Origin of the sequence: Psychrobacter sp. Sarcosine-3u-12, assembly GCF_002836005.1 — a bacterium.
GTDB classification, from domain to species: Bacteria; Pseudomonadota; Gammaproteobacteria; order Pseudomonadales; family Moraxellaceae; genus Psychrobacter; species Psychrobacter okhotskensis.
Window position 1 is genome coordinate 1 of record NZ_PJBY01000107.1, and the last position, 57,671, is coordinate 57,671.

A 57,671-nucleotide genomic window follows, 5' to 3' on the forward strand; every position below is an offset into this window, starting at 1 on the left:
ACCATAAAAGATACGCCTTAATATCCCATAATGATAAAAATCAATGAGAGCTTGTTATGAGTGACATCAATTCGCAAACTTTTGCAGCGCTACCCGTCTCTAAAAAAACAAAGAAGCCCGTGATACATTTTGCCCATGCCAATGGTATGCCAAGCGCGGTTTATGAAGCGTTTTTTGCAGGTCTTAGTGAGTTTTTTACGATTGAATATATTGCGATGTTAGGTACTAATCCCGACTATCCAGTCGATGATCACTGGCGCCGTCTGACTCAGCAAATTATCGATAGTGTGAAAAGTACTTGTGAGAAGCATGGTGTCGCGCAAGTCGTGGCCGTTGGACATTCGCTGGGCGCTATGTGTACCATGCAGGCATTGTACCGTGAGCCCCAGCACTTTGCTCAAGCAGTATTAATGGATCCCCCTTGGATTTATGGTAAAGTCAGCTTTTTTTGGCATTTGGCAAAGACGGCTGATAGGCTGCCATTGATGAACAACCGCTTGATGGATAAGCTATCTCCAGCTGGGGTATCTAAGCACCGCCGCGATGTTTGGGATAGCCGCGAAGATGCCTACGATAAAATGCGTCACAAAGGTTTTTTTAAGAACTTTGATGAGCGTAGCTTTCAGGGTTACATTGAGCACGGTTTACATGAGCGTGCGGATGGCAAAGTGACCTTAGCGATTCCAAAGTCCGTTGAGGTAGATGTCTTTCGAACCAATCCCTCATGGTATTGGCTAACGCCAAACCGCGCCCCAAAGCCGCCAGTTACCCTCATTATTGGGGAAGAAAGCTTGTTTTTAAAACGCCGTTTCCCGCAGCAAATAAAATCACGACTTGGTATTCCTTATACGACCCATACGGGTGGTCATATGTTCCCGCTTGAGTATCCAGAGTCTGTGTCACGGCAAGTATTGGACTTAATCAAGCAACAACTACCAAAATAAATCATGCGCGCTACTTATTTGACTGCTCAGATTAGGGCGTGTCCTAGTCCTAATATAAAGTTGTCGTCAGCATTGATACTCTATATCACTGAGTCACCATTTTATGCCAAATCATTTTAGTGCTGCCAAGCAACGGCTGATAAACTCGCCTAAGCGTTTGCCGTTATTTTCACGCTTGGAAGTGTTTTTACTGACCATAGGTATAGTCGTCGCATTCTTTATCAGTCAACTGCTAGGAGTCTATATCGCAGGCAAGCTGCTGCTGCCGGCTATTAAAAGCGCAAACGTGGCTGATGTGTTTTTCTATGGCAGCAGTAATGGCACGGTCGTGAGTGTGTCCATTATGATTGGCGGTGTATTGCTGGTCGCCCTCATCGTTATGTTGATTCGGTTAAAAGGCGGTAATTGGCAGCGCTATCTTGCGCTTAATCCATTTTCAGTCGCGGTTGGCGTTGGGATGCTAGGTATATTATTGATATTTATGATTGGCAGTCAGGCGCTGACTTACTGGCTTGATAAATCGCCACTGGTGTTTGTCGATCCGTTATATCAGTCCGTCAGCTCAGTGTGGCTGCTAGTATTTGCGATGGTGATAGTCGCGCCATTATACGAAGAGCTGGTCTTTCGCGGCATCCTATGGTCGGCCATTACTGAGCAATTCGTCGCCTCACCAAGTCAAGAGCTGCGCGGGGCGATCATTGCTAGTATCGTCACCAGTGTAATATTTGCGGTGATTCACTTGCAGTATGGCGTTTATGAAATCAGCACTATCGTGGTGCTGGCATTGATATTTTGCTATGCCCGTATCAAATCTGGCTCGCTGCTACTGCCCATGCTGCTTCACATTGTCAATAATGGCGCAGCGATGGGGCAGTATTTAGCGCAAACCGCTTAATCAAAATTTTCTTAAGAGAATTTGCTTAATCAAAAAGAGCTATGCATCAGGGTTTAATGCCAAGACTTCAGCGGCTGCTTGTTTAACGTCATCTATCGTCAGTTTAGGTTTGCCACTCAATGCCTGTCGCCATTTGCGAGCTCCCGTCAGCCCTTGAAATAATCCTAAATAATGCCGAGTCATCGTTGGCAGCGCTTCACCTTTGGCCAGTTGCTCTTCTAGATAAGGATAAAGCTGCGCCAATATATCTGAGCGCTTAGGTGCAGGCTCACCCCATAAGCTATTGGCTTCTGCTAGCAGATAAGGGTTATGATAAAAGGCGCGGCCAATCATCACACCGTCTATATGCTGCAAGTGCGCTTGAATATCTGCGACGGTCTCGATACCACCGTTTATCTCGACATCAAGGTCTGGAAAGTCTTGTTTGAGGCGGTAGACATCATCGTAACGTAGTGGTGGAATTTCGCGATTTTGCTTGGGGCTAAGACCTTGTAGCCATGCGGTGCGAGCGTGGACGATAAAGCGCGTACAACCAGCAGCAGCGACCGTCTGCACAAAATCTGCCATAAACTCATAGCTATCAAAATCATCTATACCAATACGATGCTTGACGGTTACTGGGATATCGACCGCCGTTTGCATGTGTTTGACCAAGTCAGCGACAATATTTGGCTCGGCCATGAGACAAGCGCCAATTTTATTATGTTGGACGCGATCCGACGGGCAACCAACATTGATATTAACCTCATCATAACCATGCTGTTGCGCGAACTCGGCACACTGGGTCATCTCATCAATATCTGCACCGCCAAGTTGCAGCACGATAGGCTGCTCGATCGCGTCAAAGCGTAAATGCCGTGCTCGATTACCATGTATCAGCGCCCCTGTACTGATCATTTCAGTATATAAGTAGACGTGCGGATTAAAAAGTCGCGCAAAATAACGATAATCCGTCGTCGTCCAATCGATCATGGGGGCAACTGAGAGTCGTTTATTGGTCATATCAACCATGGATAATAAGCCTTAATATTTTATTCTTTGAGTGTGAGTGTTTTGCATAGAGACAACAGGTGTCGTAAGCACAATGGGCGAATATTCAATACGCCCTTGCTAGACCACCTGATCAATTCTTTTGAACTGGGGTAAGTTGTAAAAATACAGTCCCATGATAATGCCAATAAAGCCGATAAAGGCGATATAGAGAGCGGGTGAAAAACTGATAAATAACGTGGCATAGCCCAGCCCAAAAGGTATAAGTACGCCCACGATGCCATAGGTGATATTATAACAAAAAGCCATTCCGGTAAGGCGCACATTGGTTGGAAACAGTTGCACAAGAATAGCCGGTACCATACCGACAATGCCAGCACAGAAGCCCAGTAGCGCATACATAATCAAGATATAGTCGCCGCCTGCTTGCAAGTGATAAAAGAAAGCAAGCATTTGAGCGATTAACAAGGCAGAACCAACAACCAAAATTTTGCCAAAATTCTCATGATTAGACACTAAGCCATAAAATATGCAGCCAAAAATCATAAAAACAATACCCAAACTGTGCGAAAATCCAAACAAATCAGTATCTAAAGTAAAGCGTAATTCTATTAACTCTGGTAATAAAAGAATGACGACAGTCGTAATGCTAGAAATAATCAACGTCAGCATCATGCCGACAAATACTGAATGTTTGTGATTTTTAAAGAGCAGGGTAAGCGGCTTGGCAAAATAGCTCTTGGGTTTCGATTTTTCCATCGCGATAAAAAACGGTGATTCACCAATCAATCGCCACGCAAGTAACGGCAAAAAGCTCAGTATTGAGGCGATAAAAAATGGCAGCCGCCAGCCATAATCCGTCAACTGCTCAGGGGTCATTGCTCCGGTAAGCCAACTAAAAAAGGCATTAGAAAATAATACACCGACGAAGAAACTGGCAGTTACATAGCTACAACCTACAGAAAGATACTGCCGCGGCACATGTTCCGCCACAAAAACCCATGCTAAAGGTACATATAGGCCATAAGCCATCCCCTGTACCAGCCTGAGTAAAATAAATAAAGCGGGCGCAACCAAGCCCCACTGCGCATACGTCGGCAGACATGCCATCGCTAATAAACTGGCAGCAGTGACGAGCAAGCTTATAAGTAATATGGGCTTTCGACCTTTGATATCCCCATAACGACCAAAAATAATGCCGCCAAGTGGCCGTGCCAAATAACCGACCGTAAAGAGGCCAAGCCCTTGTAGCTTGGCGACGGTAGGACTGGTACTAGCCGGAAAAAAAGCAAGCGAGACGATATCTGCGATGTACAGATAAATCAAAAAGTCAAAAAATGTCACCGCGCTGCTAAAGCTGATAAGCATCACGATATTTTTGTCTTTAGCAGACATCAAAGCATATTGAGAACGAGACGGCATAATAGATCACGCATCCACACAGTAAACTGATTGTTAAGACGGTCATCATCTAGATAACCGACCATAATAAAAACCGGCAAATCAATATAGATAGATAATGATTTGCCGGCATAATAAAAATAAGGCTTTTTGAATACGAAGGCTAATGAGCCACTGACTCTTAAAATAAGTGACAGACATTCAGTACGCTATAAATTTGGTTAAAAGGAACCTATAATCTATAGCAGCCAATCGATTGGCAGCCATGACATGATGGTCAGCCAAACGTGGTCACCCATATCAACGCGCGGCTCTGTATCGTAAATCACTTTTTTACCATTTTCCATGGTATGCCACTGTAAAGCACCGCTCTCCAGCAACTTGACTTCATACGCCTGATTTAACAAATCATCGCTGAGTGCACCGTGTAGCTGGCTTGCCAGTTCTTCATCATTAATAATGACGCCCATTTCGGTATTGATATTGGCAGAGCGCGGATCGACATTGTATGAGCCAATAAACACCTGATAATCATCCACAGCAAAGGTTTTGGCATGTAAGCTGGTTGAGGATTGGCTGCGAGCTTTCCACAGTTTGTTTTCGCGTTTTTCTTCCGCAGCGGTGGACTTAAGCTCGTAGATTTTCACCCCTGAGCGCAGCAAATTGGGACGCCATTGACTGTAGCCAGAATGCACCGCCGTCACATCGGTTGCATCAAATGAATTGGTCAAAATTTTGATTTCAATACCTGCTTCGGCCAATTGTACCAGCGTCTTAACGCCATCTTTGGTTGGTACGAAGTAGGATGAAATAATAGTCAAGCGCTTGGTGGGCGTGCCCAGCAAGGTACGCAGCTGATGTACCAAATTGGTATTGGCAGGAACGGTTTTGGTCAGTTTGCCGACATCATCACTCAAAAACTGCATATCCGTCCAGCGAAAGGGCACCTGCTTATTGATTAAATCAGTATCGATAGAGGAGTCTTCGATGGCGGTCTTATAAACAGCCAAACTACTGCGAGTATTATTTTTTTCATCTTGATCGAGCTTGTCTAACGACGCTAAGAAGTCTTTACTTGTCCCTTTATCAGCGGTTACCAGCGTTTCGATGTCAAATGAGATGGGCGAGGACCAGTAGCTAGCAAAGCTATTATCGATATCGGCCACTACTTTGCCGATCAGTAATACATCTAAATCCGCAAATTGGCTGTTTTGATTGTTACTTAAGTATTCATCACCGATATTTCGACCGCCAATAATGGTAATTTGCTTATCAAAGGTCATGCTCTTATTGTGCATACGCCGATTGATACGCGGTAAGCCCGTGACAAAATTTAAGGTCTGAAATTTACGATGCATTAACGGATTGATAATGCGCACCGCGATGTTTGGGTGGCTGGCAAAACGTAATAAACGCTGATCAAACTTGGCGTTATTATTAAAATCATCGAGCAATAAGCGCACGATAACGCCGCGCTCAGCTGCTTCCCATAAGTCTTTTAAAAGTAGCTGACCGGCCTGATCATCGTGCCAAATATAATATTGCACATCGATATTGCGCGTGGCCATACCGGTCAGGATACTGCGCGAAGCAAAAGCATTGGCGCCAGTCACAATCGGATGATAGCCGGACAAATCAGGGTGAACGTTGTTCTGTTCACTAATGGCCGCGACCAGATCCGTATTTTCACCGCCATTATTCTTATTGTTAGTACTGTCATTATTTTTAGGTTTGCTGTCTTGCTGATATAAAGCATTAACACGCGCTGATAACGCTTGGCTCTCAGGCAAATGTGGCTTCTCAGGCAAACTCTGGCAGCCAGTAAGACCTAAGGTTAATCCGAGTGTTAGACTGAGCGATAAATTGCTTGGTTCTATACTTAGCATCGACATAACTGATTAACCCTAATGAGCCTTGATTTATTGGAATGCTGCTAAAATTTTAATGAATATGTTCATCTTTATAAAATAATAGCACTGATGATGACGCTTATAAAAATAACGTCCTAGGCCAAGCTTAAATAGTCGCTAAGCTTAGCAGTTGTTGTCTTATCTGCCTATTATAAATACGTTATTTTTTGGCTTAAGCGCTTGACTAAGCTCGCATTTAACTCTAATTTCGGGTTTTAGTATTCTGCGAAAGCGTATTCAAAAATAATATTTAGTAGTGCTCTGAAACCAGATGTTTGGAATAAGTTGACATGATATGATAACGCTGATGAATGGTGTCGATAATTAGAGAATAAGCCGTCATTTTATGCTCAACCATTTTACTAAGAATTATTTTACTACCAACAAGAGTAACGGAAGATTTATGAGTCAGTCGCAAGCGCATGATGATAACCATTTAAATAAATTAGATCCTAACTGGCGCAGTGACGCGCTCAATTTAGACCTTGATTATGGCATGCAGACCATCGCTGTGCGTGCAGGGCAACATCGCACCGATGAAGGCGAGCATTCAGAGGCTATCTTTACCACCAGCTCCTATGTTTATGAGTCGGCGGCGGACGCGGCAGCGCATTTTAATGGTGACAAGACGGGCAACGTTTACTCACGCCACACCAATCCAAGCGTGCGTACCTTTGAACGTCGTTTGGCAGCGCTTGAAAATGGTGAGCGTGCGGTGGCGACAGCCTCAGGCATGGGGGCGATTTTGACCATGTGCTTGGCGTATTTAACAGCAGGCGATCATCTGCTTGCTGCCAATCAATTGTTTGGCTCATCCATTGGTCTATTTAATAATTATATGGCAAAGTTCGGTGTGGAAGTCAGCTATGTCGATTGCTTCGATAATGACGCGTGGGCTAAGGCTGTACAGCCAAATACCAAGGTTATTTATTGTGAGAGTCCTAGTAATCCATTGGCGCAGATTTGTGATATCGACTATTTAAGCAAGCTATGCAAGGCCAACGATATCTTATTGGTGGTGGATAATTGCTTTGCCACGCCAGCGCTGCAGCGTCCACTCGACTTGGGTGCCGATGTGGTGATACATTCTGCGACCAAGTATTTAGACGGGCAAGGTCGTGTATTGGGCGGTGCCTTGGTCGGTAGCGATGCGCTGATGCAAGAGGCCTTTACCGTGGTGCGCTCAGGCGGTATCAGCATGAGCCCGTTCAACGCGTGGGTCTTTACTAAGGGGCTTGAGACGCTGAAATTGCGTATGCAAGCGCACTGCAACAATGCCAATCAAGTGGCGGATTTTTTGGTCAATCATCCCAATGTCAGCACGGTGCACTTTTCAGGTTTGAGCGATCATCCTGCGCATGAACTGGCGACGCGTCAACATCATATGAAAGGCGGCTATGGTGCTATTATGGGTTTTGAAGTCAAACCATCTGCTAGCACTGATTCAAATAGTCAGGATTCAAAAGCCGCTGCATGGCATGTGATAGATTCCACGCAAATGGTCTCTATCACCAATAATTTGGGCGACGCCAAAACCACGATTACCCATCCGGCGACCACTACCCATTTTCGCCTGACGCCTGAAGCACGAGCAGAAGCAGGCGTCAAAGACGGCCTTATTCGTCTGTCGGTCGGCTTGGAAGATGTAGAAGACATCATTAAAGATTTGGCGCGTGGTTTAGACAGTTTGTAAAGATAACGGTATAATCACCGTTAACGCATAAAATTTACGTTATGATCTACGTTAATAAAAATTACTCATTACTATATTACTCATTACTATAAAGACAAAGAGGCAACTATGAATATCCAAGCATTGATGCAACAAGCACAAACGATGCAAAAGAAAGTCGAAGCAAACGTTGAAAATGCTAAAAAAGAGCTGGCCAATAAAGAAGTGCAAGCTGAAGCGGGCAGTGGTTTGGTAAAAGTCACTATGACGGGTCGACATGTGGTTAAGCGTTTGACCATCGATCCAAGCTTGCTTGAAGATGAGCCGGATATGATCGAAGACTTAATCGCTGCGGCTATCAATGACGCGGTGCGTCAAGCGGATGAGCTGTACGAAGAAACGATGGCAGGCGCGACCTCAGGTATGGGTCTGCCACCAGGTATGCAAGGTATGTTCTAAGCAACTGCCTTTTAACTACTAAGTTTGTAAAGGTTAAGTTTTTAGGTGCCAAATACTGCATATTGAAGACAAAAATGGGGTTGTTATCGACACGATACGACCCCATTTTTATAGCTACGGTTTATAAATTAAGTTAAATAAAGGAAGTTACTTTGCTGACAGCCAAATTTGATCAACTGGTCAAACAACTGCGCATTTTGCCGGGTGTGGGTCAAAAAAGTGCCCAACGTATGGCGCTGCATCTGCTCACCAAAAAACGTCCACAAGGCATGGCACTGGCGCAAGCGCTTGATGAGGCGATGCGTGATATCGTTGAGTGCGAGCGCTGTCACAGTTTTAGTGACGAGGCCGTTTGTCCACTATGCCAAGACCCAAGGCGTGATGATGGCCTATTATGCGTGGTCGAAACCGCAGCAGATGTGATGGCTATCGAGCAAACGGCAGGTTATCGTGGTCGCTACTTTGTTTTAGGCGGTCATTTATCACCGATTGATGGTATTAGCGCTGATGATTTAAATATCGATCAACTGGTCTGGCGGGTTAAGCAAGAGCCTGTTGAGGAATTGATCTTGGCAACGGGTACGACTGTCGAAGGGCAGACCACCGCCCACTTTATCAGCGAAGCCGTCGGCCGTCATGTCAATAAAGTGACGCGTTTGGCACAAGGTGTCCCGATGGGTGGCGAGCTGGAGTACCTTGATAGTATGACCCTTGGACAAGCGATGCAAAATCGTTCCTTCTTATAGTATTTTCTATAGCAATTTCATAAGTTCTCTATAAAACCCAAATCTTGCCCATTTTATTTTATGAACTTGTTATAATTGCTTAATTGCTACTATTGTTATCTTTCATTAAGACGCAGTTTGGCGTTTTATTTTCTCCTATTTATGCAGGTATCTGCCCGTGTCCAACAATGCTTCATTAGCTTCAACAGCTTCTACCCAATCAAACCGTGCAGACAACACTGCTGCTACTGACGATGCATCAAAGCAATCAATTAATACTGATATAGCGTCAACAGCTGTGCCGCCTGAACCAAATATCGATGCATTATTGGATATTGCGGATGAAGTTGCCATCACGTGGGTGCGTGAGCAAGATGGTTTGGCTGAAGTCATCGATGCATTGGCGACTTGCGGGCGAGTGGCGTTAGATACCGAGTTTATCAAGCGCGATACTTATTATCCACGCTTGGCATTGGTACAGCTAAATACCGGCAATCATGTATATTTATTGGATGCGCCGCAATTGCAGTTGGCTGATTTTTGGCAAGCGCTTAGCGAAGTTGACGTAGCGATTTGGCATGCTTGTGGTGAAGATTTGGGGATTTTTTATCTGTTGTCTGGTTGCCCGCCATTGACCAATATCTTTGATACGCAAATTGCGTTGTCTTATTTGACGGGACAGTTGCAAATGGGCTATCAGCAAGCGCTCGATGATCAGTTAGATATGCACATCGATAAAGAACAAAGTCAGTCGGACTGGCTACAGCGTCCGCTCTCAGATGAGCAAGAGCAATATGCGATTGATGACGTACGCTTCTTGCCAGCGCTTTATTTGAGCCTCGAATACGAGCTAAAAAAGCAAGGACTGTTTGAATATGTCTGGGCGGATTGTCAGCTTTATGCCAGCGATTTGTACGACGCTCAGCATGTTGAGGACGAAGCGATGTACTTAACGATGGCTGATTATCGCTATAACTCGCAGCAAATGGCGATATTAAAAGCGGTGGCGACTTGGCGAGAAGAGCTGGCGCGTTCGACCAATCAGCCGCGCACTTTTGTGATTAAGAAACAAGCTGTACGCGAGATTATCACTGAAAAGCCAACCAGCATGCGCGAGTTGGCGCATAAAACTACGATGCACCGTAGCATGTTGCGACTGTATGGCGAAGAGTTGCTTAAAGTAATAAAAGAGGCAAAAAATCTGCATCCTGCTGAATATCCAGACTGTCTATTGCCGCCTTATCGCTCAAAAAACAAAGTGCTGTCAAAGGCTGTGCAACAAGCGATCGATGAGCAAGCAGAAGCTATTGGCGTGCCTGCTAATGTATTAATGCGTAAAAAATGGCTGGGGCAGCTGTATGAAGTGATTGCATTTGATAAAGATTTAAGCAAGCTACCAGAAGGCTTAAAAGGCTGGCGCAATGAGTGGGTGACGCAAACCTTGATACCAGTAATTGAGAAGCACAAAACTGAATTACAGCAAGGCATGGGTGTTAAGTAAAGCGATTGTTGTTAACCAATAGATTATTCGACCGTAGCCAGTCGTTGTGCGATGTCCATATCTTTAATTTGACAAGCATACTGTGAACTATAATAATTTAACATATCATTATTGATGGCAACAGCCGGTAACGGATCGTCGTATGTATTCATAAATCGTGTTTTGCCATCAACTTGAGTATAAATTGTATTTAAACGTTGATAAGTACTATTCGAACAATCTACTAAGAAGTGACTAATAATAGTCTCTAAAGGTTTGTCAAAATCCAATAGTATTTGATCGTTGATGTCGTCACTTACTTCAAATCCGTTTAGCATAACTATCTTTTCCCAATAATCTACTTTATCAGAGTCTTGATTTTCCATATTTACATTGACTAAATCAGTATACACTTCTACTTGCTCGTTACTAACAACAAAACTCCAAAAAGGGTCTAAAGGTGGCTCATTTAACTTTATGACTTTGGACTTGTCGCTAAAATATGAGTAGACACCAAATAAGCCAGAGCAGAGTATTATAACAATTAATATTTTAAGATTATTTGGTTTAGTCTCTAAATAACTATATTTATTTGGATCAAATTCATTATTGCTCATTAGTTTATACTCAATTTAAATCTAACTTGTTATCTAGTTTTTTTCTAATCTAACGCTCAAACTTCCCATGCTCTAGAAAGTAAAAGGCTTGTTTAGCGACTTCTTTGTTAACTAACATGCCGGTATGTGAGACTGGCATGACGATATGATCGACTGCTGCCTCCATTTTGGTTTCTTCTACATACACTGTGCCATCGTGGTCAAGTTGCTGCTTCAATGGTGGCACATCTGCTTTACGCAGTTTGCGGTTATGATGATGCAAAAATAACTGTCCCAAACCATACGGGCGATTCCCTGCAATCACACCAAGCTCAATGTGTTTTGGTAAAGGTGCGACGGTTCCATCTAATGCATCGATATATGAGCGTCCCACCACAGCTGGGATCAAGCGCCAAATATAATCCGCACAAATGCTACCCATATGCGGCGTACCTAGTGTGACGCACCGTCCAATTTGCCATTGCGGATACGCAGTGACAAAATCGCGAATAATTAAACCGCCCAAACTATGACCGACCAAATCGATTGGCTGGTCTGGATGATGATGGTTTTCTAGCCAGTCATTTAATCGGGCACTATTGGTTTTGATGCCGTCACGCATACTACGATAACCGAATTGATGAGTATCAAATCCTGTTGCTTGCAAGCGTTTGGCCAGTGGTCGCATGATCCAAGCGGTTTGATGCAGACCATGGATGAGAATGACGCAGTTTTTTTGTGGCATGGCACTTTCCAACAAAGTAAAAATAGTTTTGGTAACATATGAAAAAGAATGCTAAAAACATGAAGAATCAGTCTTTATAACTCATATAATCTATGTATATTAAATCTAGCTCAAGTTTGACGGGTAACCCTCCCAAACCTAAGACACCTAATAAATAGAATTAAGCTGCCTGATTCAGTTTCTGTATTGGCGTAAAGCCGCCATTGCCCATATTCGGGCGCTCATGATTATAATGGTATAACCAGTTTTCTGCTTGTGCGCGTACCTGCTCTAGATTATCAAACAGTTCCTGATTTAACCAATCATACCTCATCGTTCTGTTAAAGCGCTCTACATAAGCATTTTGCTGTGGATTGCCAGGCTCAATATAACTAATAGTGATGCCTTGCTGCTCAGCCCAATCTTTGAGCGCATTGCTGATGTATTCAGGGCCATTATCGCATCTTATCTGCACAGGTTTGCCTCGACATTCAATGAGCTGATTGAGACTGCGTATGACCCTTTGCGCCGGTAGTGAGAAATCAACTTCAACCGTTAATGCTTCACGGTTATAATCATCAATCACATTAAACAGTCTAAAGGCACGCCCATCGGTTAAGCCGTCGTGCATAAAGTCCATGCTCCAGCTGTGGTTGATCTGGTCAGGTACAGCCAGTGGAACGGGTTTAGCACGTTTAATGCGACGTTTAGGCTTGATTCTAAGGTTTAATTCAAGCTCACAGTAGATGCGATACACGCGCTTGTGATTGTACGGCAGTCCCATGACGTTACGTAGGGTTAAAAAACATAAGCCAAAGCCCCAGTTCTTGTTTTCATTGGTCAGTTTGATCAGTAAGTCGGCTATGTGCTTATTCTCGTCTGTTGCCACTGACTTGTGATAGTAACAGGTGACGCTGATGTTAAAGATCAAGCAAGCACGGCGTATGCTAATATTACGCGCTTCAATATAGTGACAAGCGAGCTGTCTGCGCCTTTGTGGCGCTACCACTTTTTTGTCATGGCGTCCTGCAATATATCGGATTTAAGACATTCGTCAGCGTACATCTTCTTAAGACGTGCGTTTTCAGTCTCAAGTGCTTTAAGACGAGCAATCAAAGAGGCGTCCATGCCGCCATACTTTGAGCGCCAGTTATAAAAGGTGCTTTGGCTGATGTTATGCTCACGGCATAGCTCGGTGATAGGAACGCCTTGTTCGGCTTGCTTTAAGATGTTGACGATTTGGTTGTCGCTAAAACGGGTCTTTTTCATAGGATTCTCCTGCTGATATATTTTAGCAGTTAATCTCTACTTCTAAGTGTTCTTTTTTTTAGGGGGGATTACCGACGCATTTTGCGGAGCTCTATTTCCAACCTTATATGGCAATATATACTAAAGATAATTGAGCAAACCAGTGCCCAACCTAGAAAGCTTAGTAAATACTTATCCCAATGTTTATAGATAACAAGTTGGTAGTTGTGACTGAGCTTTCTGTTTTCTGCAATTTCTTGATTTTCTAAGTAATCTATAAAAGCGCCACTATCATCATATCCAAAGCAGTTTTGTTGCCACGATCTATTAGAATACTGAGTTTTCCAAATTACTTCTCCATAAGTACCATATAATTGAGCTTTGCACAGCGTTTTTTGGAAGCTATTACTAACTGCGCTAGGATTCCTGTTAAAAACGAATACTCCTGATATATTAGCAGTAGTAATAGGTTGATCATCAAATAACACAGTCTTCTGGTCAAGTAGGTTTACTTTAACAACTTGACAGATTGCGATTTCGTTGTGTCGTTTTTTTTCACAGCTGATGTTTAACTTATAGTCATTAAAATAGATACTGATAACTGTGGCTAGAGCAGCAAAAAACATGATGCCTGCTATGAGTATGACACCTTCAATCTGAATGGGCTCGTGATTAGACACTGTCGTATTTTTATTTGCACGAGTCATTTTAGCTATTCCACATAAGATTAAATAAGAAGGTCATTATTATAAAGCGTTTGCTTATAGATACAATTGTGATTTTAATTAACTATAGTTGATTAAATTTAAAAAGAATTCAGTGCTTTTGAGATAAGTTTTACGTAGCATCTACAGTGACGAAGTCGCACAGCAAGCAAGGAAAACATGTATTAGTAGCAGGCTATTCTGATCATCTTTTGTTTTATTTAGAGTTAACCATGCTAAGAGCATAACAAGTCAGATAAAGTATATACAAAATAAAAACCTCCAAATCAGCTGCTGACTTGGAGGTTTATTTTTATATCAACTGTTCATACTTATTTGAAAACTACATATAGTTTTCGATACTTGGGCAAGAACACATGAGGTTCTTATCGCCATAAGCATCGTCAATACGAGCAACACTTGGCCAGAACTTATGAGCACGTACATAAGGCAATGGGAATGCGGCAACATCGCGGCTGTATGGATGCGTCCACTCGCTATTGGTGACCATAGCGGCAGTATGCGGTGCATTGACAAGTGGGTTATCTTCTAGCGTCCAGTTGTCCTCGCCTGCTTTGGCTTTCATCGCTTCAGCTTTGATAGATTTTAGCGCACTGATAAAGCGATCTAACTCTTCTTTAGATTCAGATTCAGTTGGCTCAATCATCAGAGTGCCAGCCACTGGGAAGCTCATGGTTGGTGAATGGAAACCATAATCCATCAAGCGCTTGGCAATATCGCTTTCGCTGATGCCAGTTTCTTCCTTTAGCGGACGAATATCGATAATACATTCGTGCGCGACGCGACCATTTTTGCCAGCATATAACACAGGGTAATGATCTTTTAATTGCGCGGCAACATAATTAGCATTCAATAGCGCAAGCTCAGTGGCTTTAAGCAGACCATCACGGCCCATCATGGCAATATACATCCATGAAATTGGTAAAATGCTGGCTGAGCCATAAGGCGCTGCCGATACGGCAGAACAGTCTTTTTGGGCATTATGTACAGGGCTTAGCGTATGGTTGGCCATAAATGGTGCTAAATGTGCCTTCATACCGATAGGGCCCATACCAGGACCACCGCCGCCATGTGGGATACAGAAGGTTTTATGCAAGTTCATATGTAGGACGTCTGCACCGACATCCGCAGGCTGCATCATGCCGACCTGCGCATTCATATTGGCACCATCCATATAGACTTGGCCGCCATGTTTATGAATCAAATCACAAATATGACGGATACCTTCTTCGAACACACCATGCGTCGACGGGTAAGTAATCATCAATGCACCTAGATTGGCGCTATGCTCCTCACATTTAGCGGTCAAATCTTCGATATCAACGTTGCCATTTTCATCCGTTTTGACCACGACGACTTGCATGCCCATCATCATGGCAGTCGCAGGGTTGGTACCGTGCGCTGACATTGGAATGAGACAGACATCACGATTGGTCTCGCCCAATGATTCATGATAGCGGCGAATCGCCAGTAGGCCAGCATATTCACCTGACGCACCAGAGTTTGGCTGCATAGACACATCATCAAAACCAGTAATGGCTTTGAGTTGGTCTTGTAGGCTATCAATCATGTCAATGTAGCCGGTGACTTGATCGCGCGGTGCAAATGGATGCACATTGGCAAATTCAGGCCACGTAATCGGTAGCATCTCACTGGTTGCGTTCAGTTTCATGGTACAGCTACCGAGTGAAATCATACTGCGGTTCATCGCCAAATCTTTGTCTTCGAGCGATTTTAAGTAGCGCAGCATCTCATGCTCGGTATGATGCGTGTTAAATACCGGATGGGTTAAGATGTCGTCGGTACGTAAATGTGCACTATCAAGTGACAGGCTAGCAGTCTCAGGCAAATCATGCGACTTACTCACGAACAGTTGGGTTAACACCGTAAAGTCTTGCTGATCACTGGTTTCACTAAAGGCGACACACAGTTTGTTATCATCGAGACGCCATAAGTTATAACCAACATTGTCCGCATTTTCAAAGATTTGCGTCGCCAGTTTTTCTGAACCGCAATCGATAACGACGGTATCAAAGAACTGATCATGTACCACGCTTAAGTTGCTGTCATTAGCTTCTCTAATGACATTGGCGAAGGCTGTGGCAAAAGCATGGATACGTGTGGCGATACGCTTCACGCCACCTGGACCATGATAAACTGCGTACATACCTGCTAGGTTCGCCAGCAATACTTGCGAGGTACAGATGTTTGAGTTGGCTTTTTCGCGGCGGATATGCTGTTCACGAGTTTGTAATGCCATACGTAATGCCGTATTGCCTTGCGAATCTTTTGAGACGCCAATGATACGGCCAGGTGCTGAGCGCTTGGCTTTATCAGAGAACGCAAAATAAGCGGCATGTGGACCACCAAAGCCCATTGGGATACCAAAGCGCTGAGTGCTACCTAACGCTACGTCTGCGCCCATATCGGCTGGTGATTTTAGTAATACTAAGCTCATGATGTCACTGACGACGCTGACGTAGGTTTTGTTTTTCTTCACCGCAGCGATGACGTCGGTTAGGTCTTTTACATCGCCCTCAACACCGACGTATTGGAATAATGCCCCAAAATAATCACCTGATTTAGCGGTTTCAAAATCACCAACGACCACTTCCCAACCAAAATACTTGGCACGAGTATTGATGACATCTAAGGTTTGTGGATAAATGCGGTCATCAACAAAAAACTGATTTGATTTGCTTTTGCTCACCCGCTTTGACATGGCCATGGCTTCAGCAGCAGCAGTGGCTTCGTCAAGTAACGATGCCCCAGCCATTTCTAGACCAGTCAAATCGATACAAACTTGCTGGAAGTTAAGTAAGGCTTCTAGACGACCTTGAGCAATTTCCGCTTGATAAGGGGTGTAAGCGGTATACCAACCTGGATTTTCAAGCACATTACGCTGAATAACCGCAGGCATACGTACAGGTGAATAGCCTTGACCGATGTAGCTTTTATTAACGGTGATATTATCTGCCATGGCGCGCAATTTAGCCAACGCGGCGTGCTCACTCATCGCCAGTGGCAAGTCTAAGTCTTTGTGCAAGCGTACGGGCTCAGGCACCGTATCATTGATAAAGCTCGCCATGTCTTTATAACCAATTGTACTGAGCAGATCAGCTTGTTTGGTCTCATTTGAGCCTAAATGACGATAGACAAATTCAGCTTCGTTAAATAAACCTTGAAAGGTATCAAACGTTGGGTTTTGAGAGATAGTCATGACAGTCCTTGGTTAAGGGAGTAATAAAGGGATTGACTTAAATAAAATAACGTTAGGGTTAATTAAACGTAATGGACAAACTGTTCTTGGTCAAAGCGGAACTGGCTACTGTAAATGCCATTGTCAGCGCGTTCGCCAGCACCAATCATCATAATGATGTGCTGATCATCGCTTAAACCTAACAGGCGCTTCATGGCAGGCTCATCGAAGCCGCCCATCGGACAGCTATCAAAGCCGTGCGCACGTAGTGCCAGCATTAAGTTTTCAGCAGCCAGTGCCGTATTGTTGGTGGCCCAGTTTTTGGTGTCTTCGAAAGTATAGTAAGGTGACTTGATCGGCCCTTTTACCCGTCTAAATACTTGAGTAGCACTCCATTTTGCCGCTGACACCACGTTGGCTGGCCCTCGCAAAAAGTCCATGGCGACGACTTTGGTGTAGTAGTCTTTGACTTTTTTGGGCACTGGCGATTCAGGATATTCACGTAAGATTTGCTGGGCGTGATCTTGCCAGATATCCGTACGCGCAACGACCGCAATCAAGCGCGCTGCCGTTTTTGCCGCATTTTGATTCATGCAGTTTTTGACCGTACGTTTGCGCTTATCCGCATCATCGATCACATAAAATTCCCACGGCTGTAGATTGCTCGAGTTCGGCGCTAGCATGGCCAAACGCAGACAATCTGCTAACACATCGTCAGGTATCAGTGTGTCAGTAAAGCGACGCACGGAACGGCGTGACTCGACCACTTCACGAAACGCTTGCAGCTGCGGTGTGTGTTTGGGTGTGGCAATATTGTCGTTGTTATCAGAGTTGGAAGTCATATTAGGATCCATGCTGGGGATTAAGTGATCAACTCGGTCAGTATTGAGTGTGTCTGCTCAATAGCGTCTGACAAGTGATTGATATGAATAAATCAGATAGCGATTAGACGTAATAAATTGAGCGATAAGTGTTTTGGGAAAAAGCGGTCAGATACCAGCTGATGCCAATATCTGTCATAGTAAATTATATTTTTCTAGTTGTATTTTTAAGTTACATTTTTTTAGATTACAAATAGCGGTATTTCAGTTCAGTCAAATACCGCTTTCAAGCGAGAGAATAAGAATCAGATTATAGAATCGATTCAATTTAAAAGTGGTACAAGGCAACCGAATGCAGATGTATAGATCATACTTCAAGCGAGGTTAACGCTGTAACACTTTTATAGTGGATTGACTACAGCTCGTTTTCGTACTCATCAGCGGTTAGCAATGCTTCGTAATCAGCAATATTGTCAGGCTTCATTCTAAAGAACCAACCTTCACCGTATGGGTCAGAGTTGATGATTTCTGGATCATCTTCTAGTGCTTCATTGATGGCAACGACTTCACCTGAAATAGGCGCATAGACGTCAGAGGCAGCCTTTACAGACTCTACGACTGAGATTTCGTCATCAACGGCAATGGTATCGCCAACATCAGGAAGTTCAACAAACACCACGTCACCCAATAGGTCTTGAGCATGGTCAGTGATACCAACAGTGATAGTACCGTCGTCTTCTAGGCGTAGCCACTCGTGGCTGGCGATGTATTTTAGTTCTGCTGGGATATTGCTCATGGTCTCTCTCCTAAGTGATAGAGGATGGTTTACAAAAATAGTGGAAGCTAATAATAGAATTTATGATGACTAAGAGTCAAACTGCTGATTGCCATTACGGACAAACGGTAGTTTAAGGACGCGGACATCAGCGAACTTACCTTTGCCACGCAAATCGACCTGTACATTGTCATCATCTGATAAGCTGGCAGGGACACGGGCAATCGCAATCGAATTTTTTAGGCTAGGGGAGAAGGTACCACTGGTAATCACCCCAGTTTGTTCATTGTCCGTGCCTTGATTGATAGTCACACTCATACCTTCACGTAATACACCGCGCGTTGTCAATAGTAAGCCAACTTGCTTCATGGCGGTGTTGTCGTCTTTTGACTGCTGGCGTTTGCTGACTAAAGCTTCACGACCGACAAAATCACGCTCGTCTTTTAATGCGAGTGTCCAACCCATATTACATTCGTAAGGGCTAATGGTCTCGTCCATATCGTGACCATAGAGGTTCATACCGGCTTCCATGCGCAACGTGTCGCGCGCGCCAAGGCCGGCTGGCTTCACACCATTGACTTTTAATAATTCAAAGAATGCTGGAGCATCATCGCCATGCATAATCACTTCGACGCCATCTTCACCAGTGTAACCCGTACGAGCCACGAACCAATCAGCGCCTTCGATGTCTGTTAAGTCAGCACCAACGAAAGGCTTAAGTTCAGCCAACGTATCTGCCCAGCTAGGTTTAGCTTGTGCCAGTTTTGCAACCGCATTTGGTCCTTGCACGGCAATCATGGCAAGCTCTGGACGCTCAGTAATATTGATGTCAAAACCTTCGGCGACTTTTTCAAATTGTGCCATGTCTTTATCACGAGTAGCCGCGTTTGAGACGATACGATATTCGGTAGCCTCTTCATTCATTAAGTAAACGATTAGGTCATCAATGACGCCGCCTTGCTCGTTGAGCATGCCAGAATATAGCGCTTTACCGACGGTTTTTAGTTTATCAACATCATTGGCCAATAGTTTCTGTAGCCAAGCTTTGGCATCACCACCTTTGATATCAGCGACGACCATGTGTGAGACATCAAACATGCCAGCATCGGTACGCACCGCTTCATGCTCTTCGATTTGTGAACCGTAATGAATGGGTAATTCCCAACCAGAAAAATCCACCAGTTTGCCCTCACTATCGACGTGAGACTGGTAAAGGGGCGTGCGCTGCGGTGCTTGAGTATTTTGAGCGTGAGTTTCTTGAGAGTGGGTATCGGTCATAACAAATCCTTATGTGTACATCAGTCGTACTCGGTAGAGTAATGAGCGATGTGCAGTATCATAGTAGAGAGAAGCAATATTGCAGGGTGCAAGCATTGCAACCAAGGGCGGCACAGAAAATAAAGATAGAGCAATAAGCCAAACAAACGCTGAACGTCGGTTTAAGCAAAAGCCCTATCTGTCCTGTGACCTGAGATTTTCAACACGAATCATCATGGTTTTAAAGGCAGCTCTAAAAAATATATAAAGAGCTTGGCTTTAAAAGACCTATCACTGATGATAGCGTATTTTCTCCCCTTCGGTGGGTAAGACGTCGTCCGTCCTTACCGCTCTCCAGATTTGTTATGCCCAATGCTTGAGTATGTGATGCACAAATGATGGCATCACAGCAAACAAAGATGACATGTGCTTTTCAGTCCTTTTACCTGAGCGATTGGCAGGGTGGATGCGCCTTCGGTGGTCTGGTGGCAACGTGCAACGTGGTATGACCAATACGGTCTGATACAACAGTTGCGCCCGCAGACTCTCTCCTGAAAAACGCTTTTATTATGAAAGGTTCAGGGCACTTTTACAAGTCATCAACCGCATTAAAGTGCATAATTTTGTCGAAAACGACATTATTGTTAGAATAAACGGTCGAAGTATCGATAAGTTGAACGCTTTAGTCTTTATGACAGCGCATAATTTTGGCATGGTTTACCATAGCAGAACGTAAAGCGACTACTGAAATTTAGCGAAATTATGCTAACCTACGCCTATAGTTTCTGATAGGTGGTCCTTATGCATTGTGATATTTATAAATTTTCCAAACATGACGGTATGTATGTCTATATTGCTCGCCCTGATTATCCTGATGACACCGACGAGCTGAAGGACTGGCTTGGCGTGTTACCCAAAGATTTTCGTGCTGGTTTAGGTCGCAGTAAGTTTGTGATGCATCTAGATTTAGGGGCGACACCGACGCTTGCGCGCGTTGATAAAGCAGAGGTATTGGCAAAGTTACAAGCGCAAGGATACTTTGTACAGATGCCGCCACAAGACGTTATGCGCCGGCAAGCAGAGTTACGTGCACGCGAAGCGCAGGACAATATTTACGACTAACATGCTTTTTTGCAACGATTAATAGGCAAGTACACTTCATTCTTTTCTTTGAGTAAGCGATAAAAAAACAGGTCTCAGCAATGGGCAGCATGCTTTTTATTAAGAAGTCGTGATAAACTAGAACCTATCAAGCGTACATGTCGATGATGTATTCGGTCTTATTTTTAGTACGACAGAACGTACCATATAGCTATTGTAGCTACTGCTAGGCGCACAACGTCTTGCTAGGTTTATAAACGCAGGTAACTAAACACGCATGGACTGGTTAAAAAATATCGTAAACAGCTTACCGCTAGAAGCCATCAGTGATATTCTCGGTGAGATTACTATCTGGTGGGGACAGCTGGTAAAAGATGTGCCACCCGCAGACTTACCGATGTATGCGTATCTTGGTGGTGTCGTGATTGTGTTGGTATTATGGTTGTTGGTCGCTCGCATGCTACCACGGCCACTCGGTGGTATGAGCTGGATGATACTGTTTGCTGTGTTGTTGGCACCAGGCACCACCCTTGGCGATCCTAGTGTGATCGCGCCGGCGAGCATTGGTGTCGTCTATGCCATCATGATGAAGGATATGGCGGGCGCAGTTGCTAATATGCTACCGATACTGGTGGTGTTAGTGGTTGGCTTGTTTGTTGGTTTTGTCTGGCAACTTATTCGCGGCGCGTTTGAGTCAAGTTTGGACAAAGCACGCAGCCGTAGTGCAGAAGACACGCAGGCAACGGTTCAATTAACCACTGGCAATTATCTGACAGAAAATCCAAACCTCGTTGGACAGCCTGATAATGGCTCATTAGCGTCGCAGCCTAAAGCGGACGTCAATTTAAAAAAAGACAGCAAATTACCCAAAAAAACCGATCAGCTTTAACGGTAAAGTTGCCCTTATGAAGGTACTAGAGCTCTGAATAAGTAACAATCTGCATAAGCAATAATCTGAATAAGTAAAAAAAGACACCGGTGCGTGTCTTTTTTTATGTGAGCGTGTTCGTTTATCAATCCATGCCTAGATAGAGTAGTATGTTTGGATATTGGTGATAATTGCGAGCAACTGCGAACGCATGAGTATTTTGGCAATCAATCATGCTGTGCTAATCTAATTCATTATTTACCTTTCATCACTTGCCTTCTAATTCATTTAATTTATAACAATAACTGAGACTTGATTATGACCACGACTGACAAAACAAAGAAAAGCTTTACTGGCACGCAAAGCTATATTGCCACCGACGACTTGCAATTGGCAGTCAACGCGGCGATGACTTTGCAAAAGCCGCTACTCATCAAAGGGGAGCCGGGTACAGGTAAAACCTTACTGGCTGAAGAAGTGGCTGAAAGTTTGGGTATGCCGCTGATTACGTGGCATATCAAATCAACCACCAAGGCGGAGCAAGGGCTGTATGAATATGATGCCGTCTCGCGCTTGCGTGATTCGCAGTTGGGTGATGATAAGGTTTATGAGATTGGCAACTATATCAAGCCCGGTAAGCTGTGGGATGCCTTTACCAGTAACGAGCGCAGTGTGTTATTGATTGATGAGATTGATAAAGCCGATATCGAGTTTCCCAATGACTTATTGCATGAACTCGATAAGATGTCGTTTTATGTCTATGAGACAGGCGAGACCATCACTGCTGCACAGCGTCCGGTCGTTATTATCACCTCAAACAATGAAAAAGAGCTGCCCGATGCCTTCTTGCGTCGTTGCTTCTTTCATTATATCGACTTCCCAGAAGAGGACACTATGCGTCAAATCATCGACGTCCATTTCACTAATATTCAAGAAAAACTGGTCAATGATGCGCTCGATATCTTTTATAAGCTGCGTAATGTTCAAGGGCTTAAAAAGCCACCATCAACCTCAGAGTTGGTCGATTGGTTAACGTTGCTACTGGCTGACGATATGGCTCAAGCAGAGCTAGAAGAAAACCTGCGCGGTGAGAAGTCTATTCCGCCGTTATATGGTGCACTGCTCAAAAACGAAGCCGATGTCAATTTATTGCAGCGCTTTGCTAATATGATGCGTCGTTAAGCGACAGACCATTTGTCATGATTAAAGCTCATGATTGAAGCCCATAAAACGGCTTCATTCGTCACCATATCAGCCAATAAGTGATGCGACTCTTATGTTTATCAAATTGTTCTATACCTTACGTACTTACGGTGTGCCGGTCAGTACCCGTGAGCTACTTGACCTAAATGCCGCGTTAGATCAAGGGCTGATGATGCAGACGCATCCTGAAAATCCAGAGCTGTCCACCTTTGCCAGTCGTGAGGATATGTATCGGCTGATTCGGCTGTGCATGGTCAAAGACGAGCGCCACTTTGATAAGTTTGACCGCGCCATGTCAGATTATTTTGAAGGCGTCGACAGTCTCGATATGGATGAGCTGTTGGCCAAGCTGACGGACATTCCTAAAGAGTGGCTAGATCTCAAGCTCGATCCAAAAAATCTGACCGAAGAGCAGCGCCGATTGCTAAAAAAATATGGCTCGTTAGAGGAGCTGATGAAAGCGCTTGAAGAGCGTCTGAAAGAGCAAAAAGAGCGTCATCAAGGCGGCAGTAAATGGGTCGGCACTGGCGGTACGTCACCCTTTGGGGCCTATGGCGACCATCCAGAAGGAGTACGCGTCGGCGGTGAATCGCGTAAGCGTAGCGCAGCCAAAGTCTGGGAGCAGCGTAAATATCGCAATCTCGATGACGACAGTCAGCTTGGTACGCGCCAAATTCAGATGGCACTGCGTAACTTGCGTCAGTTTGCCCGCACCGGTAGCGCGGATGAGCTAGACATTCATGAGACCATCAAGCGCACCGCCAAAAAAGGCGTGCTCGATATTCATATGCAAGCTGAGCGGCGTAATCGTGTCAAAGTGCTGATGCTGTTTGATGTCGGCGGCAGTATGGATGTCCATGTCGAGGCTTTAGAGAAGCTATTTTCTGCGGCTAGAAATGAATTTAAAACCTTAGAGTTCTTTTACTTTCATAACTGTCTATACGACTATGTCTGGAAGGACAATAACCGTCGCCATAGTGCGCCGATGCCAACCTATGAGCTGCTCAATAAATACGGTCGCGAGTATCGCGTTATCTTCGTTGGTGACGCGTCGATGTCGCCATATGAGCTAATGACGGTCGGTGGTAGCGTTGAATATATGAATAATGAGGCAGGTATTGTGTGGTTGAAGCGGGTACTGGAGCATTTTGACAAGGTGGCGTGGCTCAATCCTGAAGCGCCTTCTTATTGGCAGTATACCCAGACCATCGTTGAGATCAAAAAAATCTTTGATAACAAGATGTACCCCATGACTCTGCACGGTGTTGAAGAGATGACCAACTATATGGCGCGCTAGTTATAGCGCAATCGTTTAGAGCATTATCCTGATTGCTCTAAAGAATAGTCGCCAACAGTATTATATTTGCATGTATAACAGACTCTAATCAAGCAGCCATTATAAGCTCATAATGGCTGCTTTTTTTGGCACAAAATAAGCGTCCGTTTGCAGCTTTGTTGGTTTTTACCAGAGTAGTAATCAGAGATACTTATTCTAAAAGCCTGTTACTTTAAAAACTTGTCACTCTAAAAGCCAATCATGCTAAAAATAACTGAAAATACTGATTCAGTATTGGTATGCGTAGACAAACATGATAAGATTCATTTTAAATATATCTTATAAAGATTTATGTCAGCCCTTCAATTAGAATTGCCAAAATGTTTGATTGATTTAGGCAATTCTAATCACCGCTGACAACTTAACTTTAACCTTATCCAAGCAATGTTATACATCACTAAGAGAGATATTATGGCTTCACCAAAAACGTTAGAAATCGTAAAAGCAACCGTACCCGTCCTTGAAGAACATGGGACAGCGATTACAACAGTATTTTATAAAAACATGTTTGAAGAGCATCCTGAGCTGTTGGACATATTCAACGAAACCAATCAAAAGCTAGGCCGTCAACAAACCGCGTTAGCGATGACAGTATTAGCAGCGGCAAAGCATTTGGATAAATTGGCGACGCTACTGCCACAGGTCACCCAAATCAGTCACAAGCATCGCGCGTTACAAATCTTGCCTGAGCATTACCCCATCGTTGGTAAGCACTTAATCGGTGCCATTAAAGAAGTGCTAGGCGAGGCTGCCAATGATGATATCATTACGGCTTGGACGGAAGCTTATGATGAGATTGCTTCGGTATTTATCCAGATTGAACATGGTATGTATGAAGAGGCGATGTGGCAGGGTTTTGCACCTTTTAAAGTGACTGAAAAGGTAGCGGCTGCCACGGATATCGCCGCCTTTACGGTTGTGCCAGTGAACGAGTATTCAGAAAGTACACAAAGTATTGACCTGAGTAAATTAAATCTAACCGCTGGTCAATATATCACGGTCAAAACAGATCCAAAGGCCAGCGACCATGTTGCCCTGCGTCATTATTCTTTGTACTCTGCCAGTACCGATACAGGCGTCCAGTTCGCTGTGAGACGCGACAACCGTAATGAGCATCACGGTTTGGTTTCTAACTATCTACATGATGATTTAGAAGTGGGTGATACCGTTCTATTGTCGGCACCGGCGGGCGACTTTGCGCTCAACCAAGAGCTGGTTGAGCAAAATGAGATTCCATTGGTATTGATGAGTGCTGGTGTTGGCGTGACCCCTGTATTATCCATGTTAGAAGCGCAAGTATTGACCAATCCGAAACGACCTATTATCTGGGTTTATGCCTGTCAAAATATCGCTCATCATGCTTTTTCTGATCAAGTTAGTAAGTTACTCGAACAGGCTGAGAGTGTAGAAAAGCATATATTTTACTTTGAGTCTGGGCAGTTATTGGATGCCGCGTGGCTTGCTACCTTGCCTAAGCCTGCTGATATCTATGTATGCGGCTCGATGCCATTTATGGAGAGCATGATTGATGGGTTAGTAGCATTAGATCATGGTGTCGATAGCGTCCACTACGAACCATTTGGCCCTAAGATGAGCTTGGGTGGCTAGTTTTTAGCTTGGTTTCGTTAATAGTTAGCTAGCTGTTACTGCTAGCCGACTATTGCCAGCAATAAAAAAGCACTTAGCATGAAATAATCACGCTAAGTGCTTTTTTAATCTTAGCTGAAAAAAAGAGTATCAGGGTACATTACTCTTTATTTTCAACCAATCCAATCATCACGCCCATCTCTTTTTTATCTTGCTTATCGATACTAGGCGCATACAATGCTGAGGCAATACCACCGTCTAAAAACAGCGCGTTTGAACAACCCAGCTCATCTTTAAATAGCTCTGCAAACTGATAAAAGGTTACAGGCTCATCGCTATTAACGAGCTGTATACCGCCATCACGGCAAACGCCTGCACCATTACGCAGTTTGATTGAGCTGCTATCAGGGTTGAACCGTGGGTGTATCTCGTTATTGATGACCAACATAGGACCCGATTGCGTCGCATACCAAGGCTGCACATCACCATTGTTTAGCTGCTCATTTAACGCATTACTTTCGGTGATTTGCACTGTGCCAGCTTTGTCCCACCACATAACCCCATTAGGTAATAGATGAAAATTACCGCCACCTTCTTTTGTATTTAGCGATTTGAGTTCTTTGCCTTCGATGACGGTATAGCCAATCGGCGCATAGTTTTCATTATACATGCCTGCATTCATTGCAAAGTTGAGACTCTCATTGTTCGGTAATGTGGCCAACAACGCATCAAAGGTTAGCAAAGGCTTATTGTTATCAGAAGATTGCCAAAACAGTTGTAATGAATAACGCTCGCTCGCTAACGCGGTAGCATCCACACGGCAAACACTATAAGTAAAAGGCGTGTCTTTAGTCTGGCACGACCAGCTATCGGTGTCGCTGCTAGCTGCGTCAGGATTTGTCTGCTGGCAGGCACTAAGGCCTAGCGTAAGCACTATCGTTGATAGGGATAAGGTAAAAATAGAACTTGGCATCAATCACGCGTCTTTTAATATACAAATTATTTAAGTTTGGTGGCTATCTACTGCTTAATTACACCTTCATTACTACTTTTTAAGAACAACGATTTAGGCGCTGAATCAATCGCTAGTAGGCGGGAAGTCACGGATTGTATTGTTCACATTACCAATTAATCGTCCACCATCGGTGAGATTGGTCAAGTGCTCAGAATTATACCCAGCGCTGTGTTCTGTTGGCGCGCCAGTTTCCTTGCCCTTATCACGCGAGTCTTTGTTATAAGCAATGAGTGCGTCATTATTGGCTAAGAAGCTATCAGGGTTTGCCATGACCCACATCTGGTTAAATACATCGGCACGGGCACTATGATCGAGCAATGCGCCTTTATCAGTAAAGTAGAAGAATTTGGATAACAGCTTAATCTGCCCATCGTCTAAGCGGCGTGCAATATGATACGGCTGTAATTGGCTAGGATGCTGTAAACCGACCGCACCTACGATACTGGCAAGCGATTTTAGCGTGTTTTTATGGAAACTTGCAACACGCTCAGCTTTACTAGGGACGTCGAGCGCCTTTTGACGATATGGATCTTGGGTAGCTACACCCGTTGGGCAAGTGTTGGTATGACAAGAGCGCGACTGAATGCAGCCAACCGCAAACATAAAGCCACGTGCTGAGTTACACCAATCGGCACCTAGCGCAATCATGCGCGCAATATCAAAGCCTGATACGATCTTGCCACTGACGCCAAGCTTAATTTTGTCACGAATACCTGCACCGACTAAGGTATTATGTACGAGCAAAAACCCTTCAACCATTGGCATGCCGACATTGTCCATAAACTCGACAGGCGCTGCACCTGTGCCGCCTTCTGCACCATCAATAACGATAAAATCAGGATAGTTATCCGCCTCTATCATCGCTTTGACAATCGCCATAAACTGCCATGGTTGACCAATACATAGCTTAAAGCCAACTGGCTTGCCGCCTGATAAATCACGTAGCTGCTGCCAAAAGGCGACCAGCTCGCGCGGGGTGCTAAATGCGCTATGCGAAGAGGGCGAAATGCAGTCTTGACCCGTAGGCACTTGGCGCGTGTCCGCAATCTCTTGCGTGATCTTGCTAGAGGGTAGGACGCCACCTTTACCAGGCTTGGCACCTTGTGAAAGCTTAATTTCAATCATCTTAACTTGCGGATCGACGGCTTTTTCAGCGAAAGACTGTGGATCAAAGTTGCCATCATTATCACGGCAACCAAAATAACCCGTACCCAACTCCCAAATCAAATCGCCACCGAACTTACGATGATAAGGGCTGATAGCGCCTTCGCCCGTGTCATGAGTAAATCCGCCCAATTTTGCGCCTTGATTGAGTGCCATGATAGCGTTCGCTGACAGGCTGCCAAAGCTCATTGCAGAGATATTGAATACCGACATATCGTGCGGCTGCTGACAACGCTCACCGCCTACCATGATACGGAAGTCTTTGTTCTCTAGTGGTGCACTGATGGTAGATTGCAAAAACCACTCTTTACCATGAGTATATAGATTGTCCAACGTACCAAAGGCATTGGTATCACTGACGTTCTTAGCACGTTGATATACTAGTGCACGCTGCTGGCGTGAAAACGGTACTTGTTCTTTATCGTCCTCAAGCAAGTACTGGCGTATCTCAGGACGGAAATCTTCCAACACATAGCGAATATGTCCAGCGACAGGGTAGTTGCTCAATATCGCGTGCTTGGACTGAATCAAGTCATAGATACCAAGCGCCACAGCCAAACCACCGATAACAATCAGCCACCAACTTACCAACAATAAACCCGCTAACAGAATTAAAATCGCCGCGCCAAACGTGCTATAGCGAAGTAATAATCCGATAAAATACGGCGAGCTGGTTTTGGGTTCAGGGTTCAGATTGGTACGAGATTCAGGCATAACGAGGCTCAATAGTAATGATTGATATAGATAAGATGCTTACATTTGTCGCGTACATCATACACGCATGAGGTCATTACGTCGGTATCAATGGGTAACAGCTTGCCAAAATCACTTTCATTAGGAGCGGCATTAGTTCGATTGCACAAATAAGTAATGACAGTATATGCAATAAAGTGATTAAAAATAGCCCATATGTTACTTTAAACAGCAAAACCATCGAGCAGGGTAGCCATAATATTTTAATAAAATATCTAGATGAAGACATGCTGACAACTATTGATCCATTTGATGCGGTGCAATTGGCATATGTGATTGAGGTTTGTATCAACCATAGAAACCAAGCGGCGGCTGGGCGCTATCTGTACGCCAACTCCAGAACTCAGCTGAAAAGCAATAACGACAGCGACCGACTGCGTAAGTATCTGCTAAAGTTTGGGCTGAGGTTTGATGGGTTAAAACGATAATATTAAAAAGGATAAGACATGAACAACACAGGATTTGTGGCAGGGACTTTGATTCTTACAGACAAAGGTTTAGTGCCAATTCAAGATATCAAAGTGGGCGACTTAGTTTTATCAAAGCCTGTACTCTCCAAGCCTGAAGATGGTAGCGGTGACATAGAGTATAAGCCAGTGCTCAAGACCTTTGTGCATAAAGACAAAGAGATGTGGATCGTGCGTTTAGAGAAAAATAATACTTCGCCTTATAGATTAAAACCAGATGATGAAAATTTTGATATTCACAACTATCTGCTTGTCGATGAAAAAATTCAAGCAGCTAGTCCCATTAGTCATTTTCTAGCGACGCCCAATCACCCTGTTTGGGTCGTTGGTGCCATGGAAAACCCACAGGAAGATATTGATTTCTATGATCAGCCTCACTTTAAACGTGTGGACGAACTACAGCAGTATGAAATTGCTGTGAATACCGATGGCGTGATGTATACCGTTGAGCGTGTGCAACCTACCTATCAAGTCGCTAATGATAATTTAGAATTCAATCCAAATCATTACTGGTATCAAGAGCACTATCATGAGGGTTACTACGATGATTATGTGCAAGATGCCGAAGCGCATATGCTCGACTACAGTGAGGCAGAATATAAGGGTACGGGCTATGTTAAAGACGTCAGCTATTACCAGCAACACGGTTATCTCGACATTGGTATCAAAGACGAAAAAGGTAAAATACTGATAACGAACCACTTAAAGGATAATCAAGGCGCGCCTATCCCTTATAACGCAACCGTCTATAACTTTGAGGTGGCAGACAATCATACCTACTTCATTGGTCGAGCAGGACTATGGGTGCATAACACCAATGTGGTCAACCAGTCCCATAAATAATAAAAACAGTAAAAGGAAAGCTAATGACCAATTCAGGGTTTGTCGCGGGAACGATCGTCCATACGGATAGAGGTCTAGTGCCGATTCAGGATATTAAAGTAGGTGACTTAATTTTATCAAAGCCTGTACTCTTCAAGCCCGAACAGGGTAGTGGTGACATAGAATATAAGCCTGTCATAAGTACCTTTACATCCCCGAAAAAGGAAAGAATCTTTAAAGTTGAATACTTTAACGAAACGGTAGCCAAGCAAGGTGAGAAGGGTAGAAACTATATCTTATGTACCAGCAACCACCCATTTTGGGTAACTCGCCAGCCTGAAGGCACGGAAGGTGAATGGTTGTCGGCGGAGCGTTTACCAGCTGGATATCTAACGTCTGCTCATGGTGATACGATTGCGCTAGATGATTACTCGTTTATACCTGTGCGTACTTTACCGAACTACCCTGAAGGCTGTGCTTATACTCAAAGTATCGAAGAGCATGGCATGTGGGAAACAGATGGCCTGATTCAGTTTGTGAAATTTACGGATAGTGGCTATCAGTTTGTCAGTTTAGCCAATACAGAAGAAGCGTTCAAAGAAGAAATTAAAACACTTAATTGGAAAACCTCTGATGCCAAGTTGCTCATCAATGAAAAGGCACCCTTTATTATAGACTCTGATCTTTATAAAACATTGAATGTCCGCTTAGTTCAAGATATGACTCCGTCCGCTCATTCTTTAGAGCGTTATATTGAGTTTGTAAACGCTCCGTTAATGTATGAAGGTAGGATAGTAAGAGAAAATAAGATTACCAATAAAAAGTCTCATGAAATAGCGCTATATACTATTGATAAATATGGTGATGCAACAGGATTATCAGAAGATAGTATTCACGAGCAGATGCGACGCTATAACGATGTCTGCCCCAATCCTTATGAAGACCATGTCTATAACATAGAAGTTGCGGACCATCATACGTATTTCGTCGGGCATGATGCGGTGTGGGTACTGGACGCTAAAGAGCCAGCCAATTAACCAGCTCTTTAGTTTATATCAATAGAAAAATTATGACTGGCTGGAAGGCTTATATCTTCACCATATTACTGTTTTAAACCCCACCACCAATCCGCTCCGCTAATGCCTGCAACTTAGGCACTATCATTGCCGCATAGTCGTCCGCTTTCCAGTTAGCACTTGGCACACTGGCATTCAGCGAATAAGCATAGTGTCCCGTTGCGACATCAAATACCCCAACCGCGACTGCTAATATGTCAGTAGAAAACTCCCCATCAGACACGGTATAGCCGTATTTTTCATAATGCTCTGCCGCGCTGGTTAGGGCTGTTTGCGCATGGTCGAGTTCTTTAGCAGATAAATTTTCTTGTAGATTACTAATGATGACCGCCTGTCTCGCTTGTGAGCTTACCGCATAAAAAGCACGTCCGATAGCAGTGCGTGCCACAGGGACGGCTGAGCCAACTTGCAAGTTGACTGATAGTCGAGCAGGGCTGCGGCAGCAGGCGTGATAGCGCATTTCTCCTTCGACTTCGGTTGCCAAATTCACCGATACTTCATTCTCACTGGCGAACTGCCTTAATAATGGTTCAGCCGCTGCCACCATGTCATGACGACTCCATGCGGTCGCACTGAGACGTACCGCACTACTGCCCAGTTGATACTGTCCGTGCTCAGTGACACGTAAAAAACCAAGCGTAGTCAAAGTATGGATAAGGCGAGTAATGGTTGCTTTCGGTAGTTCGGTCATCTGACATAGCTGTTGATGGGTGAGCCGCTCATGGTGCTCAAAAGCCGCCAGTATGATCAGTCCCCGTCCCAATGCCGTCACAAACTGTCGGTCATTCTCTTCCTTGTTTTGACTCATTGTTGTATGCATGCGTTCGAGTAGTGGAGTAACTGTTGATAAGGGTTTTGTCATTTTATACTCATATTTTTTTGATAAAGGTTTACAACGCGGCTAAATTTTGCTTAAATAGTTTTATATTATGAAACTAAGTTTCGCACAGCGGAATTAAGAAGTCAATATCTTACTAAGTTAGTTCATATCTCATTCATTACTCGTCGGTCAGGATGACTGACACCAAGGAGCTCCACATGGCAACATCTACTAGCCCACGTTTTGATTGGGAAGATCCTTTTTTATTACGCGATCAGCTGACTGACGAAGAGCGCATGGTCACTGAAAGTGCTCGTCAGTTTTTTCAAAAAGAGCTGATGCCTGGTATTTTAGAGGCCAATCGCAACGAGAACTTTGATCGTAATATCATGCGCCAAATGGGTGAGATGGGCTTACTTGGGGTGACGATTGAAGGTTATGGCTGTGCCGGTTTGTCTAGTGTCGCTTACGGCTTGATTGCCAAAGAAATTGAAGCGGTTGACTCGGGCTATCGTTCAGCGATGAGTGTACAGTCAAGCTTGGTCATGCATCCTATTTGGGCGTACGGCACCGAAGAGCAAAGAGAGCAATATTTGCCGAAGCTGGCTTCAGGCGAATATGTCGGCTGCTTTGGTCTGACTGAGCCAGATTCCGGCTCTGATCCTTCATCGATGTCGACTCGTGCGCGTGCAGTGGATGGCGGTTATGAGCTGACGGGTAATAAGATGTGGATTACCAACAGTCCTATCGCGGATGTGTTTGTGGTGTGGGCAAAAGATGACGCTGGTGATATTCGTGGTTTTATCTTAGATAAAGGCATGAAAGGCTTATCAGCGCCGAAGATTGAAGGGAAGTTCTCACTGCGTGCATCAGTCACGGGCGAGATTGTCATGGACAAAGTGTTCGTTCCCGAAGCCAATGCCTTCCCAGATATCCGTGGTCTAAAAGGGCCGTTTGGTTGCTTAAATAAAGCCCGTTACGGTATCGCTTGGGGCTCAATGGGCGCGGCTGAGTTTTGCTGGAAAGCGGCTCGTCAATACACGCTAGATCGCAAGCAGTTTGGTCGTCCGCTAGCCGCGACGCAGCTCGTGCAGTTGAAGCTTGCCAATATGCAAACTGAAATCACGTTGGGTCTACAGGCAGCGCTACGTGTTGGGCGTCTGATGGATGAAGACAATGCAGCGCCTGAGATGATTTCGCTGATTAAGCGTAATAACTGTGGTAAAGCGCTGGATGTCGCGCGTATCGCTCGTGATATGCATGGCGGTAACGGTATCTCTGATGAGTATCACATCATCCGTCACGTCATGAACCTAGAGGCGGTCAACACTTATGAAGGGACGCATGATATTCATGCGCTCATCTTAGGTCGTGCACAGACGGGTATTCAAGCGTTCTTTTAAGCGTTTTTAATTGATACAACTGTATTTTGTGACGTACGTTATTGTTTTGCTTTTTACGAAGCAGTTATAGGCAGTAGCGTACGTTTTTCAGTTGTTCTTCATGATTTAACCGTTAAGCGGCTAAATGATGCAGAACAGTTTTATGATCAAAAAACCAAAGGATACGCTACAAAATAAGGGATGATTATGACTGATAGAGCTAATATGCCAGAGGGCGCGTTGCATGGTATCAAGGTACTGGATTTATCGAGAGTATTGGCGGGCCCTTCTTGCACACAAGTACTTGCTGATCTGGGCGCAGAAGTCATAAAAGTTGAGCGTCCACATATCGGCGATGAAACGCGTCATTGGGCGCCGCCAAAATTCAGCGATGACACTTCCGCTTATTACGCTACTATTAACCGCAATAAAAAATCGCTTACCGTCGATATTACTAAACCGGCAGGACAGGCCATTATCAAACAGCTCATTGCTGATAGCGATATTGTCGTTGAGAACTTTAAGGTGGGTGGTTTAAAGAAATACGGCTTAGATTACGACAGTTTAAAACAAGCCAATCCACGTCTGATTTATGCGTCATTGACGGGTTTTGGTCAGACAGGTCCCGACGCCAAGCGCCCCGGTTACGACTATATTATTCAAGGGCTATCAGGACTAATGAGTATTACTGGGCCAAGCGACGGCGAACCGCACAAGGTTGGTGTGGCCGTCGTTGATTTGTTTGCAGGCTTGCAGCTGACCATTGGTATTCAAGCGGCACTGCTGGCACGTCAGCATACCGGATTTGGACAACATGTCGATGTAGCATTGCTTGACAGTGCACTGGCGATGTTAGCGAACGTCGGTATGAATCATTTAGCCTCAGGTGATGTACCGCCAAGACTGGGTAATCAGCATCCCAATATCGTGCCTTATCAAGTGTTTGCTGGTCAGGGGGAGGCGCACTTTATCTTAGCCTGTGGTAATGACAGCCAGTTTGCCAAGCTTTGTGACGTATTGGGTATTGATTGGCATAGCGACAGCCGCTTTACGACCAATCCGCAACGCGTTGCCAATCGTGAGCTGCTATGTAATGAGCTGGCCAAAAAGTTCGGCGAGCAACCACGCAACTATTGGTTAGAGGTATTGGATCAAGCAGGCATTCCGTGCGGTGCTATTCATAACGTGGCCGAAGCTTTAGCCATGCCGCAAGCATTGGCACGCGAGATGATTGTTGATTTTAGTGAGCAGGGTAGTCCTGTTAGAGCACTGGGTAATCCCATTAAGCTTTCTGCATCACCTGTCAGCTATCGTACGCCGCCACCGCAATTGAGCGAGCATACCGATAGCACGCTTGCTGATTTGGGTTACGACAGCGAGATGATTGCCAAGCTTAAAGCGGATGGGATTGTTTAGTTAATGGCTCATTTGACTGTTTGAGACGTTTATTAAACAGCTAAGCCAAATGCTCCTCTTTAAAACCCAAACGCTGCTCAATTTGCTGTGCCAATTCAATCAGCACAGCACTGACCTCAGCATACTTAGACTCGTACTCTGCCTGCAAAAAGCTAACCGCCATACCTGCAACGGCATTGCCTGACGCATTGCGAATATAAGTACCCAAGCAGTACATACCTTCGCGTAATTGCCCGTCATCGAGTGAGATACGACTGTCATGAATGGCGGCCATCTCAGTAGATAAGTCCGCAAAGTTATCGACACCGTTTGGCGTCAGTGGTTCAGGGAAGATACCTTCGTACAAGGATTCGATGGTTTGGATGGAGAGCGTAGACAACATCGCTTTGCCAGTCGCTGAAAATACCGCTGGCACGCGCACACCAGCACGGAAGGTAAAGCCGAGCGGGGCAGGCGCTTCATGACAGGCCAAAAATACTACTTCGCCCAAGTCAAGTTTGGATAAGGTAACGGTATGCTGCATGAGTATAGGATACTGCACGATGAGGTCTTTAAATAGCTGGATGACGCCTTGCTGCTGCTCATACTTGCCGGCCCAATACATCAGATAGGAGCCTAAATGAAAGCGGCTGTCGCTATCTTTATAGATGACATGCTTGGCCAGCAAGCTTTGCAAAATGTTATGGGTTGAACTGCGCGGCAGCTTTAATTGCTTGGCGATATAAGCGGCAGTCAAGGGCTGTTGACTTGCTGTAATCAAATCTAAAATCTGAAAGGTTTTGTCCAATGCTGGAACGGCCGTTGTGCTCATAAGTCGCCTATAAAAAAGTAAAAACAAAAATAGTTAAGAGAATACTCAAAATAATCTGAATAAAGGTTGCAAATAGTGACGTATCATTCTTATAATGACGTCTCATATATAGAATTAATGTTCAGTATATTGAACAAAATACAGATGAGCAATAATTATTACTGACTGATCGTTTTAATTTTTAGTCTCTTATAATGAGCTTACTAACAATGAATGGTGTTGCCGTACTTTTAAAATGGCATAGTTTTGAGTTTTCACTTTAAATGGCCACATTATCAAATTGTTAAATAGCTTACCCATAATAAATGCGCAAATCACGACCAACATGGAGTGTTACGATGCCAAAAAATACGCTAACCCTATCGAATTCAGAGCTACTAAAACAGCAGTGCTTCATTAAAGACGGCTGGCAAGATGCCAGTGACGGCGCGACTATCGATGTGACCAATCCTTTTAATGGCGAAGTCATCGGTACGGTGCCAAGCTTAACCAAACAAGACGTCGATGAAGCGGTCGCTTACTCTCATGAAGCGCAAGTATCATGGGCGGAAAAAACGGCCAAAGAACGTGCCGAGCTACTGCAAAAGTGGGCCGATCTTATTGATGAAAACAAAGAAGATCTCGCGATTCTTATGACTGCCGAACAAGGTAAACCATTGACGGAATCACGTGGTGAGATTGGTTATGCCAACAGCTTTATTCGCTGGTTTGCCGAAGAAGGTAAGCGCGTCTACGGCGATGTCATCCCCGCCAATCAATCACAACTGCGCCACGTTGTTTTAAAGCAACCGGTCGGTGTCTGTGCAGCAATTACGCCTTGGAACTTCCCTGCGGCAATGATTACCCGTAAAGCGGCTCCTGCTTTGGCTTCTGGCTGTAGCATCATCATCAAACCTGCCACCGAAACCCCGTTTTCGGCCTTAGCCCTTGGTGTATTAGCTGAGCAAGCTGGTATCCCAGCAGGCGTCATTCAAGTAGTGACGGGCAAATCATCGGTCATCGGTGAAATCTTAACGGGTGATGCCCGTATTCAAAAGCTATCGTTCACCGGTTCTACTGAAGTCGGTCGTACCTTGATGGCACAGTGCGCACCAACCATCAAAAAATTGTCTCTAGAATTGGGTGGCAATGCGCCCTTTATCGTCTTTGATGATGCCGATCTCGAAAAAGCCGCTGATGGTTTAATTGCCTCCAAATTCCGCAACGCTGGTCAAACGTGCGTATGTGCCAACCGTGTCTACGTACAAGCCAGTATCAAAGATAAATTCCTCGATATTTTTGTGAAAAAAGTTGAAGCACTTAACGTCGGTAATGGCATGGATGAGGGCGTTAATATTGGTCCTTTAATCAATGAAAAGGGCTTAGAAAAAGTACAAGCGTTATTAAAAGATGCCTTGGATAAAGGCGCGCACTTAGTCACTGGTGGTGACAAAAATGACGCTTCTCCGCTTAGCTTTAACCCAACCGTCATTACCAATATCAGTACCGACATGGATATCGCTGCTGAAGAGATTTTTGGTCCTATCGCGACGATATTCGTTTTTGACGATGAAGCAGAAGCCATCCGTCAAGCCAACGACACGATTTATGGTTTGGCCGCTTACTTCTATAGTGGCGATTATGCACGCTCATGGCGCGTCACCGAAGGTCTTGAGTACGGCATTATCGGCCACAACACTGGTTTGATATCTACTGAAGTTGCGCCATTTGGTGGCGTCAAGCAGTCTGGCTTTGGCCGTGAAGGCTCGAAATACGGCATCGAAGAATATGTCGTGACCAAATATTGGTGTTCTGACGTCAGCTAATGTTTGATTTCAACGCCGCACTGTAAGCTGTTTATTAAAAGCACCTCTTACCTAGCACCTAATGCTTGTTAAATGAGCGACCATCTAATCAATGGCGCTCATATTAAAAATAAAGAAAAGGACATTCCCATGACGACCACCAATCAATCATTACTTGCGCGCCGCAAAGCCGTTTTACCAACAGGACTTGGTGTTGCCTTTCCTATCTTCGCAGAAAAAGCCAAAAACTCTGAAGTTTGGGATGTGGAAGGCAATCGCTATATCGATTTCGTCGGCGGTATCTCAGTACTCAATACTGGTCACAGCCATCCGAAAATCACTCAGCGTGTCCATGAGCAACTTGATAAGTTTACCCATACTGCGGCACAAATGATTAACTATGAATGCTATGTCGATCTTGCCGAAAAGCTTTGCGAAAAAGCCCCTATCAGCGGTGAGAAAAAAGCGTTCTTTTTAACCACTGGCGCAGAAGCGGTTGAAAACTGTATCAAAATTGCTCGTGCAAAAACTGGTCGTCCGGGTGTCATCTCTTTCGTTGGTGGCTGGCATGGTCGTACCTTAATGTGCATGAGTCTGACGGGTAAAGTATTGCCGTACAAAAAGAACTTTGGTCCGATGCCTGGTCCTGTCTTTCATGCGCTATTCCCAGCAGAAGAGCTGAACGTCACCGAAGCACAAGCATTGCATAGCCTTGAGATGATCTTTCAAGCGGATATCGATCCTAGTGAAGTGGCGGCGATGATTATCGAGCCAGTACAAGGCGAGGGTGGTTTCCATCAAGTGACGCCATCATTTGCCAAAGCCTTACGCGAGATTTGTGATGAGCATGGTATCGTACTGATTTTTGATGAAGTGCAGTGTGGTTTTGCGCGTACGGGTACGTTGTTCGCCAGTGAGCAGTTAGGCGTTGAGCCGGACTTGATGACCAGTGCCAAGAGCTTGGCAGGTGGTTATCCTATTTCTGCCGTTATCGGTCGCGCTGATATTATGGATGCGCCGCAAGTAGGTGGTTTGGGCGGTACTTATTCTGGTAACCCATTGGCGTGTGTTGCTGCATTGGCAGTGATGGAAGTCATCGAAGAAGAGAACCTGCTTGAGCGTAGTATTGAGATTGGAGACAAAATCGAAGCATTCTTAAAGGATTTAAACCTAAGTAGCATCGGTCATATTCGTCATAAAGGCGCGATGCTTGCGTTTGAATTAATCGACAGTAACGGCAAGCCTGATGTTGAGGCGACTACTAACTTAAAAGCCAAAGCATTCGAGCAAGGTCTACTATTGGCCTCGTGCGGTATGTTTGGTAACGCTATTCGTGTGATGGTGCCGCTGACCGTTGAAGATGAAGTATTGCAAGAAGGGTTAGATATCATCAAAGGTATTCTAACGGCTTAATAACTATTGAGCCCATAGTTGATAGAACAGCAAGATTGCCCATATGGCACTCGCTTTGAGTACATTTTTTACAACGGCGCCTTGCAAGTCAAGACGCCGTTGCTGTCTCTGCTATTTGAATCTCAAACAGGTATAGTCAAGGAATTTTAAAATCGCTATAAGGCGACCGACCGCAGATAGTACATTGAGTACATCTAGGGCGGGTAACACCGTAGCGGTTTAAAAGTGCTCTGACTGTAGTATATGACAGCTTGAATCAAAAGGTATATATGATAATTATGATGGGTGCTAGCCCATTAAACAAAACATAGTGTGGCCATAAATAGTGTGGCCATAAAAGGTTAACACGGACGACACACAGACAAGGAGCAAGTTATGTCTGAATTAAAAAAATCGTTAGGGACGCTAGATATTATTGCCTTAGCATTCGGAGCTATGGTCGGTTGGGGCTGGGTAGTCTTGGCAGGAGGCTGGATTTTATCTGCTGGGACATGGGGCGCGATGCTGGCGTTCTTTATTGGCGGTTTGGCAGTGATACTGATTGGTGTGACTTATGCTGAGCTGGCGGCCTCCATGCCGATTACGGGCGGTGAGCATACTTATACGCACCGAGCACTAGGGGTGAATGTCTCCTTTATTTGTTCGTGGAGTATTCTGTTCGGTTATTTTTCAGTGGTCGCTTTTGAGGCAGTTGCTTTACCGACCGTCGTAGAGTATTTCATTCCCAACTATAACCAAGGGTATCTGTGGACCATCGCTGGTTGGGATGTCTATGCCACCTGGGTAGGCGTCGGGATGCTCGGCTCAATTATTGTGACGTGGCTAAATATACGCGGTATGGAAGTCAGTGCTTGGTTTCAAAAAACGGCGGTATTGGGCATTTTATTCGTCGGTACATTACTGTTTATCGGTGCGGTCTTGTTCAATCCTGAGGGCTCAAATTCGATACAAGCGCCCGCGTTTATTGGTGGTATCGGCGGTATGATGGCGGTCATCGTCATGGTGCCTTTTATGTTTGTTGGTTTTGACGTTATCCCGCAGGCAGCAGAAGAGATCGATCTAACTCGTCCTAATATCGGTAAGTTTTTGATCATCTCTATCGTCGTTGCGGTGATGTGGTATGTGGGTATTGCTTGGAGCGTGGGGACGACGCTGCCACTTGTACAAGCAGAGGACTCAACCCTTGCTACTGCTGATGCGATGACCAATGCATGGCAAGGTAAGTGGGCAGGAATTTTGCTGGTGATTGGCGGTGTGCTTGGGATTTTATCAAGCTGGAATGCCTTCTTAATCGGTGGTAGTCGTCTACTATACGCCATGTCAAAAGCACGTATGTTGCCTGCCTTCTTGAGCAAGCTACATCCAAAGTATAAGACGCCGTCGAATGCCATTCTATTAATCGGTGGTTTGGCGACATTAGCGCCATTATTTGGTCGTAAAATGCTGGTTTGGATCGTCGATGCCGGTGGCTTTGGTATCGTTATTGCTTATACCTGTGTCGCTATCTCATTCCTAGTACTACGCTACCGCGAACCTGATATGGTACGTCCATTTAAAATACCAGCAGGTAAGCTCGTTGGTATGGTTACGATTGCACTAAGTTTTGGTTTATTGATGTTATATATGCCAGGTATGCCATCGGCGCTAACACCCATTGAATGGTGGATTTTCTTTGGCTGGACTGTGCTAGGTATTGCATTATATGGCTATGCAAGGATCAAGTATCCGGGTATTAGTGAGTCAATTATGGCAGAAGAGCTACGTGAATTAAAAATTGTTAACCAGTTGTGGCTAAAAGATAACCCACCTAAACGATAAGATTTTTTTATCAATGATCATGCATAAAAAAGCCTAACATTTAATGTTAGGCTTTTTGTTTATCTAAAAAATACGCTATTGATTACGATTTATCGCGGATCAACTTGTAGTTTAGAAATTCTGTAATACCAAGAGTACCTAGCTCGCGACCAAATCCTGAGCGTTTAACGCCACCGAATGGAGTGTTGGCTTCGGTACCAGAAGGAGCATTAATAGTTACCATACCCACTTCTAATTGCTCAGCAATCTCTGCTGCCAATGCGGCATCTTGAGTTTGGATAGAAGCACCCAAACCAAAAGGCACATCATTAGCAATTTTGATAGCATGTGCAATGTCATCCGCTTTGTAGATAACGGCGACAGGACCGAACAACTCTTGACTATAAACATCCATTGAATCATTGACGTCTGTCAATACAGCAGGTGCAAACCAAGCACCGGGCTTGTCTTTGACTATGCCGCCTTCGACTAGAACGGTTGCACCAGCTTTAACAGCATTGTCTAACTGCTCTTGCAAGTTGGTTGCTGCGGCCTTCGAAGACATCGGACCAATGAAAGTATCTTCACTTTGTGGATCAGCTAGGCTCATGCCACGTACGGCGTCAGTAAAGCCTTTAACAAACTGGTCGTAAACGCTTTCGACGATAATTAAACGCTTAGCAGCATTACAAGCCTGGCCAGTATTACCGAAACGACCTGTGATCGCACCTTGTACGGCTTGTTCGATGTCAGCATCTGCTGCAACGATAAAGGCATCAGAGCCGCCAAGTTCTAAAACGACTTTTTTAAGTGCGCCGCCTGCTATTTTTGCAACCGCTTGTCCTGCACGTTCAGAGCCTGTCAAAGAAATACCTTGAACTCTAGTGTCTTCAATAATCGTTGCTGCTTGATCGTTAGTAGCAAAAACATTGTTATACACGCCATTAGGCAAGCCTGCTTCTGTCAGCATCTCAGCGATGACTTCTGCCGTATTAGGGCATTGCGGTGCATGTTTTAGAATGACCGTATTACCTGCCATAAAGTTCGGTGCGACAAAACGTGCTACCTGATAATGTGGATAGTTCCATGGCATGATGCCAAGTAACACACCAACTGGTAGTTTTTCTACCGAGGCTGAACCTTCTGCAACATCAATCTTATTTGGTGCTAATAGCTGCGCTGCGTTGTCTGCGTAATAACGATAAATTTCGGCAACTAGCTGGATTTCACCTTTGGCTTGTGCGACAGGCTTGCCCATTTCGTTGGCAACGATACGTGCTAGCTCGTCTTGGCGCTCAATATAGAGGTCAGCGACTTTATTTAATATAACACTACGTTCGCTAAGCGACGTTTTTTGCCAGTCCTGATACGCATTATCCGCTTGCTCAATGGCATTCTGGATATCTTGCTCAGTCGCTGTAGGATAAGTGGCTTCAATTTCACCTGTAGATGGGTTGCTAACTTGATATTCGCTCATAGTTATGTCCTTTAGTTTAAAATGTCCTTGGATTAAGATCCATTTTTGATTGTGTGGCAAATTACTCTATTTTTTATCATAAAGCGCGTGGATTGTTCTTATGGTTGTCAGTCATTTTATAGTTTTCAGATTCGTAAAAAGAGTGCCAAAACATCTACAATGACTCTAGCATTTTAATAGCGCTGTCATTGTAGTGTTATTACTTGACGGCTGAGGTTGAGTAATAATAGTAATGTGGCCGCCGCCTAGAACCATGTCTTTCTTACTCCCACTACCTGATGACACGCAAAGGGTTTTTCAAGGTATATAGTCATTAAAATACCAGAAATATCATTGTATTGGCAAATAATGAAGGAATAATGACAGGTTAAGGATTTGCTATAGAAGGGGGACAAAATATGTCGAGTTTAGGTAATGAAATACCACTGCGTATCAGGAGAGGTTTCTATATTTGACGATAATAAAGGATAAACAGAAGGCTGTTGACGTCATTCGATGAGGTTTTGTACAGTGAATTTGGAGGTTTATTTAGAGCTTGAGATCTTCCTCAGTAGACTTTGCTATATGACCCGTTTTATCCTCTTTTTTGAGTAGCTTTGCCTTGCCATTAGTATTAATACGCTCAGGCTTGATATAAATCGACCCAGTATTTTTGTGCGTGGGTGCAAGGGTAAGCTTAGCAGACTTCTTTAGGCTCTTTTTAATTCTTCGTACCGCTGCCGCATCAGCTGCCGCTTGCTCTTCTACTAGCGATTCATCATATAAGCCTTGATAGACGGCAAGCGTTTCTTCGATCATCTCGCGCATGGTAAATTGATTGGTCATCTCTGGACGCGTTACGCTTTCTAGCTGGTTCCTAACCGCTTTACACAAGGCATTGGCATTGTATTTTTTTACCAAGCCTTGCGGGTAGAGCGGCTGTAGAATTTCACTAAATGCTGCCTGATCCCAGCCAATCACAGGCGTCCCTAAATGAATGGCTTGCAGCGCATTGATACCAATTGATTCGGGCTCATTGGCAAGCGCCATAACAATATTGGCCGCTGACAACCATTCACGCATATCATTGCGTTTGCTGCCGACGTAAGTGATGCGCTCAGCAAGTCCCAAGGTATTGGTGCGCTGACGAAAGTCTTCGTGGGCGACATCACCATCTCTAAAGTCATCGTCCATAATAATGGCGTGGATATTAGGAAATTGTTCTTGCAGATTGCCCAATATATCGATGAGCCATTCTTGCCCGTATTCGTTACCGATTACGGTCGGAAACACCAGCCACTTTTTATGCTCAAGCTCAGGATATTCGGCAAAGGTATGCCGCAGCCAATAGACAGACGGATTGTGGCGATAAGGATAGCGACGGGTATCGATACCGCGGTAGATACGCTTAATGACTTTGGGATCGACGTCTTCGCGGCGCAGTCCTTTTTTTAGATAGTTGGTGACACTATCTGACACTGTGATAATGGTATCGACATCGAGCAACGCCTGTGAGTATTTATTGATGGGATAAAAGCCATACATGGTCGACACTAGCTTTGGCGGACGTTTAACGCGCGCGCGGCGTAGTGCCAAATGTAATATCCACGCAGGCGTACGCGAGTGCACATGAATGACGTCAGGATTATACTTCTCGATGAGGCGTCGTAAGGCGCTGACTTGGAGCAGGGATAGCCAAGACTTTTTATTCATATAAAGCTGATGATAGAGATTGCCGTCACGCTCTAAGCGTTTTACCAAATCATTGTCATAGTCCGCGCTAGAGACAATGATAGAGGTATGGCCATTTTTGACCAGTGCGCGCCCGAGATGAAAAATACCGCGCTCGGATTCATCATGCTTTAAAGACGACAGTAAGCGCATAACTTTCATAATAGCGTGGGTCACCGGTTAAAATATTAAACTGCTATTGTCAGTTAAAAGCGCAAAAAACTCAACCATGAAGCGTAAAAGAGGCGTTTGGTTTTTGAGTCGTTTAGCAAATAAGTAATAGACACTCTTATTGGGTCAAAAACGTATGACTACCTTAGCGACGTTTTTGCAGATGCTCAGCATTGGGCAGTACTTGTTTTTCGCTTAGGTATTTCCAATAGCGCTGCGGCAAATATTGCTTATGCAAACGCGGGTTTTTACGCTCTTTGATATTGACGTTGGTAAAGTAACCCTGCCAAAATCTTTGATAGCGCTGCTCATCAGGACTATGAATGCTGGCAGGATTACGCAGTACTGCATCATCAAGGTCAGTAATCGTTTGCAGGGCAGCGGGGCGTTTGGGCGTGCTTTGGCTTTTGTCATAATAAATACCATAATTACGAGTCAAATCATAAATCGCCCAATGCTGGTCTTGATAACGCTGACGAAAGTGCTCACCAATCAATGGCAAAACATTAAAGTCAGGCTCAACGCGGGCAAAGTAAATGTCGTCAGTGGTATGCTCAAAGCGCACAAAGGCTTCCATACGATGCTTCTCACGACCGACCGATTTGACGGTTTGTACCAGCTCCAAGACATTTAGGTTACCCAAATCTTCCATAATAGGGCGGCTAGGGTAGTCAATGGCATATTTAACCACTTGAAATAAAGTGGTGCCGATATTGTCTTTTTCTGATAAAAATCCCCAGAGAATATTGCGCATACCCGAGCGTCCCAAAAGCTTATGCAGCTTGGTTAGTACGCGTTCGGCTTTGTCTTCATCAGTGGCAACACTTGTCGCTTGTGAGATTAATGACGGTACATAACAATCCTCAGCAATTATCTGTAAGGATGCATCGTCCTGTAACTTATTAGCATAGACATAAAAAACGGCACTCAGCCAACCTTCAAAACTTGGCTCATAAAGCACAATACTGGGCATTAAGTGACCGACAGAATACGTTATGTGTTGAGCAAGTATCGACATTGTCTATCCTAAGATAACTCTAAAAATGTTATGGCTGATTTTAAAGACAGTTTTTCTAAATACTCGTTCTAAATGGTTTTTAAAATAGCGCCAATTGACCACTACGTTGATCTTTATACTTGGTCTGCGTTTGCGCCAGTACATATTGGCGGAAGTTATCACGGGTTAAATGCGCTAAATGTTCATTCTTACCCGTTGTTGCAATAAAGTATTTGGCACGGTTAACCGCTGCGCCCATCTTTTTTAGATGATAAAGCGTTAACTGATTAAACTTGCGCGCTTTCACTATCTTTTTGGCCGTTTTGGTACCAATACCTGGGATGCGTACAATCATCTCGTAGCTCGCTGTCTGAATATTGACCGGGAAATGCTCACGGTGGCGGATTGCCCAAGCAAGCTTTGGATCACAGTCCAAATCTAAGAACGGCGAGTCAGGTTCAACGATTTCATGCGCGCCAAAACCATAAAAACGCATCAGCCAATCCGCTTGATAAAGGCGGTTTTCACGTATCATCGGCACGGGCGTTCCAATCGCTGGCAAGCGACTGTCGGACAACATCGGTACATAGCCAGAGTAGTAAACGCGCTTAAGATCATACTGTTTATAAAAATGACTAGATAGCTGAATTACTTGCAAGTCAGTCTCGTTACTCGCGCCAACAATCATCTGACTGGTCTGACCTGCAGGCACAAATTTCGGCGCTTTCTTATGGGTTTTACGGCTCTCACGAATAGTAATAATTTCTTCTTTGACCGTTTCCATCGGTGCTTTTAATTCATCATGCGACTTCTCTGGTGCGAGTAAAGCCAAGCCAGATTTGGTCGGAATCTCGATATTAACGCTTAAGCGGTCAGCATAAAGACCAGCTTCTAATAGCAGCTCTTTTGATGCACCGGGAATGGTCTTTAAATGGATATAGCCATTAAAACGCTCACGGGTACGTAATATCTTAGCGACCTCAACCAAGCGCTCCATCGTATAATCGCCACTTTTAAAAATACCTGAGCTCAGAAACAGCCCTTCGATATAGTTACGACGATAAAACTGCATGGTTAAATCAACGACTTCCTCGACGCTAAAAGCCGCGCGCGGGGTGTCATTACTTTTACGTGAGGTGCAATAAGCACAGTCGTAAATACAGTGATTGGTTAAGAGGATTTTAAGCAGGCTGACGCAGCGACCATCTTCAGTATAGCTGTGACAAATACCAGTTGCAGAAGCATCGCCCAGACCACCGCCTTGGTTTTTGCGCGTACCAGCGGAGGATGAGCAAGAAACATCATATTTAGCAGCATCCGCTAAAATATTGAGCTTGCCTTGTAGTCGTTCATAATTGATGGTGGCCATAAGATTACCAATTCATTTATTGGCTATTATTTTAGCAAACTGTCTTGTAAGTCACTGTAATTATTGAAGAAATATTGATTTCATGCGACAACTGTTGTCGTGCTATTTATGAGATTTTTAATTAAAGGTGCAGGGATTAGGCAAGGTTTGAACCACTTCTTCTGAGAAGTATTCTTTGACAATGAGACGTCCTTTTTTATCAAACTCGACGTTGTACTTGGGGTAAGCTGCAAAAGCGTCAGGGTCATAGGTCGAAGGAAAATCGATTTCTTTATCTGAAAAAAATCGGCTAGCCGTCCATAATTGTTTATCATTATTATATCTAACGCTACATCGACTGTTTAGGTCAAAGGTGAAAGAACGGCCAAAGTATTGCTCCTTGCTGCCACGACCAAATAGCATGTTAGCACCGCACGGATTGCCACAGCCGATATAGACATGATAAGTATCTTTATCGATTTTTTTAAGCGAAATATGGTTCCAGCCGTAATGACCTATTCCATCCATAAGCACAGTTTCTATTACTTCGCCATTATTTAACGTTTCGCTTTTAAGGATATAACCATCATCGCAATATTCATGACCGTCTTTACTCATATAGGCAGTACAAATTTTCGACATATAAAAGCTAGCGTCAAATTTTGGTTCGGCAGCTTCAGCCCAAGATATAGAACTCAAAATACAGCTATAAATAATAAAAACCAATGAATAGAGAGGAGTAAATTTATACATGGAAATAATGACCGGATATTTGTTTTGAGTTAATAGCACTATAGCAAAAGGTTGGTTGTTAAGGAATAAGGTACACTCATCAAAAAGGTCTTGCTGACTAAGAAATTAGCCGGCAAGACCTTTTACTAATTTTAAGATTTATTAAATAACAATATTTTCAAATATAAACTTTCAAATCTAATTTTTACTGAACCTTCGCACGTATAACAACCGTTTGCGGTGCGTTAGCAGGAAGATCTACCAAGTTCCATTTGAGTCCAGAGTAATTTTCCGTGATGACTACAGTATTGCCAACTTGTTGGATAGCCTGATAACTGTCGCCGCCTGTTGTCGCAAGCGTTGGGAGTGGGCTGTTTAATGACACTAGCTGCACGCCATTTGGTAATGACACCATCGCATTGATGTCAGTGACGGGTTGTGCCGTGGTGTTGGTATAAGTAGTGTGGTATTCGATGACGTCACCGGGGGCGATATGATTGGCTGGTACGGCCATTTCACGACCATCTTTGTTTTTTAATATTTTCATCACTTTGGTTTGTGCATTCACCACATCAGGCGTGCTAAAGGTCGGGGTTAGCTGCAAGGTATCTAAAGACGTAGATACTATTTGCGTCGTTGCAGGTTGGTTCGTTACTACGGTTGTCGTTGGCGTATTGATGACTGGCAATTGGGTAGCCGTCGTCACAGGCGATACTTGCGTCACGCTAGTCGTCGGCACGGCTATGACATCAACCTTGCTGGTTTGATTGGTGACTTGGTTAGTCACAGGTACGCTCGTAACCGTGGTGCTACCTTGAGTAACGATTGTATTGTTTATACCGTTACTACCAGCTTGACGGACCACGTAGCGTGGCACAGTCGTTACTTGAGTCACCGCATAAGGCATACCATCTTGCATCGTGATACCGTTCGGTGTGGCAGTAATAGTGGCTGTTTTGCCATCAGAGTATTGCTCGACCACAGTGGTGCTACCGCCAGCAGATGAGCTAATAGCGATTTCAGGTGCGGCATGGGCTGAAGATGCAGCAAGTACTATGCCTGCTAGTAGTGCCGATACGGTAGGGGTTATTGCTGTTGGTGTACAAAATTTCGTGGTCATAATAGACTCCTCAAAAATAACAGTAAATGTGGCAGTTGCAGAAAATAAAAAGCAGCAAAAAATAATGCCTAAACAAGCAAAACCCCCGTTAAATGACACGGTAAGGCATGCCAAATAACGAGGGTATTGAGTATTGATGACAGTTAAGTGTAACTATCGCGCCGTCATTATTTTTAGTCGAAGTACATAAAAACTGTGCTTCGCGCTTTAGTCTTTAACGATTATGCGTCAAAACAAATTGACTATAAAAGTGACATTGTGTAACTGTTATAGAGAAATGCTTTTATAACACTTATTTTTTATAAAAACGCGCAGAAAAGTCTGTCATATTAGTCGTAAATAACTTTCATCACTTCGTATTCGACCACGCCTTTTGGCGTTTCAATACGTGCTTCATCGCCTTCAGACTTACCAATCAAACCACGTGCGATCGGTGAATTGACTGAGATTTTACCCGCTTTAAAGTCTGCTTCGTCATCACCAACGATTTTGTATTGTTTTTCTTCTCCGGTATCCATGTTTTCGATAACGACGCTCACGCCGAATACCACACGGCCTTCCTTAGGCAATGTTGCAGGGTCAATCACTTGCGCGCCGCCAAGCTTGGCTTCGATATCACGAATACGCGCTTCGCAAAATCCTTGCTGCTCGCGTGCGGCATGATATTCAGCATTTTCTTTTAGATCACCGTGTTCGCGGGCTTCAGCAATAGAGGCAGTGATGCGGGGACGGTCGATACTTTTTAACTGTTTTAGTTCGGCTTCTAAAGCCGCGTGTCCTTGCGGAGTCATGGGATAACGTTGCATATTTTTTCCTTAAACCAATAACACCACACCACCTCCTACTCTTGGTGAATAGTGAGATGGTGTTGGCGTTATTATTATAATGTAATGGGTTTGAAATATAAAAGGCTGATGTTAAGCGTGCTTAACAAGTAAATTGGTTGTCACTTATAAATCATTAATTTTAAACCTATACGTATTTAAGCTTACGTAATAAAAAGCATAGTCGCAGTTTAGCCACTATGCTTTTTGGGTCTGTCATGTTGCTTTTTGAGTCTACCCTGTTAAAGGTATCGTTTTTAAGCACTGCTGTCGTGTCAAAATAATTAATCAGTCTCGAATAGGCCTTTGATTAAGCCTAACGGTTATGCTTAATCTACTGAAATTATTCAGCCACGTCAATAGTCTTTGCTTGTTCGTGCAAATCTTGTAGCTTATAGACCTCAAACGGTAGGTCAATGCCATAAGATTTACAAACCGCGTCTGCCGCCCCTAAAGTCGTCACATAAAACACTTTACCTTGCAGGGCACTACGGCGGATAGAGAATGAATCCTCTTGTGCCTGTTTGCCTTCAGTGGTATTGATAATAAGGTCGATTTTACCATTTTTCAAGGCATCGACGATATGCGGGCGACCTTCGGTAACTTTATTGATTTGCTTGCACTCAATACCGGCGTCGCTCAATATTTTTTGCGTACCAGTGGTTGATACAATGTTAAAACCAAAGTCAACAAGCTGGCGAGCGATAGGGGCGATTTGTGCTTTGTCACTATCACGTACTGAGATAAAGACAGTTTTGGTTTCGCCTTCGGTCGGTAGACCTGGCAGACGCTCATTACTACCGATAATGGCTTTATAAAATGCTTCGCCAAAGGTTTTACCAACGCCCATCACTTCACCCGTTGATTTCATCTCAGGGCTCAAGATTGGGTCAACGCCAGGGAACTTCGCAAACGGGAATACCGCTTCTTTGACCGCGAAAAATGCTGGAACGATTTCAGTGGTAAAGCCTTGGTCTTTCAATGAGGTGCCAGCCATACAGCGCGCCGCGATTTGCGCTAAAGAAGTACCGATGCATTTAGAGACAAACGGCACGGTACGGGCAGCACGAGGGTTCACTTCTAAGATATAAATCGTTTTACCTTTTACGGCAAACTGGACGTTCATTAAGCCGACAACACCAAGCTCTTTTGCCATGGCGACCGTTTGCGCGCGCATCACATCGCACAGCTCATCAGACAATGAGTAAGGTGGCAATGAACAGGCTGAGTCGCCAGAGTGCACGCCTGCTTGTTCGATATGCTGCATGATACCGCCAATCACGACGTCTGTACCGTCGCTAACACAATCGACATCGACTTCGATCGCATCGTCTAAGAAGCGGTCTAATAGTACGGGCGCTTCGTTCGATGCTTGTACCGCCGTACGCAAGTAGTGTCTTAGCTCGTCTTCGTTATAGACAATTTCCATCGCGCGACCACCAAGTACATATGATGGGCGTACTACCAACGGATAACCAACGTCTTTTGCTTTAACTAAGCCGTCTTCTAAGCTCGTCGCTAAAGCATTGGTTGGTTGAATAAGGTTCAATTGCTGAATCATATGCTGGAAGCGTTCGCGGTCTTCTGCGCGGTCAATCGCATCTGGGCTAGTACCAATGATTTTTACACCAGCGGCTTCAAGAGAGCGAGCCAGTTTCAACGGTGTTTGACCACCGAATTGTACGATCACGCCATCAGGGTTTTCGATACGGACGATTTCTAGTACGTCCTCTAACGTGATTGGCTCAAAGTATAGACGATCAGAGGTGTCATAATCGGTTGAAACCGTTTCAGGGTTACAGTTGACCATGATGGTCTCGTAGCCGTCTTCGCGCATCGCAAGGGCTGCGTGTACACAGCAATAGTCAAACTCGATACCTTGACCGATACGGTTAGGACCGCCACCGATAACCATGATTTTCTTGTTATTCGTTGGGTTGGCTTCACATTCGCTATCGTAGGTTGAGTACATATAAGCGGTGCTGGTGGCAAATTCTGCGGCACAGGTATCGACGCGCTTATAGACTGGATAGACGTTTAAGTCCCAACGCTTTTTACGGAGTTGCTTTTGTGAGACACCAAGGAGTTTTGCTAAACGTAAATCTGATAAACCTTTACGTTTAAAGCTGCGTAAATTCTTCTCAGTTAAACCACCAAAACCTAACGCTTTGACTTGAGCTTCAGTTTTCACGATATCTTCGATTTGTACCAAGAACCATGGGTCAATCTTGGTAAAGTTAAACACTTCATCGACACTCATACCGACGCGGAAGGCATCAGCAACGTAGTAGATACGCTCAGGTGTTGGAATGGTTAGGCGGTTGATGATTTCGCTACGCGCTTTTTCGGCGCTTACTTTTGATAAGTCAATTTGCTCATCAAAACCATCATTGCCAGTTTCCATACCGCGTAACGCTTTTTGCATCGACTCTTGGAAGTTACGACCAATCGCCATGACTTCACCGACTGACTTCATTTGCGTTGATAAAACACTATCGGCTTGCGGGAACTTTTCGAAGTTAAAACGAGGTATCTTAGTGACGACGTAATCAAGCGCTGGCTCAAAGCTTGCTGGCGTTTTGCCACCCGTGATGTCATTTTGTAGTTCATCAAGCGTATAACCAATGGCTAGTTTTGCTGCGATTTTGGCAATCGGGAAACCAGTGGCTTTTGATGCCAATGCTGATGAGCGTGATACGCGTGGGTTCATCTCGATGACAACCATGCGACCAGTATCAGGGTTGATACCGAACTGCACGTTTGAGCCGCCCGTTTCCACACCAATCTCACGCAGTACTGCTAATGAAGCATTACGCATGATTTGGTATTCTTTGTCGGTCAGCGTTTGTGCTGGAGCTACGGTGATTGAGTCGCCGGTATGCACGCCCATTGGATCAAAGTTCTCAATTGCACAAATGATGATGCAGTTGTCGTTTTTGTCACGAACCACTTCCATCTCATATTCTTTCCAACCAATTAATGATTCATCGATCAGTAATTGATGGTTTGGCGACAAGTCAAAGCCGCGCTCACAGATTTCGATAAATTCATCACGGTTATAAGCGATACCGCCGCCTGAACCGCCCATGGTAAATGAGGGACGAATGATACATGGATAGCCCATTTTTTCTTGGGTTGCAAAGGCTTCTTCCATGGTCTCAGCCGTTTCAGCACGTGGGCACTCAAGGCCGATGCGCTTCATGGCTTTATCAAACAAGTTGCGGTCTTCTGCCATCTCGATTGAGTCTTTGGTCGCGCCAATCAGCTCGCAGTTGTATTTGGTCAATACGCCATGCTTGTCTAGCTCTAAGGCACAGTTTAGTGCAGTCTGTCCGCCCATCGTTGGCAAGATAGCATCAGGACGTTCTTTAGCAATGATTTGCTCAACCGTCTGCCAAGTAATCGGCTCGATATAAGTTGCATCAGCCATGACAGGGTCGGTCATGATGGTCGCAGGGTTTGAGTTGACCAAAATGACGCGGTAGCCTTCTTCTTTTAGCGCTTTACACGCCTGCGCGCCTGAATAGTCAAACTCACACGCTTGACCGATGACGATAGGGCCTGCGCCAATGATAAGAATGCTTTTTATGTCGGTACGTTTTGGCATAGTTAGGGCTACCTTCGTTTGGGTGATATTTTGAGTAATCTATATTTTAACGATATGTTCAATAACGCTTATCGTATTTGGTATGCTGCAGCTTGAACCACCGTTAGTGATTCAAGCTTTATGCTTCTTAATAATTTTTATTTACTTACAGCTAATTATTGATAACTTACGCTTTCGCTGCTGCCATCATCTCTGCAAACTTATCAAACAATGGCGCAGCATCATGCGGGCCAGGGCTGGCTTCTGGGTGACCTTGGAAGCTAAAGACCGGCTTATTAGTCAGCTCAATCCCTTGGTTAGTACCATCGAATAATGAGCGATGAGTCGATTTAACATTGGCAGGCAAGGTGTCTTCGTCAACCGCAAAACCGTGGTTTTGACTGGTAATCATCACCGTACCAGTAGCCAAGTCTTGAACTGGATGGTTGGCACCGTGATGACCGGTTTTCATTTTAATAGTATTTGCACCGCTGGCTAGACCAATCAGCTGATGACCTAAGCAGATACCAAAAGTTGGAATTTCCGTTTCTTCAATGATGTGACGTACCGCATCGATGGCATAATCACAAGCAGCAGGGTCACCAGGACCGTTTGATAAGAAGATACCGTCTGGATTCATCGCTAGCACGTCAGCGATAGGCGTTTGTGCTGGTACAACGGTGACGTGACAACCACGGTCGACTAGCATACGTAAGATATTGGTTTTGGTACCAAAGTCATAAGCGATAACATTATATTTTGCTTCAACGTGCGTGCCCAAATGCTTAAAGAAGCCGCCCGTACCGCTATCATGGCTACCAGCTACATCACGATTAAGCAAGGTATCTGATAAATCCCAGCTACCAGCGGTCCACTCAAACGTCGTCGGCGTACAGCATTCTTTTGCTAAATCCATACCTTCAAGACCAGCGAACTCTTGCGCCAGTTTGATGGCTTGCTGTTCGTCTTCGCTGCTAATCGTGTCGCCGTTAGATGCGGTCATGATACAACCGTTTTGAGCGCCTTTATCACGTAGTAGGCGGGTCAACTGACGGGTATCTATATCAGCAATAGCGACCGTATCATGGCTCTGTAGATAATCACTCAACGATTCAGAGTTACGGAAGTTTGAGGTAACCAGCGTTGCATCACGAATGATCAGGCCTTCTGCCCATACTTGGTGTCCATTACCAGACTCCGTATCTTCAGCATTGGTACCAGTATTACCAATGTGCGGATAGGTGAGGGTGACGAGCTGGCGCGCGTAGCTTGGGTCGGTCAGGATTTCTTGATACCCTGTCATGGCTGTATTAAAGACCACTTCACCGACACGATGACCAAGACTGCCGATACTCACACCGCGAAAGATCGTACCGTCTGCTAGTGCCAAAATTGCTTGTATTTCTGCCGATGAATTCAAGGGTTGCCTCCGCTGTTATTGGTGAGTGCCATCATGATTTGTGGGTGAAAATATTGACTTATAATCACTATTTATAGGGTTATAGCTGCTCTTAAAGCTATAACAAAAAAGGACTAAAGCCAAAATTTTTCCACAAAAAAGCGAGAAGACATTATCGATGGAAACTACAAAACTCACTAGGTAGTGAATAGGTAACTTGCATCATGTCCGCTCGCTTAGGCACAGATTTTGCGCATTATATACAATATCCGCTAAGATAGCCAGCCGATTCTCAAGGTTGATGACTGTGGCTTTGCTGATCGTAGTAAATAGCCGATATTAACTTAGCTAAAAGCCGATATCTGTATACTTGGGCTTTGTTTAAAATTTGCGTGACATGCATATGTATGGTCGTCTTTAAAGAACATGATTGCCTAAAATAAGAGCCATATAAAATGGCCTAAGTAATATCGATAAATCATGCACTGCTGATATCCATTTTTCTTGCTTGCTGTGCCTACGCAGACAGAGGCTACAAAAAATCGATATCAGCAATACCGTCGCGTTTCTAGGATATTCTAACTATATATAAAATAGCCTAAGTTATAAAAATGAATTTTCGTGACTGATATAACCATAAATCTAATACTAAAAGAGCTAGATTTTCACAGGTAGCTTTGCCACAATGGACGGCGCTGTTATAAATATAGCTTTGAACCGAATATAATTATTAAAATACCCAATGTAACAAGGACCCGTTATGATTTACCAATATTTAGACAAAGTGCCTGAGTTTGCCGTTCCATTTAACGGTTGGGTGGCAGATACCGCACGTGTCATCGGCGATGTATATTTGGGTCATCAAGCCAGTGTTTGGTTTGGGGCGGTGATTCGCGGGGACAATGAGCGCATTCATATCGGTGATTATAGTAATGTGCAAGAAAACAGCGTCATTCATACCGATGCAGGCATCGAAGTAAAGATCGGCGATCATGTCACCATTGGTCATTTAGCGATGCTGCATGGCTGCGAAGTCGGTGATAATAGTCTCATTGGCATCGGTGCAGTTATTTTAAATAATGCCAAAATTGGTAAAAATTGTATCATTGGTGCCAAAGCGTTGGTCACTGAAGGCAAAGAGATTCCAGATAATTCTCTGGTAATGGGCGCACCTGCAAAAGTAGTCAAAACCTTGACCGATGAGCAAGCTGCCATGATGAAGTGGTCTGCGCTGCATTATAGCGAGCGTTGTCAGACATTTAAGACTGGCTTAAAAGAAATAGCCATGCCTGATTAATCAATATAAAAGTGAGCATTGATTTATCTTTAGATAATCGTTTTATAAGTGATAAGCAGATTGAGCGTTATTGATTTCTCATCCTTTATTGAAACGTTTTTTGAGCAAATAATTTTGGGGCAGAAGCTTTTATGTTATTTATGCCATTAGCATCATGATAAGCCAAATAACGGCAAAAATGATAATACCGATGATTATTCCACGAAAAACGTCATGGCGTATCGAGTAGTCGTTAAGATAAGCATTGTTGTTGCCAGTTTCATCATTATGCAAAGCATTGACGCTCTCGGCACCGGCGCTTTTGCCAACGATAAAGCCTATTAAAGCACCCAAAACCAACATAAACGGCGTAAATAACCAGAATATCTCGCCATTGCCCATGCCAGCAAGTGAGCGAATGACAACAATCGCAAGGTCGATAAGTAAGCCGCCAAAGCCATACATCAAGCCATTTAACAGCGCATAAAGCAGACGCTCTAAAGGCGATTGATAGCTTTTGCCTAACTGCCGTCGCCTAATTTCTCTGATGGAGCGGGCAGGGCGTCGCGGTCGATTAAACAAAGCAGTTTTATCATCAGGCGCTTTCATAAGGTTCTCTATTGTTATTATCAAGCAAGCTAAAGATAAGCTAATGAGATTTTAAAGTAAACAAGTTAGCATAATTTTGTTCGGTGAACAGTAGGCTTATAGAGAATTATCAGCACATTTTATATCCAATATTTTCTCTAAAATATTTTTCATTCAAAAAATCATTCCCTTAAAAAATCATAAGGCTCCAATTATGCAGGCAACTCAAGCACACACTGATGGAAAAGAATTGGCGTTATTCGATCTAGATCATACCTTGCTCGATGTCGATAGCGACTACCTATGGGGCGAATATATCGTCAAGCATAACCTCGTTGATGAAGCTGAATATCGTACAGCCAATCAAGCATTTTACGAACAGTACATCGAAGGCACGCTTGATGCGACCGAATATAATGAATTCGTCGCCCAGTTTTTGACTAGCTTGCCGATGGATAGACTGCATGAGTTGCGAGAAGATTATATTAAGACTGAAATCGAGCCTCATATTCGTCCAAAAGCGATGGAGGCGCTCTGTCATCATGTCGAAAAAGGTCATGATGTGGTGATTATTTCGGCGACCAATGACTTTGTAGTGTCGGCTATCGCTAAACGTTTTGGTATTGAAGATGCCAATGTCTTGGCTACGCCTTTGGAAATCAAAGATCAGCGCTATACTGGTAAGCTGATGGACAAACCAAACTTTCAGGCAGGCAAGATATACCATCTCGATAAGTGGCTGAATAAAAAGCAACTGGCTGGCATAAAATTTGATAAAACCTATGCCTATTCAGATTCCAAAAATGATATTCCTTTGCTTGAATGGGCGGATGTGGCTATTTGCGTGTCCCCTGATGACGCGTTGCATGCGCATGCGTTAGCCCATCGCTGGGCAGTAGAGGATTGGTCAATTTAGCTGGTCTATGATTATTTAATATAAAGGCATTGATAATTAGTCAACTATTTATCGTCAATCTCATTTAAAATAGCGCCATATCAATGAGATATCTATTTAAAAAGACAGGAATACTTATGGAAATCAATCCGTATCAAGAACAAATCAAAGATCTATCTGAGCGTGGACAGGACTTGCGGAGGTATCTTTGACTTCGATGGTAAGCAAGAACGCTTAGAAGAAGTCAATTTAGAATTAGAAAACCCCGAGCTATGGAATGATCCAGAGCGTGCAACCAAGATTAATAAAGAGAAAAGCCAGCTTGATGGCGTCATCGATGTCGTGGTCTCGCTTGAGACCACCTTAGAAGATGCATCTGCCATGCTGGAGCTGGCGGTAGAAGCAGAAGACGAGTCGTTACTTGCTGATGTACAAGCCGAGCTTGACGATGCGGAGAAGCGCGTTGCGGACTTAGAGTTCCGTCGCATGTTTAGTGGTGAGATGGATCCAAACAACTGCTACTTGGATATTCAATCGGGTAGTGGCGGCACGGAAGCGCAAGATTGGGCCGAGATGCTACTGCGCATGTATACGCGCTGGGCAGAGGCGCATGGCTTTAAAGTTGATGTGATTGAAGTATCTTCTGGTAGCGTTGCTGGGATTAAATCAGCCACGATTGAGATTAAAGGCGATTATGCCTTTGGTTGGTTACGGACCGAAATTGGCGTGCATCGCTTAGTGCGTAAATCACCATTTGATAGTAACAACGGTCGCCATACCTCATTTGCCGCTGTTTTTGTCTCGCCTGAAATTGATGATAACGTTGAGATTGATATCAACCCAGCTGATTTGCGTATCGATACTTACCGTTCATCAGGCGCGGGTGGTCAGCACGTGAACACCACTGACTCT

The 57,671-nt window shown here is 44.3% G+C and carries 47 protein-coding genes and 2 riboswitches (1 of these 49 running past the window's edge); of the genes, 22 read left to right on the plus strand and 25 right to left on the minus strand.

What is annotated here, in order from left to right; all coding sequences use genetic code 11:
- Positions 1 to 56: 56 nt before the first annotated feature.
- Both CXF65_RS11320 and CXF65_RS11325 read left to right on the plus strand, forming a co-directional pair.
- Entirely contained in the window at positions 57 to 944 is an 888-nt protein-coding gene (locus CXF65_RS11320; protein ID WP_101212105.1) for an alpha/beta fold hydrolase, read from the plus strand.
- Between the two features lie 103 nt (positions 945 to 1,047).
- Positions 1,048 to 1,839 (plus strand): CPBP family intramembrane glutamic endopeptidase, encoded by a 792-nt coding sequence (locus tag CXF65_RS11325; protein WP_198552004.1) that lies wholly within the window; start codon positions 1,048 to 1,050, stop codon positions 1,837 to 1,839.
- 39 nt (positions 1,840 to 1,878) lie between these two features.
- Here CXF65_RS11325 and dusA read toward each other — a convergent pair whose 3' ends face one another.
- From dusA to CXF65_RS11340, 3 genes are all read right to left on the minus strand, one after another.
- A complete protein-coding gene (dusA, locus tag CXF65_RS11330; protein ID WP_101212106.1) occupies positions 1,879 to 2,850 on the minus strand; it encodes a tRNA dihydrouridine(20/20a) synthase DusA in 972 nt (323 codons plus the stop codon).
- A 99-nt stretch (positions 2,851 to 2,949) separates the two neighbouring features.
- On the minus strand, positions 2,950 to 4,251 hold the full coding sequence (locus CXF65_RS11335; protein WP_101212107.1) for an MFS transporter: 1,302 nt from the start codon (positions 4,249 to 4,251) through the stop codon (positions 2,950 to 2,952).
- 218 nt (positions 4,252 to 4,469) lie between these two features.
- The gene (locus tag CXF65_RS11340; RefSeq protein WP_101212108.1) at positions 4,470 to 6,122 is read right to left on the minus strand and encodes a phospholipase D family protein; all 1,653 of its coding nucleotides are present in this window, start codon (positions 6,120 to 6,122) and stop codon (positions 4,470 to 4,472) included.
- 421 nt (positions 6,123 to 6,543) lie between these two features.
- On the opposite strand from CXF65_RS11340, the gene CXF65_RS11345 reads away from it, so the two are divergent.
- The 4 genes from CXF65_RS11345 (at position 6,544) to CXF65_RS11360 (ending at position 10,497) form a co-directional block, all read left to right on the plus strand.
- On the plus strand, positions 6,544 to 7,833 hold the full coding sequence (locus CXF65_RS11345; protein WP_101212109.1) for an O-succinylhomoserine sulfhydrylase: 1,290 nt from the start codon (positions 6,544 to 6,546) through the stop codon (positions 7,831 to 7,833).
- A gap of 108 nt (positions 7,834 to 7,941) precedes the next feature.
- Complete coding sequence (locus tag CXF65_RS11350; protein ID WP_025651278.1) at positions 7,942 to 8,271, plus strand: YbaB/EbfC family nucleoid-associated protein; 330 nt, start codon at positions 7,942 to 7,944, stop codon at positions 8,269 to 8,271.
- 152 nt (positions 8,272 to 8,423) lie between these two features.
- Positions 8,424 to 9,017 carry a recombination mediator RecR gene (gene recR / locus CXF65_RS11355; protein WP_025651277.1) on the plus strand — a complete coding sequence of 198 codons (594 nt, stop codon included), beginning with the start codon at positions 8,424 to 8,426 and terminating at the stop codon, positions 9,015 to 9,017.
- 157 nt (positions 9,018 to 9,174) lie between these two features.
- Complete coding sequence (locus tag CXF65_RS11360; RefSeq protein WP_101212110.1) at positions 9,175 to 10,497, plus strand: ribonuclease D; 1,323 nt, start codon at positions 9,175 to 9,177, stop codon at positions 10,495 to 10,497.
- Positions 10,498 to 10,520: 23 nt separating this feature from the next.
- Here the strand turns inward: CXF65_RS11360 and CXF65_RS11365 are convergent, their stop codons facing one another.
- The 8 genes from CXF65_RS11365 to gcvT form a co-directional block, all read right to left on the minus strand.
- A complete protein-coding gene (locus tag CXF65_RS11365) occupies positions 10,521 to 11,093 on the minus strand; it encodes a hypothetical protein (protein WP_101212111.1) in 573 nt (190 codons plus the stop codon).
- Positions 11,094 to 11,142: 49 nt separating this feature from the next.
- A complete protein-coding gene (locus CXF65_RS11370; RefSeq protein WP_101212112.1) occupies positions 11,143 to 11,817 on the minus strand; it encodes an esterase/lipase family protein in 675 nt (224 codons plus the stop codon).
- 160 nt (positions 11,818 to 11,977) lie between these two features.
- Positions 11,978 to 13,065 (minus strand): IS3 family transposase gene (locus CXF65_RS11375; RefSeq protein ID WP_198552005.1). Its coding sequence is split into 2 segments (ribosomal slippage): positions 11,978 to 12,813 and positions 12,813 to 13,065, totalling 1,089 coding nucleotides; the frame shifts between segments, so codons are not numbered across the junction.
- 68 nt (positions 13,066 to 13,133) lie between these two features.
- The gene (locus CXF65_RS11380) at positions 13,134 to 13,751 is read right to left on the minus strand and encodes a hypothetical protein (protein WP_101212113.1); all 618 of its coding nucleotides are present in this window, start codon (positions 13,749 to 13,751) and stop codon (positions 13,134 to 13,136) included.
- A gap of 340 nt (positions 13,752 to 14,091) precedes the next feature.
- Entirely contained in the window at positions 14,092 to 16,989 is a 2,898-nt protein-coding gene (gene gcvP, locus CXF65_RS11385) for an aminomethyl-transferring glycine dehydrogenase (protein ID WP_101212114.1), read from the minus strand.
- 62 nt (positions 16,990 to 17,051) lie between these two features.
- A complete protein-coding gene (locus tag CXF65_RS11390) occupies positions 17,052 to 17,810 on the minus strand; it encodes a nitroreductase family protein (protein ID WP_025651272.1) in 759 nt (252 codons plus the stop codon).
- 394 nt (positions 17,811 to 18,204) lie between these two features.
- Positions 18,205 to 18,585: a glycine cleavage system protein GcvH gene (gene gcvH, locus CXF65_RS11395; RefSeq protein ID WP_025651271.1), complete on the minus strand. Its 381-nt coding sequence runs from the start codon at positions 18,583 to 18,585 to the stop codon at positions 18,205 to 18,207.
- A gap of 69 nt (positions 18,586 to 18,654) precedes the next feature.
- Positions 18,655 to 19,842: a glycine cleavage system aminomethyltransferase GcvT gene (gene gcvT / locus CXF65_RS11400; protein ID WP_101212115.1), complete on the minus strand. Its 1,188-nt coding sequence runs from the start codon at positions 19,840 to 19,842 to the stop codon at positions 18,655 to 18,657.
- A 168-nt stretch (positions 19,843 to 20,010) separates the two neighbouring features.
- Positions 20,011 to 20,189, minus strand: a riboswitch (glycine riboswitch).
- 56 nt (positions 20,190 to 20,245) lie between these two features.
- Positions 20,246 to 20,385: riboswitch (glycine riboswitch) on the minus strand.
- A 237-nt stretch (positions 20,386 to 20,622) separates the two neighbouring features.
- Between gcvT and CXF65_RS11405 the strand changes: the two genes are divergently transcribed.
- The 5 genes from CXF65_RS11405 (at position 20,623) to CXF65_RS11425 (ending at position 25,937) form a co-directional block, all read left to right on the plus strand.
- The gene (locus CXF65_RS11405; RefSeq protein WP_101212116.1) at positions 20,623 to 20,943 is read left to right on the plus strand and encodes a YcgL domain-containing protein; all 321 of its coding nucleotides are present in this window, start codon (positions 20,623 to 20,625) and stop codon (positions 20,941 to 20,943) included.
- A 256-nt stretch (positions 20,944 to 21,199) separates the two neighbouring features.
- A complete protein-coding gene (locus tag CXF65_RS11410; protein WP_025651268.1) occupies positions 21,200 to 21,811 on the plus strand; it encodes a hypothetical protein in 612 nt (203 codons plus the stop codon).
- A 297-nt stretch (positions 21,812 to 22,108) separates the two neighbouring features.
- Complete coding sequence (locus CXF65_RS11415) at positions 22,109 to 22,972, plus strand: AAA family ATPase (RefSeq protein WP_101212117.1); 864 nt, start codon at positions 22,109 to 22,111, stop codon at positions 22,970 to 22,972.
- A gap of 94 nt (positions 22,973 to 23,066) precedes the next feature.
- Complete coding sequence (locus CXF65_RS11420) at positions 23,067 to 24,290, plus strand: vWA domain-containing protein (protein WP_101212118.1); 1,224 nt, start codon at positions 23,067 to 23,069, stop codon at positions 24,288 to 24,290.
- 450 nt (positions 24,291 to 24,740) lie between these two features.
- A complete protein-coding gene (locus tag CXF65_RS11425) occupies positions 24,741 to 25,937 on the plus strand; it encodes a globin domain-containing protein (protein ID WP_101212119.1) in 1,197 nt (398 codons plus the stop codon).
- Positions 25,938 to 26,076: 139 nt separating this feature from the next.
- On the opposite strand, the gene CXF65_RS11430 is transcribed toward CXF65_RS11425, so the two are convergent.
- A complete protein-coding gene (locus CXF65_RS11430) occupies positions 26,077 to 26,889 on the minus strand; it encodes a phosphodiester glycosidase family protein (protein ID WP_101212120.1) in 813 nt (270 codons plus the stop codon).
- 105 nt (positions 26,890 to 26,994) lie between these two features.
- Entirely contained in the window at positions 26,995 to 28,809 is a 1,815-nt protein-coding gene (locus CXF65_RS11435; protein ID WP_101212121.1) for an FMN-binding glutamate synthase family protein, read from the minus strand.
- Between the two features lie 266 nt (positions 28,810 to 29,075).
- Here CXF65_RS11435 and CXF65_RS11440 point away from each other — a divergent pair, with 266 nt between their 5' ends.
- Genes CXF65_RS11440 through CXF65_RS11450 form a run of 3 tightly spaced genes read left to right on the plus strand, consistent with a single transcriptional unit; the run spans position 29,076 to position 31,174 of the window.
- Positions 29,076 to 29,276, plus strand: a complete 201-nt coding sequence (locus CXF65_RS11440; protein ID WP_156915637.1) for a hypothetical protein — start codon at positions 29,076 to 29,078, stop codon at positions 29,274 to 29,276.
- 18 nt (positions 29,277 to 29,294) lie between these two features.
- A complete protein-coding gene (locus tag CXF65_RS11445; RefSeq protein ID WP_025651259.1) occupies positions 29,295 to 30,158 on the plus strand; it encodes a hypothetical protein in 864 nt (287 codons plus the stop codon).
- A gap of 23 nt (positions 30,159 to 30,181) precedes the next feature.
- On the plus strand, positions 30,182 to 31,174 hold the full coding sequence (locus CXF65_RS11450) for a hypothetical protein (RefSeq protein WP_101212122.1): 993 nt from the start codon (positions 30,182 to 30,184) through the stop codon (positions 31,172 to 31,174).
- A gap of 73 nt (positions 31,175 to 31,247) precedes the next feature.
- Here the strand turns inward: CXF65_RS11450 and CXF65_RS11455 are convergent, their stop codons facing one another.
- Positions 31,248 to 32,075 carry an IclR family transcriptional regulator gene (locus tag CXF65_RS11455; RefSeq protein WP_101212123.1) on the minus strand — a complete coding sequence of 276 codons (828 nt, stop codon included), beginning with the start codon at positions 32,073 to 32,075 and terminating at the stop codon, positions 31,248 to 31,250.
- 176 nt (positions 32,076 to 32,251) lie between these two features.
- Here CXF65_RS11455 and CXF65_RS11460 point away from each other — a divergent pair, with 176 nt between their 5' ends.
- A complete protein-coding gene (locus CXF65_RS11460; RefSeq protein ID WP_101212124.1) occupies positions 32,252 to 33,436 on the plus strand; it encodes an acyl-CoA dehydrogenase in 1,185 nt (394 codons plus the stop codon).
- A 186-nt stretch (positions 33,437 to 33,622) separates the two neighbouring features.
- The gene (locus CXF65_RS11465) at positions 33,623 to 34,831 is read left to right on the plus strand and encodes a CaiB/BaiF CoA transferase family protein (RefSeq protein ID WP_101212142.1); all 1,209 of its coding nucleotides are present in this window, start codon (positions 33,623 to 33,625) and stop codon (positions 34,829 to 34,831) included.
- Between the two features lie 40 nt (positions 34,832 to 34,871).
- Here the strand turns inward: CXF65_RS11465 and CXF65_RS11470 are convergent, their stop codons facing one another.
- The gene (locus tag CXF65_RS11470; protein WP_025651254.1) at positions 34,872 to 35,642 is read right to left on the minus strand and encodes an IclR family transcriptional regulator; all 771 of its coding nucleotides are present in this window, start codon (positions 35,640 to 35,642) and stop codon (positions 34,872 to 34,874) included.
- Between the two features lie 338 nt (positions 35,643 to 35,980).
- Between CXF65_RS11470 and CXF65_RS11475 the strand changes: the two genes are divergently transcribed.
- The 3 genes from CXF65_RS11475 to CXF65_RS11485 all read left to right on the plus strand — a co-directional run bounded on the left by CXF65_RS11475 (position 35,981) and on the right by CXF65_RS11485 (position 40,657).
- The gene (locus tag CXF65_RS11475; protein ID WP_101212125.1) at positions 35,981 to 37,447 is read left to right on the plus strand and encodes an NAD-dependent succinate-semialdehyde dehydrogenase; all 1,467 of its coding nucleotides are present in this window, start codon (positions 35,981 to 35,983) and stop codon (positions 37,445 to 37,447) included.
- A gap of 129 nt (positions 37,448 to 37,576) precedes the next feature.
- Entirely contained in the window at positions 37,577 to 38,839 is a 1,263-nt protein-coding gene (gene gabT, locus CXF65_RS11480; protein ID WP_101212143.1) for a 4-aminobutyrate--2-oxoglutarate transaminase, read from the plus strand.
- Between the two features lie 375 nt (positions 38,840 to 39,214).
- On the plus strand, positions 39,215 to 40,657 hold the full coding sequence (locus CXF65_RS11485) for an APC family permease (RefSeq protein ID WP_101212126.1): 1,443 nt from the start codon (positions 39,215 to 39,217) through the stop codon (positions 40,655 to 40,657).
- An 82-nt stretch (positions 40,658 to 40,739) separates the two neighbouring features.
- Here the strand turns inward: CXF65_RS11485 and CXF65_RS11490 are convergent, their stop codons facing one another.
- From CXF65_RS11490 to carA, 9 genes are all read right to left on the minus strand, one after another.
- Positions 40,740 to 42,113 carry an NAD-dependent succinate-semialdehyde dehydrogenase gene (locus CXF65_RS11490; protein WP_025651051.1) on the minus strand — a complete coding sequence of 458 codons (1,374 nt, stop codon included), beginning with the start codon at positions 42,111 to 42,113 and terminating at the stop codon, positions 40,740 to 40,742.
- Between the two features lie 528 nt (positions 42,114 to 42,641).
- Positions 42,642 to 43,985, minus strand: coding sequence for a glycosyltransferase (locus CXF65_RS11495; RefSeq protein ID WP_101212127.1), 1,344 nt, complete (start codon positions 43,983 to 43,985; stop codon positions 42,642 to 42,644).
- Positions 43,986 to 44,139: 154 nt separating this feature from the next.
- On the minus strand, positions 44,140 to 45,012 hold the full coding sequence (locus CXF65_RS11500) for a TIGR03915 family putative DNA repair protein (protein WP_101212128.1): 873 nt from the start codon (positions 45,010 to 45,012) through the stop codon (positions 44,140 to 44,142).
- Between the two features lie 79 nt (positions 45,013 to 45,091).
- A complete protein-coding gene (locus tag CXF65_RS11505; RefSeq protein WP_101212129.1) occupies positions 45,092 to 46,360 on the minus strand; it encodes a putative DNA modification/repair radical SAM protein in 1,269 nt (422 codons plus the stop codon).
- A 117-nt stretch (positions 46,361 to 46,477) separates the two neighbouring features.
- A complete protein-coding gene (locus tag CXF65_RS11510) occupies positions 46,478 to 47,092 on the minus strand; it encodes a hypothetical protein (RefSeq protein WP_025668829.1) in 615 nt (204 codons plus the stop codon).
- Positions 47,093 to 47,276: 184 nt separating this feature from the next.
- A complete protein-coding gene (locus tag CXF65_RS11515) occupies positions 47,277 to 48,191 on the minus strand; it encodes a hypothetical protein (protein ID WP_025651056.1) in 915 nt (304 codons plus the stop codon).
- A gap of 329 nt (positions 48,192 to 48,520) precedes the next feature.
- Entirely contained in the window at positions 48,521 to 48,997 is a 477-nt protein-coding gene (gene greA / locus CXF65_RS11520; RefSeq protein WP_101212130.1) for a transcription elongation factor GreA, read from the minus strand.
- A gap of 361 nt (positions 48,998 to 49,358) precedes the next feature.
- Entirely contained in the window at positions 49,359 to 52,622 is a 3,264-nt protein-coding gene (gene carB / locus CXF65_RS11525) for a carbamoyl-phosphate synthase large subunit (protein WP_101212131.1), read from the minus strand.
- A 166-nt stretch (positions 52,623 to 52,788) separates the two neighbouring features.
- A complete protein-coding gene (gene carA, locus CXF65_RS11530) occupies positions 52,789 to 54,021 on the minus strand; it encodes a glutamine-hydrolyzing carbamoyl-phosphate synthase small subunit (protein ID WP_037026301.1) in 1,233 nt (410 codons plus the stop codon).
- Positions 54,022 to 54,760: 739 nt separating this feature from the next.
- Here carA and CXF65_RS11535 point away from each other — a divergent pair.
- The gene (locus tag CXF65_RS11535) at positions 54,761 to 55,297 is read left to right on the plus strand and encodes a gamma carbonic anhydrase family protein (RefSeq protein WP_025651060.1); all 537 of its coding nucleotides are present in this window, start codon (positions 54,761 to 54,763) and stop codon (positions 55,295 to 55,297) included.
- Positions 55,298 to 55,435: 138 nt separating this feature from the next.
- Here the strand turns inward: CXF65_RS11535 and CXF65_RS11540 are convergent, their stop codons facing one another.
- Positions 55,436 to 55,885 (minus strand): hypothetical protein, encoded by a 450-nt coding sequence (locus CXF65_RS11540; protein WP_025651062.1) that lies wholly within the window; start codon positions 55,883 to 55,885, stop codon positions 55,436 to 55,438.
- Positions 55,886 to 56,078: 193 nt separating this feature from the next.
- Here CXF65_RS11540 and CXF65_RS11545 point away from each other — a divergent pair, with 193 nt between their 5' ends.
- Complete coding sequence (locus tag CXF65_RS11545) at positions 56,079 to 56,780, plus strand: HAD family hydrolase (RefSeq protein ID WP_101212132.1); 702 nt, start codon at positions 56,079 to 56,081, stop codon at positions 56,778 to 56,780.
- A 116-nt stretch (positions 56,781 to 56,896) separates the two neighbouring features.
- Positions 56,897 to 57,671, plus strand: a protein-coding gene (gene prfB, locus CXF65_RS11550) for a peptide chain release factor 2 (protein ID WP_101212133.1) whose coding sequence is annotated in 2 segments (ribosomal slippage) — positions 56,897 to 56,968 and positions 56,970 to 57,671 — 1,095 coding nt in all; it runs 321 nt beyond the window's last position. Because the reading frame shifts where the segments join, the coding sequence is not laid out codon by codon here.

Bases quoted from the DNA above. Each gene is read 5' to 3' on its own strand.
- CXF65_RS11320 (WP_101212105.1), top strand. From the start codon at position 57: ATGAGTGACATCAATTCGCAAACTTTTGCAGCGCTACCCGTCTCTAAA.
- CXF65_RS11325 (WP_198552004.1), top strand. From the start codon at position 1,048: ATGCCAAATCATTTTAGTGCTGCCAAGCAACGGCTGATAAACTCGCCT.
- dusA (WP_101212106.1), bottom strand. From the start codon at position 2,850: ATGGTTGATATGACCAATAAACGACTCTCAGTTGCCCCCATGATCGAT.
- CXF65_RS11335 (WP_101212107.1), bottom strand. From the start codon at position 4,251: ATGCCGTCTCGTTCTCAATATGCTTTGATGTCTGCTAAAGACAAAAAT.
- CXF65_RS11340 (WP_101212108.1), bottom strand. From the start codon at position 6,122: ATGTCGATGCTAAGTATAGAACCAAGCAATTTATCGCTCAGTCTAACA.
- CXF65_RS11345 (WP_101212109.1), top strand. From the start codon at position 6,544: ATGAGTCAGTCGCAAGCGCATGATGATAACCATTTAAATAAATTAGAT.
- CXF65_RS11350 (WP_025651278.1), top strand. From the start codon at position 7,942: ATGAATATCCAAGCATTGATGCAACAAGCACAAACGATGCAAAAGAAA.
- CXF65_RS11365 (WP_101212111.1), bottom strand. From the start codon at position 11,093: ATGAGCAATAATGAATTTGATCCAAATAAATATAGTTATTTAGAGACT.
- CXF65_RS11370 (WP_101212112.1), bottom strand. From the start codon at position 11,817: ATGCCACAAAAAAACTGCGTCATTCTCATCCATGGTCTGCATCAAACC.
- CXF65_RS11380 (WP_101212113.1), bottom strand. From the start codon at position 13,751: ATGACTCGTGCAAATAAAAATACGACAGTGTCTAATCACGAGCCCATT.
- gcvP (WP_101212114.1), bottom strand. From the start codon at position 16,989: ATGACTATCTCTCAAAACCCAACGTTTGATACCTTTCAAGGTTTATTT.
- CXF65_RS11390 (WP_025651272.1), bottom strand. From the start codon at position 17,810: ATGACTTCCAACTCTGATAACAACGACAATATTGCCACACCCAAACAC.
- gcvH (WP_025651271.1), bottom strand. From the start codon at position 18,585: ATGAGCAATATCCCAGCAGAACTAAAATACATCGCCAGCCACGAGTGG.
- gcvT (WP_101212115.1), bottom strand. From the start codon at position 19,842: ATGACCGATACCCACTCTCAAGAAACTCACGCTCAAAATACTCAAGCA.
- CXF65_RS11405 (WP_101212116.1), top strand. From the start codon at position 20,623: ATGCATTGTGATATTTATAAATTTTCCAAACATGACGGTATGTATGTC.
- CXF65_RS11410 (WP_025651268.1), top strand. From the start codon at position 21,200: ATGGACTGGTTAAAAAATATCGTAAACAGCTTACCGCTAGAAGCCATC.
- CXF65_RS11415 (WP_101212117.1), top strand. From the start codon at position 22,109: ATGACCACGACTGACAAAACAAAGAAAAGCTTTACTGGCACGCAAAGC.
- CXF65_RS11420 (WP_101212118.1), top strand. From the start codon at position 23,067: ATGTTTATCAAATTGTTCTATACCTTACGTACTTACGGTGTGCCGGTC.
- CXF65_RS11425 (WP_101212119.1), top strand. From the start codon at position 24,741: ATGGCTTCACCAAAAACGTTAGAAATCGTAAAAGCAACCGTACCCGTC.
- CXF65_RS11430 (WP_101212120.1), bottom strand. From the start codon at position 26,889: ATGCCAAGTTCTATTTTTACCTTATCCCTATCAACGATAGTGCTTACG.
- CXF65_RS11435 (WP_101212121.1), bottom strand. From the start codon at position 28,809: ATGCCTGAATCTCGTACCAATCTGAACCCTGAACCCAAAACCAGCTCG.
- CXF65_RS11440 (WP_156915637.1), top strand. From the start codon at position 29,076: ATGCTGACAACTATTGATCCATTTGATGCGGTGCAATTGGCATATGTG.
- CXF65_RS11445 (WP_025651259.1), top strand. From the start codon at position 29,295: ATGAACAACACAGGATTTGTGGCAGGGACTTTGATTCTTACAGACAAA.
- CXF65_RS11450 (WP_101212122.1), top strand. From the start codon at position 30,182: ATGACCAATTCAGGGTTTGTCGCGGGAACGATCGTCCATACGGATAGA.
- CXF65_RS11455 (WP_101212123.1), bottom strand. From the start codon at position 32,075: ATGACAAAACCCTTATCAACAGTTACTCCACTACTCGAACGCATGCAT.
- CXF65_RS11460 (WP_101212124.1), top strand. From the start codon at position 32,252: ATGGCAACATCTACTAGCCCACGTTTTGATTGGGAAGATCCTTTTTTA.
- CXF65_RS11465 (WP_101212142.1), top strand. From the start codon at position 33,623: ATGACTGATAGAGCTAATATGCCAGAGGGCGCGTTGCATGGTATCAAG.
- CXF65_RS11470 (WP_025651254.1), bottom strand. From the start codon at position 35,642: ATGAGCACAACGGCCGTTCCAGCATTGGACAAAACCTTTCAGATTTTA.
- CXF65_RS11475 (WP_101212125.1), top strand. From the start codon at position 35,981: ATGCCAAAAAATACGCTAACCCTATCGAATTCAGAGCTACTAAAACAG.
- gabT (WP_101212143.1), top strand. From the start codon at position 37,577: ATGACGACCACCAATCAATCATTACTTGCGCGCCGCAAAGCCGTTTTA.
- CXF65_RS11485 (WP_101212126.1), top strand. From the start codon at position 39,215: ATGTCTGAATTAAAAAAATCGTTAGGGACGCTAGATATTATTGCCTTA.
- CXF65_RS11490 (WP_025651051.1), bottom strand. From the start codon at position 42,113: ATGAGCGAATATCAAGTTAGCAACCCATCTACAGGTGAAATTGAAGCC.
- CXF65_RS11495 (WP_101212127.1), bottom strand. From the start codon at position 43,985: ATGAAAGTTATGCGCTTACTGTCGTCTTTAAAGCATGATGAATCCGAG.
- CXF65_RS11500 (WP_101212128.1), bottom strand. From the start codon at position 45,012: ATGTCGATACTTGCTCAACACATAACGTATTCTGTCGGTCACTTAATG.
- CXF65_RS11505 (WP_101212129.1), bottom strand. From the start codon at position 46,360: ATGGCCACCATCAATTATGAACGACTACAAGGCAAGCTCAATATTTTA.
- CXF65_RS11510 (WP_025668829.1), bottom strand. From the start codon at position 47,092: ATGTATAAATTTACTCCTCTCTATTCATTGGTTTTTATTATTTATAGC.
- CXF65_RS11515 (WP_025651056.1), bottom strand. From the start codon at position 48,191: ATGACCACGAAATTTTGTACACCAACAGCAATAACCCCTACCGTATCG.
- greA (WP_101212130.1), bottom strand. From the start codon at position 48,997: ATGCAACGTTATCCCATGACTCCGCAAGGACACGCGGCTTTAGAAGCC.
- carB (WP_101212131.1), bottom strand. From the start codon at position 52,622: ATGCCAAAACGTACCGACATAAAAAGCATTCTTATCATTGGCGCAGGC.
- CXF65_RS11535 (WP_025651060.1), top strand. From the start codon at position 54,761: ATGATTTACCAATATTTAGACAAAGTGCCTGAGTTTGCCGTTCCATTT.
- CXF65_RS11540 (WP_025651062.1), bottom strand. From the start codon at position 55,885: ATGAAAGCGCCTGATGATAAAACTGCTTTGTTTAATCGACCGCGACGC.
- CXF65_RS11545 (WP_101212132.1), top strand. From the start codon at position 56,079: ATGCAGGCAACTCAAGCACACACTGATGGAAAAGAATTGGCGTTATTC.